General features: G+C 58.6%; 63 protein-coding genes and 6 pseudogenes (1 of these 69 running past the window's edge). 30 read left to right on the top strand and 39 right to left on the bottom strand.

Features of this window, described 5'->3' with window-relative positions; genetic code table 11:
• From GSQ83_RS21560 to GSQ83_RS21540, 5 genes and pseudogenes are all read right to left on the bottom strand, one after another.
• A protein-coding gene (locus tag GSQ83_RS21560) for a carbohydrate ABC transporter permease (protein WP_216850459.1) crosses the window boundary here: on the bottom strand, positions 1–449 show its 5' portion. Its footprint begins 379 nt before the window's first position; only the first 449 of its 828 coding nucleotides appear in the window; the start codon lies at positions 447–449; its stop codon lies beyond the left edge, outside the window.
• Complete coding sequence (locus GSQ83_RS21555) at positions 446–1,264, bottom strand: carbohydrate ABC transporter permease (protein WP_216850457.1); 819 nt, start codon at positions 1,262–1,264, stop codon at positions 446–448. Before GSQ83_RS21555 ends, GSQ83_RS21560 begins: the two co-directional genes overlap by 4 nt.
• Before the next feature lie 154 nt (positions 1,265–1,418).
• Positions 1,419–2,783 (bottom strand): sugar ABC transporter substrate-binding protein, encoded by a 1,365-nt coding sequence (locus tag GSQ83_RS21550; protein ID WP_158804947.1) that lies wholly within the window; start codon positions 2,781–2,783, stop codon positions 1,419–1,421.
• A 65-nt stretch (positions 2,784–2,848) separates the two neighbouring features.
• Entirely contained in the window at positions 2,849–3,625 is a 777-nt protein-coding gene (locus tag GSQ83_RS21545) for a GntR family transcriptional regulator (protein ID WP_158804946.1), read from the bottom strand.
• A gap of 502 nt (positions 3,626–4,127) precedes the next feature.
• A pseudogene (locus GSQ83_RS21540) lies at positions 4,128–4,406 on the bottom strand (SDR family oxidoreductase); the annotation flags it as partial.
• 18 nt (positions 4,407–4,424) lie between these two features.
• Between GSQ83_RS21540 and GSQ83_RS21535 the strand changes: the two are divergent.
• From GSQ83_RS21535 to GSQ83_RS21520, 4 genes are all read left to right on the top strand, one after another.
• Positions 4,425–4,637: a hypothetical protein gene (locus tag GSQ83_RS21535; protein WP_158804945.1), complete on the top strand. Its 213-nt coding sequence runs from the start codon at positions 4,425–4,427 to the stop codon at positions 4,635–4,637.
• Positions 4,638–4,685: 48 nt separating this feature from the next.
• Positions 4,686–5,393, top strand: a complete 708-nt coding sequence (locus GSQ83_RS21530) for a hypothetical protein (RefSeq protein WP_158804944.1) — start codon at positions 4,686–4,688, stop codon at positions 5,391–5,393.
• 21 nt (positions 5,394–5,414) lie between these two features.
• Positions 5,415–6,110, top strand: a complete 696-nt coding sequence (locus GSQ83_RS21525) for a hypothetical protein (protein WP_158804943.1) — start codon at positions 5,415–5,417, stop codon at positions 6,108–6,110.
• A 152-nt stretch (positions 6,111–6,262) separates the two neighbouring features.
• Positions 6,263–6,409, top strand: coding sequence for a DUF4113 domain-containing protein (locus tag GSQ83_RS21520; RefSeq protein WP_158804942.1), 147 nt, complete (start codon positions 6,263–6,265; stop codon positions 6,407–6,409).
• A 69-nt stretch (positions 6,410–6,478) separates the two neighbouring features.
• Here the strand turns inward: GSQ83_RS21520 and GSQ83_RS21515 are convergent, their stop codons facing one another.
• The 4 genes from GSQ83_RS21515 to GSQ83_RS21500 all read right to left on the bottom strand — a co-directional run bounded on the left by GSQ83_RS21515 (position 6,479) and on the right by GSQ83_RS21500 (position 10,032).
• Positions 6,479–6,880 (bottom strand): tautomerase family protein, encoded by a 402-nt coding sequence (locus GSQ83_RS21515; RefSeq protein ID WP_158804941.1) that lies wholly within the window; start codon positions 6,878–6,880, stop codon positions 6,479–6,481.
• A gap of 140 nt (positions 6,881–7,020) precedes the next feature.
• Positions 7,021–8,124 carry a transporter substrate-binding domain-containing protein gene (locus GSQ83_RS21510; RefSeq protein ID WP_158804940.1) on the bottom strand — a complete coding sequence of 368 codons (1,104 nt, stop codon included), beginning with the start codon at positions 8,122–8,124 and terminating at the stop codon, positions 7,021–7,023.
• Between the two features lie 133 nt (positions 8,125–8,257).
• Positions 8,258–9,154: a phospholipase D-like domain-containing protein gene (locus GSQ83_RS21505; protein WP_216850455.1), complete on the bottom strand. Its 897-nt coding sequence runs from the start codon at positions 9,152–9,154 to the stop codon at positions 8,258–8,260.
• Between the two features lie 101 nt (positions 9,155–9,255).
• Complete coding sequence (locus tag GSQ83_RS21500; RefSeq protein WP_158804939.1) at positions 9,256–10,032, bottom strand: alpha/beta hydrolase; 777 nt, start codon at positions 10,030–10,032, stop codon at positions 9,256–9,258.
• Between the two features lie 477 nt (positions 10,033–10,509).
• On the opposite strand from GSQ83_RS21500, the gene GSQ83_RS21495 reads away from it, so the two are divergent.
• The 3 genes from GSQ83_RS21495 (at position 10,510) to GSQ83_RS21485 (ending at position 12,034) form a co-directional block, all read left to right on the top strand.
• Positions 10,510–10,704 (top strand): hypothetical protein, encoded by a 195-nt coding sequence (locus tag GSQ83_RS21495; protein WP_158804938.1) that lies wholly within the window; start codon positions 10,510–10,512, stop codon positions 10,702–10,704.
• Positions 10,688–11,575, top strand: coding sequence for a helix-turn-helix domain-containing protein (locus GSQ83_RS21490; RefSeq protein ID WP_158804937.1), 888 nt, complete (start codon positions 10,688–10,690; stop codon positions 11,573–11,575). Before GSQ83_RS21495 ends, GSQ83_RS21490 begins: the two co-directional genes overlap by 17 nt.
• Positions 11,576–11,659: 84 nt before the next feature.
• A complete protein-coding gene (locus GSQ83_RS21485; RefSeq protein WP_216850454.1) occupies positions 11,660–12,034 on the top strand; it encodes a nuclear transport factor 2 family protein in 375 nt (124 codons plus the stop codon).
• Between the two features lie 80 nt (positions 12,035–12,114).
• On the opposite strand, the gene GSQ83_RS31470 is transcribed toward GSQ83_RS21485, so the two are convergent.
• Positions 12,115–12,417, bottom strand: a complete 303-nt coding sequence (locus tag GSQ83_RS31470) for a type II toxin-antitoxin system RelE/ParE family toxin (RefSeq protein ID WP_158804935.1) — start codon at positions 12,415–12,417, stop codon at positions 12,115–12,117.
• Between GSQ83_RS31470 and GSQ83_RS30695 the strand changes: the two genes are divergently transcribed.
• On the top strand, positions 12,374–12,544 hold the full coding sequence (locus GSQ83_RS30695; protein WP_174246710.1) for a hypothetical protein: 171 nt from the start codon (positions 12,374–12,376) through the stop codon (positions 12,542–12,544). The genes GSQ83_RS31470 and GSQ83_RS30695 overlap by 44 nt on opposite strands.
• Positions 12,545–12,662: 118 nt before the next feature.
• On the opposite strand, the gene GSQ83_RS21475 is transcribed toward GSQ83_RS30695, so the two are convergent.
• From GSQ83_RS21475 to GSQ83_RS21465, 3 genes are all read right to left on the bottom strand, one after another.
• Positions 12,663–13,535, bottom strand: a complete 873-nt coding sequence (locus tag GSQ83_RS21475) for a cytochrome P450 (RefSeq protein WP_216850451.1) — start codon at positions 13,533–13,535, stop codon at positions 12,663–12,665.
• 229 nt (positions 13,536–13,764) lie between these two features.
• Positions 13,765–14,319, bottom strand: coding sequence for an SDR family NAD(P)-dependent oxidoreductase (locus GSQ83_RS21470; RefSeq protein WP_158804933.1), 555 nt, complete (start codon positions 14,317–14,319; stop codon positions 13,765–13,767).
• A complete protein-coding gene (locus tag GSQ83_RS21465) occupies positions 14,298–14,504 on the bottom strand; it encodes an SDR family NAD(P)-dependent oxidoreductase (RefSeq protein WP_158804932.1) in 207 nt (68 codons plus the stop codon). Before GSQ83_RS21465 ends, GSQ83_RS21470 begins: the two co-directional genes overlap by 22 nt.
• Between GSQ83_RS21465 and GSQ83_RS21460 the strand changes: the two genes are divergently transcribed.
• On the top strand, positions 14,493–15,161 hold the full coding sequence (locus GSQ83_RS21460) for a TetR/AcrR family transcriptional regulator (RefSeq protein ID WP_158804931.1): 669 nt from the start codon (positions 14,493–14,495) through the stop codon (positions 15,159–15,161). The two genes, GSQ83_RS21465 and GSQ83_RS21460, sit on opposite strands and share 12 nt — an antisense overlap.
• A 300-nt stretch (positions 15,162–15,461) precedes the next feature.
• On the opposite strand, the gene GSQ83_RS21455 is transcribed toward GSQ83_RS21460, so the two are convergent.
• The 3 genes from GSQ83_RS21455 to GSQ83_RS21445 form a co-directional block, all read right to left on the bottom strand.
• On the bottom strand, positions 15,462–16,160 hold the full coding sequence (locus GSQ83_RS21455) for a DUF427 domain-containing protein (RefSeq protein WP_158804930.1): 699 nt from the start codon (positions 16,158–16,160) through the stop codon (positions 15,462–15,464).
• 1,256 nt (positions 16,161–17,416) lie between these two features.
• Positions 17,417–17,857, bottom strand: coding sequence for a pyridoxamine 5'-phosphate oxidase family protein (locus tag GSQ83_RS21450; RefSeq protein ID WP_216850449.1), 441 nt, complete (start codon positions 17,855–17,857; stop codon positions 17,417–17,419).
• Between the two features lie 32 nt (positions 17,858–17,889).
• Entirely contained in the window at positions 17,890–18,810 is a 921-nt protein-coding gene (locus GSQ83_RS21445) for an alpha/beta fold hydrolase (RefSeq protein WP_158804929.1), read from the bottom strand.
• A 55-nt stretch (positions 18,811–18,865) separates the two neighbouring features.
• On the opposite strand from GSQ83_RS21445, the gene GSQ83_RS21440 reads away from it, so the two are divergent.
• Positions 18,866–19,840, top strand: coding sequence for a LysR family transcriptional regulator (locus tag GSQ83_RS21440; protein WP_216850447.1), 975 nt, complete (start codon positions 18,866–18,868; stop codon positions 19,838–19,840).
• A gap of 43 nt (positions 19,841–19,883) precedes the next feature.
• Here GSQ83_RS21440 and GSQ83_RS21435 read toward each other — a convergent pair whose 3' ends face one another.
• From GSQ83_RS21435 to GSQ83_RS21420, 4 genes are all read right to left on the bottom strand, one after another.
• Positions 19,884–21,086: a CynX/NimT family MFS transporter gene (locus GSQ83_RS21435; protein WP_216850445.1), complete on the bottom strand. Its 1,203-nt coding sequence runs from the start codon at positions 21,084–21,086 to the stop codon at positions 19,884–19,886.
• 111 nt (positions 21,087–21,197) lie between these two features.
• Positions 21,198–21,878, bottom strand: coding sequence for a DJ-1/PfpI family protein (locus tag GSQ83_RS21430; RefSeq protein ID WP_158804928.1), 681 nt, complete (start codon positions 21,876–21,878; stop codon positions 21,198–21,200).
• 139 nt (positions 21,879–22,017) lie between these two features.
• Positions 22,018–22,572: a carboxymuconolactone decarboxylase family protein gene (locus tag GSQ83_RS21425; RefSeq protein WP_158804927.1), complete on the bottom strand. Its 555-nt coding sequence runs from the start codon at positions 22,570–22,572 to the stop codon at positions 22,018–22,020.
• 78 nt (positions 22,573–22,650) lie between these two features.
• A complete protein-coding gene (locus tag GSQ83_RS21420) occupies positions 22,651–23,604 on the bottom strand; it encodes a LysR family transcriptional regulator (protein WP_371418052.1) in 954 nt (317 codons plus the stop codon).
• A gap of 196 nt (positions 23,605–23,800) precedes the next feature.
• Between GSQ83_RS21420 and GSQ83_RS21415 the strand changes: the two genes are divergently transcribed.
• Positions 23,801–24,697, top strand: a complete 897-nt coding sequence (locus GSQ83_RS21415; protein WP_158804925.1) for an alpha/beta fold hydrolase — start codon at positions 23,801–23,803, stop codon at positions 24,695–24,697.
• 92 nt (positions 24,698–24,789) lie between these two features.
• Entirely contained in the window at positions 24,790–25,179 is a 390-nt protein-coding gene (locus tag GSQ83_RS21410) for a nuclear transport factor 2 family protein (protein WP_158804924.1), read from the top strand.
• An 837-nt stretch (positions 25,180–26,016) separates the two neighbouring features.
• Here GSQ83_RS21410 and GSQ83_RS21405 read toward each other — a convergent pair.
• From GSQ83_RS21405 to GSQ83_RS31465, 9 genes and pseudogenes are all read right to left on the bottom strand, one after another.
• Complete coding sequence (locus GSQ83_RS21405) at positions 26,017–26,403, bottom strand: hypothetical protein (RefSeq protein ID WP_216850441.1); 387 nt, start codon at positions 26,401–26,403, stop codon at positions 26,017–26,019.
• 17 nt (positions 26,404–26,420) lie between these two features.
• Positions 26,421–27,374, bottom strand: a complete 954-nt coding sequence (locus tag GSQ83_RS21400; protein WP_216850440.1) for an alpha/beta hydrolase — start codon at positions 27,372–27,374, stop codon at positions 26,421–26,423.
• Entirely contained in the window at positions 27,371–27,847 is a 477-nt protein-coding gene (locus GSQ83_RS21395; RefSeq protein ID WP_158804923.1) for an alpha/beta fold hydrolase, read from the bottom strand. Before GSQ83_RS21395 ends, GSQ83_RS21400 begins: the two co-directional genes overlap by 4 nt.
• 147 nt (positions 27,848–27,994) lie before the next feature.
• Entirely contained in the window at positions 27,995–28,318 is a 324-nt protein-coding gene (locus GSQ83_RS21390) for an alpha/beta fold hydrolase (RefSeq protein WP_158804922.1), read from the bottom strand.
• On the bottom strand, positions 28,315–29,406 hold the full coding sequence (locus GSQ83_RS21385) for an alkene reductase (protein ID WP_158804921.1): 1,092 nt from the start codon (positions 29,404–29,406) through the stop codon (positions 28,315–28,317). Before GSQ83_RS21385 ends, GSQ83_RS21390 begins: the two co-directional genes overlap by 4 nt.
• 61 nt (positions 29,407–29,467) lie before the next feature.
• A pseudogene (locus GSQ83_RS21380) lies at positions 29,468–29,810 on the bottom strand (SDR family oxidoreductase).
• A gap of 53 nt (positions 29,811–29,863) precedes the next feature.
• Positions 29,864–30,154: an SDR family NAD(P)-dependent oxidoreductase gene (locus GSQ83_RS21370; protein ID WP_158804919.1), complete on the bottom strand. Its 291-nt coding sequence runs from the start codon at positions 30,152–30,154 to the stop codon at positions 29,864–29,866.
• Positions 30,151–30,468 (bottom strand): hypothetical protein, encoded by a 318-nt coding sequence (locus tag GSQ83_RS30080; protein WP_216850439.1) that lies wholly within the window; start codon positions 30,466–30,468, stop codon positions 30,151–30,153. Before GSQ83_RS30080 ends, GSQ83_RS21370 begins: the two co-directional genes overlap by 4 nt.
• 275 nt (positions 30,469–30,743) lie before the next feature.
• Positions 30,744–31,004, bottom strand: a pseudogene (locus GSQ83_RS31465) (SDR family oxidoreductase); the annotation flags it as partial.
• 118 nt (positions 31,005–31,122) lie between these two features.
• Here GSQ83_RS31465 and GSQ83_RS21360 point away from each other — a divergent pair.
• The 4 genes from GSQ83_RS21360 (at position 31,123) to GSQ83_RS21345 (ending at position 34,536) form a co-directional block, all read left to right on the top strand.
• Entirely contained in the window at positions 31,123–32,043 is a 921-nt protein-coding gene (locus tag GSQ83_RS21360) for a LysR family transcriptional regulator (protein ID WP_158804918.1), read from the top strand.
• Positions 32,044–33,114: 1,071 nt separating this feature from the next.
• Positions 33,115–33,495: a Ku protein gene (locus tag GSQ83_RS21355; RefSeq protein ID WP_158804917.1), complete on the top strand. Its 381-nt coding sequence runs from the start codon at positions 33,115–33,117 to the stop codon at positions 33,493–33,495.
• 81 nt (positions 33,496–33,576) lie between these two features.
• Positions 33,577–34,056 (top strand): hypothetical protein, encoded by a 480-nt coding sequence (locus tag GSQ83_RS21350; RefSeq protein ID WP_158804916.1) that lies wholly within the window; start codon positions 33,577–33,579, stop codon positions 34,054–34,056.
• Positions 34,057–34,089: 33 nt separating this feature from the next.
• Positions 34,090–34,536, top strand: coding sequence for a hypothetical protein (locus GSQ83_RS21345; RefSeq protein ID WP_158804915.1), 447 nt, complete (start codon positions 34,090–34,092; stop codon positions 34,534–34,536).
• Here the strand turns inward: GSQ83_RS21345 and GSQ83_RS21340 are convergent.
• The 6 genes and pseudogenes from GSQ83_RS21340 to GSQ83_RS21315 all read right to left on the bottom strand — a co-directional run bounded on the left by GSQ83_RS21340 (position 34,533) and on the right by GSQ83_RS21315 (position 39,395).
• Positions 34,533–34,739: a hypothetical protein gene (locus tag GSQ83_RS21340; RefSeq protein ID WP_158804914.1), complete on the bottom strand. Its 207-nt coding sequence runs from the start codon at positions 34,737–34,739 to the stop codon at positions 34,533–34,535. The genes GSQ83_RS21345 and GSQ83_RS21340 overlap by 4 nt on opposite strands.
• Before the next feature lie 510 nt (positions 34,740–35,249).
• Positions 35,250–35,714, bottom strand: a pseudogene (locus GSQ83_RS21335) (IS5 family transposase); the annotation flags it as partial.
• 245 nt (positions 35,715–35,959) lie between these two features.
• Positions 35,960–37,348 (bottom strand): hypothetical protein, encoded by a 1,389-nt coding sequence (locus tag GSQ83_RS21330; protein ID WP_158804912.1) that lies wholly within the window; start codon positions 37,346–37,348, stop codon positions 35,960–35,962.
• Positions 37,349–37,659: 311 nt separating this feature from the next.
• A complete protein-coding gene (locus GSQ83_RS21325) occupies positions 37,660–38,055 on the bottom strand; it encodes a hypothetical protein (RefSeq protein ID WP_216850437.1) in 396 nt (131 codons plus the stop codon).
• On the bottom strand, positions 38,048–38,797 hold the full coding sequence (locus GSQ83_RS21320) for an FAD-binding oxidoreductase (protein ID WP_158804911.1): 750 nt from the start codon (positions 38,795–38,797) through the stop codon (positions 38,048–38,050). The genes GSQ83_RS21325 and GSQ83_RS21320 overlap by 8 nt, the downstream gene beginning before the upstream one ends.
• The gene (locus tag GSQ83_RS21315) at positions 38,790–39,395 is read right to left on the bottom strand and encodes a sulfite oxidase-like oxidoreductase (protein ID WP_158804910.1); all 606 of its coding nucleotides are present in this window, start codon (positions 39,393–39,395) and stop codon (positions 38,790–38,792) included. Before GSQ83_RS21315 ends, GSQ83_RS21320 begins: the two co-directional genes overlap by 8 nt.
• Before the next feature lie 1,176 nt (positions 39,396–40,571).
• On the opposite strand from GSQ83_RS21315, the gene GSQ83_RS31460 reads away from it, so the two are divergent.
• Complete coding sequence (locus GSQ83_RS31460) at positions 40,572–41,132, top strand: OsmC family protein (protein ID WP_371418049.1); 561 nt, start codon at positions 40,572–40,574, stop codon at positions 41,130–41,132.
• A gap of 262 nt (positions 41,133–41,394) precedes the next feature.
• Here GSQ83_RS31460 and GSQ83_RS21305 read toward each other — a convergent pair whose 3' ends face one another.
• Positions 41,395–41,553, bottom strand: a complete 159-nt coding sequence (locus GSQ83_RS21305) for a hypothetical protein (protein WP_158804908.1) — start codon at positions 41,551–41,553, stop codon at positions 41,395–41,397.
• A 284-nt stretch (positions 41,554–41,837) separates the two neighbouring features.
• Between GSQ83_RS21305 and msrB the strand changes: the two genes are divergently transcribed.
• The 5 genes from msrB (at position 41,838) to GSQ83_RS21280 (ending at position 46,099) form a co-directional block, all read left to right on the top strand.
• On the top strand, positions 41,838–42,308 hold the full coding sequence (msrB, locus tag GSQ83_RS21300; protein WP_158804907.1) for a peptide-methionine (R)-S-oxide reductase MsrB: 471 nt from the start codon (positions 41,838–41,840) through the stop codon (positions 42,306–42,308).
• On the top strand, positions 42,292–42,807 hold the full coding sequence (gene msrA / locus GSQ83_RS21295) for a peptide-methionine (S)-S-oxide reductase MsrA (RefSeq protein ID WP_158804906.1): 516 nt from the start codon (positions 42,292–42,294) through the stop codon (positions 42,805–42,807). The genes msrB and msrA overlap by 17 nt, the downstream gene beginning before the upstream one ends.
• A 34-nt stretch (positions 42,808–42,841) precedes the next feature.
• A complete protein-coding gene (locus GSQ83_RS21290; protein ID WP_158804998.1) occupies positions 42,842–43,345 on the top strand; it encodes a TlpA family protein disulfide reductase in 504 nt (167 codons plus the stop codon).
• Between the two features lie 204 nt (positions 43,346–43,549).
• Positions 43,550–43,804, top strand: coding sequence for a DUF2171 domain-containing protein (locus tag GSQ83_RS21285; RefSeq protein ID WP_216850435.1), 255 nt, complete (start codon positions 43,550–43,552; stop codon positions 43,802–43,804).
• Between the two features lie 654 nt (positions 43,805–44,458).
• Entirely contained in the window at positions 44,459–46,099 is a 1,641-nt protein-coding gene (locus GSQ83_RS21280) for an acetolactate synthase large subunit (protein ID WP_158804905.1), read from the top strand.
• A gap of 232 nt (positions 46,100–46,331) precedes the next feature.
• Here GSQ83_RS21280 and GSQ83_RS21275 read toward each other — a convergent pair whose 3' ends face one another.
• The 3 genes and pseudogenes from GSQ83_RS21275 to GSQ83_RS30685 form a co-directional block, all read right to left on the bottom strand.
• Entirely contained in the window at positions 46,332–46,628 is a 297-nt protein-coding gene (locus tag GSQ83_RS21275) for a hypothetical protein (RefSeq protein ID WP_158804904.1), read from the bottom strand.
• Positions 46,610–47,287 carry a DUF4331 family protein gene (locus tag GSQ83_RS21270; RefSeq protein WP_158804903.1) on the bottom strand — a complete coding sequence of 226 codons (678 nt, stop codon included), beginning with the start codon at positions 47,285–47,287 and terminating at the stop codon, positions 46,610–46,612. The genes GSQ83_RS21275 and GSQ83_RS21270 overlap by 19 nt, the downstream gene beginning before the upstream one ends.
• 316 nt (positions 47,288–47,603) lie before the next feature.
• Positions 47,604–48,174: pseudogene (locus GSQ83_RS30685) on the bottom strand (HoxN/HupN/NixA family nickel/cobalt transporter).
• 1 nt (position 48,175) lies between these two features.
• Between GSQ83_RS30685 and GSQ83_RS31455 the strand changes: the two are divergent.
• The 8 genes and pseudogenes from GSQ83_RS31455 to GSQ83_RS30070 form a co-directional block, all read left to right on the top strand.
• Entirely contained in the window at positions 48,176–48,688 is a 513-nt protein-coding gene (locus tag GSQ83_RS31455) for a LysR substrate-binding domain-containing protein (RefSeq protein WP_371418048.1), read from the top strand.
• A gap of 257 nt (positions 48,689–48,945) precedes the next feature.
• Positions 48,946–49,542 (top strand): cytochrome P460 family protein, encoded by a 597-nt coding sequence (locus GSQ83_RS21250; protein WP_216850433.1) that lies wholly within the window; start codon positions 48,946–48,948, stop codon positions 49,540–49,542.
• A gap of 181 nt (positions 49,543–49,723) precedes the next feature.
• A complete protein-coding gene (locus GSQ83_RS21245; RefSeq protein ID WP_158804899.1) occupies positions 49,724–50,374 on the top strand; it encodes a GMC oxidoreductase in 651 nt (216 codons plus the stop codon).
• Between the two features lie 260 nt (positions 50,375–50,634).
• A complete protein-coding gene (locus GSQ83_RS21240) occupies positions 50,635–52,029 on the top strand; it encodes an FAD-dependent oxidoreductase (protein WP_158804898.1) in 1,395 nt (464 codons plus the stop codon).
• A gap of 280 nt (positions 52,030–52,309) precedes the next feature.
• Entirely contained in the window at positions 52,310–52,723 is a 414-nt protein-coding gene (locus tag GSQ83_RS21235; RefSeq protein WP_158804995.1) for a tyrosine-type recombinase/integrase, read from the top strand.
• An 11-nt stretch (positions 52,724–52,734) separates the two neighbouring features.
• Positions 52,735–53,712 carry a tyrosine-type recombinase/integrase gene (locus GSQ83_RS21230; RefSeq protein WP_216850431.1) on the top strand — a complete coding sequence of 326 codons (978 nt, stop codon included), beginning with the start codon at positions 52,735–52,737 and terminating at the stop codon, positions 53,710–53,712.
• Positions 53,709–54,005 (top strand): annotated as a pseudogene (locus GSQ83_RS31450) (site-specific integrase); the annotation flags it as partial. The gene GSQ83_RS21230 and the pseudogene GSQ83_RS31450, both read left to right, overlap by 4 nt.
• Positions 54,006–54,069: 64 nt before the next feature.
• Positions 54,070–54,707: tyrosine-type recombinase/integrase (locus GSQ83_RS30070; RefSeq protein WP_216850429.1), on the top strand; the 638-nt coding region annotated here is incomplete at its 3' end.

Raw genomic sequence — 54,707 nt, 5'->3', positions numbered from 1 at the left:
ATGCTGACGTAGAGGATGACGAGCACCAACCGGGTATTTAGGAGGTCGAGGTCCTTCGCGATGAGATACAACGGCACGATACCAGCCGCGACAGGCATCATTTTTGTCGAGATAAAGAAGAACAGGACGTCTCGCCATTTCTGCACCGGCCGGATTGCCAGGGCATAGGCTGCGGGAACCGCGAGCAGTATGACAATGATGGTCGAAACACCGGCGGCGACAACGGAATTCCAAGCCGAAGCCAGGAAGCCGTTCGCGAATGCGTCCACGTAATGTGCGAAGGTTGGAATGAAGAACAATGTCGGCGGATCGGAGACCGCCTGCTGCTCCGTTTTCAGGCTGGTCAGGACCATCCAGGCGACCGGCGCGAACATCAGCAAGCCGCCTATCCACGTCGCGACAGTGGCAACTCCGCCACCGAACGACCGAGAACTGCGAAAGCTGCTCATGCGCGGCCTCCTTCACGAAGAATCCCGGCGACCAGGCGCAGCAGAGGCGTGACGAGCGCGATGGCCACGATGAGCGCAATAGTACCGTAGGCGGAGGCGCGACCCATGCTGAAGGCACTGAAAGCCTGCAGGTAGACGTAATAGGAGAGGTTTGTGGTGGCGTAGGCCGGACCGCCGCCGGTGAGCAGAGAAATGGTGGCGATATTCTCCAGAACGTACATCGCTACCAGCAGTGCCGACAGTTCCAGGAAGGGGCGCAAATGCGGAAGCACCAGTCGGCGGAAGACATAGAAACGAGATGCGCCATCGACGGATGCAGCCTCATCCACCTCTTCGGGGAAGGATTGCAGTCCCGCCAGCACAATCATCAGGACGAAGGACGACCACTGCCAAGACGAGACGAGCACTACTGAAAATACCGGATGCTCGCTCAGCCAGTCGACGCGTCCGAGACCAAGCGCGGCGGTAACTGCACCGAAGAGCCCGAAGGTCGGGTCGAAGAGAGAGGTCTTCCAGAACAGGGAGGCCGCGACCGGCATCAGGAAGAAGGGCGTGACCGCCAGGGTGCGGATTAGGTTCCGGCCCGGAAAGCTCCGGTTAAGGCCGACCGCCAGGGCCATGCCGATAGCGATTGAGAGAATTACGATCTCTCCTGTCATGAGAACTGTATGGAGGATCGTGCGCAGGAATGTGCTGTCGCCAAAAGCGAAGACGAAGTTTCGCAACCCGATGAAACGCCGCGGTGCCATGCTCAGCAAGTTCCAGCGCTGCAGGCTGAACCAGATGGTCATGACAAACGGAATCTGGGTCAGCAAGAGAACAGGCACCAGAGCTGGAAGCAGGGGCAGGCGCCGTGCCCACCCCTCCCGCCTGACGGAGGCACGAGACCGTTGTGGCCGGAGCGCGGCCACAACTACCCTGTCAGTGGCCGCCCCGCTCATCGCGCGGCCACGGAACCGGCTATGGACATCACTGGCCGTAGCCCGCGTCGTCCATGATCTCCTTGACGCGCTTCTGGCTGGTATCCAAAGCCTGGTCCACGGTCAGCGAGCCACTGATAGCGCCTGCCACCTGCTGGGATACGAAATCGCCGATCTGCACAAACTCCGGAATCGAGACGTACTGGACGCCGGTGTAAGGCACCTTGCCGACGGTCGGATGCAGCGGATCGGCGTGGTTGACGGACTCCTGCGTGATGCCGGAGTAGGCAGCGGTCGCCTTTTGATATTCGGGGATCTGGTAGGTGGAGTTCCGCGAGCCCGGTGGCACCTGTCCCCATCCGGCCTTCGCTCCGGCGAGCTGGATGTAGTCCTTGCTTGTCACCCAGGAGATGAACTTCCAGGCGGCATCCGCGTGGCGGCTTGTCTTTGGGATAGACAGTCCCCAGGCCCAGAGCCAGCCCGAATACTTAGTTTCTTTAACTGGCGCGAAGGCAAAGCCAATGTTGTTCTTCACGTCCGGCGCGGCCTGGTCAATCAAAGGTCCTGCGAAGACAGTGTCGTCATACCACATTGCTGCCTTGCCTTGAGAAAACAGCTGCAGGCACTCTTGCCACCCATCGCTCGCGGCATCGGGCTCGCCCGATTTGCGCAGAAGGTCCACGTAAAACTGAACCGCGGCCTTGGTCTTGGGTGAGGTGAGCTGCGGCGTCCAGCTCATATCGAACCAGCTGCCGCCAAACGTGTTGATAACGGTCGTCAGTGCGGCGAGGTTCTGACCCCAGCCCGGGACGCCGCGAAGGCAGATGCCCGACATGCCATGCTGAGGGTCATTCAGCTTATCCGCAAAACTCGCAATCTGATCCCAGGTCGGATGCTCGGGCATCGTGAGACCAGCTTTTGCGAAGAGATCCTTCCGGTAGAAAGTGAAGGATGACGAACCATAGAACGGCAGCCCGTAGAGATCTCCCTTGTACGAGACGATGTCGGCGATTGGCTTCGTCAAGTCGGCGACATCGTAGCCGGGATCGGCAGGAATGTAATCTTTCGATAGGTCATGCACCCAGCCCTTTTGTGCCCAAAGCGGCACTTCGTAGCTCCCAATCATAACTACGTCGAACTGCCCGGCATTAGTTGCCACATCCTTGAGAACCGTAGGCCGCAGCTCGTTCTCTGGAAGGGTCTGGAACTTGACCTTGATGTCGGGATACTTAGCGTTGAACGCGTCGATCAGCTTCTCCGCAGTTTCCATCTGTGGATTCGCGGCCATCGCAACAGTGAGGGTAGTTTGCGCGCGGGCCGAAGCGCCGTGGCCAAGCGCCCACAGCGCTGAAAGGGCGACGCCGCCCGACAGAGCCGCGCGAAAAAGGCGGCGTGAAGCTAATTTTTTTGTCATGGACATCCTCAGTTTTTGTTTACGCGGGCATTAACCTGCCCATCGGAGGCGTAGTCGGCAGGTGGTTAAGAGCGGCTCTCCGCGGGAGAGCGCTCGGCTTGAACCTCGATCTCGACCTGGACTTCGTCGCTGCGGACCCAGGATGAGTAATAATCGAACACCCGCTCGTTGGCGTCCCAGGACACCGAGCGGATCAGCAACAACGGCTCCCCCGGGCGGATGCCCAGGTGCGCCGCAATCTTCATCGACGCGGCGACAGCCGAGAGCGATCGGCGCGCGCCATGGACGTGCCACCCGGCCATGCGCAGCACTCGGTTGAGCGACGCCTTTCCAGCCAACATGCTGCCATCACCGATGACGGGCGCGAGGCTGGGAATGAGGTAATTGATGCCATAGAGGGCCAGCGCGCCATCGAGACTGCGCAGCCGCTCGACCATCACGCCGGCGCTTCCCTCGGGCAGGCGCAGCGCGTCAGAAGCTGTGTCTGGGAGCGTCGCATGTTCTACCCGGAGCACTTGTGTATCGACGGCACGCCGGTGGAAATCAGCTTCAGTCTCTGAAAAGCCTTCGGCAAACTGCAGCATCCAGCTGGGCTGCTGAGGACCGCATACAAAAGCCCCACGACGCTGAACAATCTTGATCTTGCCGCGTTCCTGAAGGCTGCGCAGCGACTCCCGCACCGTAGAGCGGGATAGCGAGAACTGCCGGCACATCTCACTTTCAGTGGGGAGCTGGTCCCCCGATGCATAACGCCCAGAAGCGATCTGCCCTTCCAGCCAGCGGCCGAGCTGCAGGTAAAAGGGTTCGGGAGAACTCCGGTCGATGTCGCCAGCAGGAAACATTGATTGGTCTTTACCTCTTGTACGGACAAGGCGTACCGGCATGACTAACGAGGCAAAAATCCCGTGTCAAGCCGAATTATCCCTTCGGCGCCGGACTAAAGGTGAGGCCAGCCGGCCGCAAACTCACGCGGCCTATGCTGTTGACGTCGAGATGGGCAGCGCAAATATGCTGACAGGTCGAGGCTGACGAGTGCGCGCTCATGGTTTACAGTGGCGTTATGGATTTCCGCTGAACATCCCGCCGGCGAATATCGTCCCGTCGATCGGTCAAAGGAAGTACAAGAACGGTCCCCGTATCGACAGCGACCGCGGCGCCTATTGCGTCCAACAGAATTCCCTACTCAACACGCTGCGGCCAGGTGCCGCAACAGTGAGCCGCTCCCCTACGCCGTGGCGCGTTCTGGGCTTCTTGTCCGACGCCGAAGGCTGCTGGCCTTCTCTCGCGGCCGTCTGGAGTGATCGCGCGTTTCAATTGATTTGCAAAGCGCAAGACAGTGACGTCCTACGGCTGACCGCCGCCTCCCGCCGCGCCATAGACTTGTCCGGTCGCAAAACTAGCATCCGCGGCCGCCAACTGGACATAGATCGAGCCAAGCTCCGCTGGCTGACCGGGACGACCAAGCGGCGTCATCCTGCCGAATTTCTCGAGCTTCTCCTGTGACGCCCCGCCTGTTACCTGAAGCGCCGTCCAAATCGGCCCAGGCGCCACGCCGTTTACACGGATACCCTTCGGGCCAAGCTGCTTGGCTAGAGATTTGACAAAGTTCATCGTAGCGGCCTCACCCATTGTGGTACTGCCGTGACCATCCGGGGGCAGAGCCTGCGCAAGGTCCTGCGGGCGATCATGAGCCATACCTTGCAGGAGATTTGGGAGCAGGACGGCCGCCCTCTACCCGAGGGCGACGACTATCCCACCATTGAGAAAATCGCGGTGACGCATTTGAACATGCCAACTGAGCTGAGAGCGTTCTTCGACTCGGCAGGAGTGGGTGCTAACGAAAAAGCCATCTAGTCCGATCCCAAGGGAGTGTTGGCATGCTTCGTCAGTTCGACTCACCTCGTGAACTGGAAGCTCCTCAAAGGCTCCCACGAATTTCCGGGGCCTGACGGCGGGACATGCATCAATGAGGCTGCAGTTGTCGCCGCAGGCCTGCCGTATCGGCTGATAGAGCGGCCAGACGATTGCCCGCCCTGCTTCTCTCGTGTTCTGGCGAGCTACGCGATCCAGTTGAACGACGGCATGGATAACGATATCCGGCAGGAGCTACTGATACCGTTCGTCGTTAGGATGGCTAACACGGCCGACGTGGAAGCGGTCGAACGGCGGCGGGCCGCTTATATGCTGGTCGAATATGTTCGCCGCATCCTGTCCATCCTTCAGGAAGCCGACGGCTATTTCGACATTGCCAAGCAATGTCGCGCCGTAGTGGAAGTTGCCGATTGTTTCGACCTCTTGGAGAGCATGAAGGCGGTCTCACCGAGCGCGGCAGATATCTGTAGCGTGTACGTGGACGTTAACATCCCCAAAATGGCTAGACGACCGGAGTTTATGGCCATGGCCGCCGGCAAGGCCGTCACCAGTGCGACCCTTCAGTGCAAGCAGTGGAAAAAAGAGTTCTTCAGCATTGCCTGTCGGATTCTCGACGAGGCGATCAGGCTTGGGAATCACGGACCGCTTGATGCGGAAGTGGCTGTCGAACGCCTCAAAGCAGCCATGCTGGACGCCTCCGACTTGGTTGGGGTTGGTGTGACCGAAAAAGCGGCTTAATCCGCGCCAAGGAGCATTGGCATGCTTCGATCCTTCGATGACCTTGTGAACTGGAAACTCCTCCCCGGCTCCCATGAATTCCCGGGGCCTGACGGGGGGACGTGCATCAATGAAGCTGCCGCTGTCGCAGCAGGTTTTTCGTATCGGAAAATAGACCAGCCGGACGATTGCCCGCCTTGCTTTTCACGCATTCTGGCGGGCTACGAGATCGAATTGAATGACGGCATAACGGATGACGACATGCGGCAGAAAATGCTGATGCCGTTCGTCGTGAGGATGGCTGGCACCGCCGCCGTGGAAGCGGTCGAACGGCGGCGGGCCGATCACATGATGGTCGAATACGTTCGCCGCATCTTGTCCTTTGTTCACGCAGCCGATGGCTACTACGACATTGCCGTGCAATGTCAGGCCGTGGCGGGAACTTCCGATTGCTTCGACCTTTTGAACAGCCTGAAATCGGAATCAGAGATGACGGCTGTCATCTGTAAGCTGTACGACGACTTTCCAACGTTATTTGCCGACACGTCTACGACTGAATTTTCGGCTATGGGCGTTGGCATGGCCATCAACACAACAGGTTGGTACACGCAATGGGATAAGGTGATCTTCGCAATTGCCTGCCAGACTTTTGGTGAGGCTATCGCCCTCGGCAATCACGCAACACTTGATGCTGAAGTGGCTGTAGAGCGCCTCGAAGCAGCCATGCAGGATGCCTAGCCGCTAGCCCTTTGTTCGACGCCCCGCAGGGGTGGCGATCGACCGGGCTTCCGGTATAAGAAGGCCGGGGTGGTCTTCCTGAACCTATGCCCGGCAGCCGTTGTGCAGGGAGGATTGTTCGACACGCCCGACAGCCCTGCCCGCCAGCGGCTTTGCGGGTCATCGACGAGCTGAACGTCCGCTACGGCCGGGACACCATCACCTATGCCGCCTCCGGCCGGAGGCGCGCCTGGAAGCTCCGCAACGATCAGCTATCGCGGCGCTACACGACGAGCTGGGAAGAACTTCTCGCTGTTTGAAGACTTCATGCGCCTTGTCGTGCACGCCAGGCACACGACACGCATTGTCTTTGACCACAGAAAGTTTGATCAAGCGGCGTGCACGGCAAGCCAAGCCGCCTCTTCCCTCGGTTCTGGGAGAATCGCGCCAAACTCCATGACCTGCCCGGCAGGTACGTCGGTTAATATGACTAGCATCTGATCCTTAGCGGCACCGGTGACCCTCGCATACATTTCCCAGAACTCCTTGAGCATCGTCTGCTTGACCGCAATGCCACGTCCAGCCCGGATCTCGCAACTGAGTACCGCCAGGGCACCGCTTCTCCCCCCACTGAAAGCGCAGCCCGATGGATAGGTCATGAACAACACTCGTACAACACTGCGAGGCGCTCCCGTTGCGGCACAGTGGATGCGAGTAATCTCTTCTGAAATGGTCTGTTTCTGCTCGGCAGACAGCATGCCTTCTTGAGTGGTCGAGACGTAAAACGGCATTCAAACACTCCGGGTTCTTGTTGAGAAAGCGCTATCGGCGGCCAACGACAATCTAGAGTCGGCCGGGCTATAGCGATGGGATTGCATGCTCCAGACATTTGAAAAACTGAATTAATGCAACAGGGGCTTAGGCGTGCCGGCTATGGATCAGGACCAAAGTACTTCGCGTGCAGTCGGTCAACGAATCCCTCCTGAATGTCGGCTACGATCGCAAGACTCATGGGTCGTACAAGGGCGCTACCGCGCGGTGCCGCAAAGCCGTATTTCAAAGGGCGGAAAATCGTGCCAACCTCGATTATCGGCCATTTAGGATGGGTGTAGCCGTAGTACTGAAGAACGGAGGCGTCCGCGACGATTGCGGCAATCTTTCCGTCTAGCAATGCCTGCGCAACGTCATTAGATCGATCAAACGCTTGACACTGAAGAGCTTCATCAAAGCAGTATGTTTGAGCTACGGCGCCTCGTAGAACGCCTATCTTTTTCCCGACGAGATCCGCTCGGCCGTTGATCTGATTGGCGAGGCTCGACGTGGTCATGACGCTGGTGATGGACGAAGTCAGATAGGCGACAATGGTGACGCCGCAAATCATCCATAGAGCCGCCAACAAGCGCCCGTAGACGCCAAATAATGACTTGTGCGTTGTTTTTCCTGAGGTGACGATTGACATGACATGGTAGAAACTCTCGACCACGCCTTTGTGGAATTGGTCAGGGAAATCATCATCGAACTTGCGATCGATGGCAGTAAGCATCAGAGTTGCGACCGCTACGCAAATCCCAATCCATAGAAGGACTTCAAGATGCCCGCTGGCCCAAAGGCTGCGAAGAAGGGAAACAAAGCCCGGGTGGCGGTTGCGGTCGATGGTAACGCGCAAGCCTGAGTCGAACCAAGGTTGCGTAAAGTCCATTCGGGCCAGTGTCTCTTCTGTGATCGGGATGTCTCCGACGGCTATGTCGATTTTGCCGGAAGAGACGGCAGAAAGCAGGTCGGGTAATGTGGGCATGAGTTGGTATTGGTACGTGACTCCCATCTTTGCGGCTGCATTCTGCCATAGATCCACGGCCATTCCGCTGTAACTATTTCCCTCTTGCATAACGAAGGGTGGGACGAGAAAGAGGCCGACCTTGACAGAAGAGGTAGCCTGCTTTGAAGCAAGGTCGGCGGCTCCGGCCGAAGCTTGCTGAGCAAGGCCTTGGACACAGACGGCAGCAAAGAAAATCAAACTCAAACTCTGCCGGCGCACCAGACACGTCCTTCTTGGCTAGTCGTGGATGAGTTCGGGATCGTGCGGATGGTCACTTTCCTCTATCAAATGTACGGTCAACGGGTCAGGCGGATCATACTCGCTCGCCTCATGCCAGTCCGCTGAGAAGTATTTATTGAATCGATCCATAGCCTTTGGATCCTCGACAAAACAGCCGAGTTCGCGTCTGAGATCGAAGGCGCCGGTCGATGTTCATTGAACCGACCAGCGCCCTTTTGCCATCTGCCAGAAGAAGCTTGGCATGAAGACGCAAATGCTTCTGTTTGCGGATTTTGGCACCGTTGCGTGACAGGAGTTTCAGCGACGCAAAGGTGTCAAGAATATCCCAGGTGCTGATTCCGTGCTTGCCACCGCAAAGTACACGCACCCGAACGCCTCGGCTGTGGGCCTCGATCAATCGATCGAGAGTGACCGCGTCGACAAACTTTGGATGTTGTACATCGAGAGTGTTTCGAGCCCCATCCACAAAGGCACACATCAGGGCACGCGAGCCGCGGTTGCTCCAGAGCAAAGCGCTCCCTTCCGGCCTGGTGTAGGCTTGCCGCGCCCAATCCGCCTCAAAGCAATTCGCTACTTGTTCGACCACGTGCGGATCGCTCGTAACGGCGCCGTAGTCACGTGTGAGCGTGAAATATTTCTCGCAGAAGTTAAACGTCGCGATCATCGCTTGACGGCCGTCGATCACCATCGATTTCTCGTGAGTGACCGCAAAGGCTTCATTGCTCCAAGCCACTTCCGCCCCACCCGCCTCGAGAAGGGCCTTCATGTCGTCGTTGGCCCGACTACCCGAGGAGCGCGCCGGATTAAGCATGACGCGAACCTTGGCGCCCCGGGTCTTGGCTAGGATTAGGGCCTCCGCGATCGGGGCAGATGTGAAGGTGAACATTTTAACCAGAACGAGCGTTCTGGCCGAAGCGATGAGGGCGACCACCGGAGCAACGCCATCTTCCGGCTGCACGATGGCGCCCGGTGAGGTAACCCAGCCGATTTCAGCAGTCTCAGAGTCCATCGAAACCTTCTGCCGAGACTGTAAGCCCGGTCCTCTGTCGTCCTGCCCATCGAAGCCCGATCCGTTCGCGGCGGCCCCTATCTCCAGCGTAGGGCGCGGGGTTATTTCTTCAGTCGATCTGCCATGGTCTCGGCGGCACGTTCGATAAGATGCGCCGCGACCTCAGGATGAGCAATGAACGCAACGTGGCTACCCGAGACCTCCTCAGTCACTGCTTTTGCCTGCAGGGCCATCTTGCGCTCACTGTCTGGCGGGATAATCTTGTCATTCTTCGACACGAGGTACCAGCTCGGCTTCGTTCGCCAGGCCGGATCCGTAATCGGAGCACCGATGGCGGATCCAGCGATTGGCGCCTGCGCGTCAGCCATAAATTCGCGGACGTCTGATCGCACGTCCGGTGCAAAGGCACCCACGAATGCGGCATGAGTAAGGAACGCGAATCCGCCAGGGGCAATGACTACCGGCAGAGGCCCTTTTGGCAGGTAGTCGGCGCAACTCTTGCCTTGGTCGGGAGCAAAGGCGGCGATATAGACGAGTCCGACAACCTTAGCGTCGTTGCCCGCCTCAGTGATAACGGCACCACCGTACGAGTGACCGACGAGAATTGTCGGCCCATCCTGTAACGCGAGGACTCGCTCGGTCGCCGCCACATCGTCCGCGAGCCCAGTGTTGGGATTTGCGACGACGGTGACATGGTAGTGGTCGCGCTTTAGGATATCGTAGACGCCCTTCCAGCCGGAGCCATCGGCCCAAGCGCCGTGGACCAATACGATATTCCATATCGTTGGCAGTGGACGGGCACTCGCCTTGTTCAAAGTCGCTGAAGCTGTAAGTGCGAGAGCCGCAACGCCCGCCAATCCAGCTAGTGATCTGCGCATCGTATCGTTCCCTTGTAGATGGAGTCGGCAGCATTGATGAGAGGTCGTCGTGACGTGAGCCGAGCGGGACACCACACGCTCGGCCGAGTCAGTGCTGGATTCAGACGCTTGTCGTGATTAGACCCAGGAATCTGTCGCTCAGGGACGAAAAGAAGGTGGTGGAGGTGTCCCTATGGATGCGGCGATTAGGTTCACTCCCTTCCTACATTCTATTCGTCCAGGCTTGTTGTCGATCGGCGGCCCAATCTGGCGCGCCTTTCTAGTCGACACCATCCCGCCTGCATGCTTTTTGGCGGTAAGCCGTAAGTCATGGCGGTATTGCGTAATCAGTCAAAACAACGTCCAGCCTGGCTGTTGCAGGGACGCCGAAGCTACGGATCTCTTGCCAAATGGCACGGCTCGGCCGGCCGTCAGCGCGGCACCGGTTGCGTCTCGCGAACAGGCTTACATGACCGCCTAGCCTGAGGTCTGTCGTTGGTGGACAGCAGGCCGCCGAGCCGCGCGGCCGAGGAACGCAACAGTGTGCGGGCCAGGATACTGATCGAAGGACTGGACAAGGGGCTCTGTCTGCCTGAGCGTAGTGTCATCTCGATAGGGGCGCGAGACTTCACGCTTGACCTGCTATACGAGGAAGCTGGGAATGGGAGCCTGGTCTATGAGCGCGGCGCCTGAGGACCTTGCTGCCCCTTCAGAGGTCGACATCCGCGAAGTCGGCGGGACCTTAGTTACCAGCCTGGCCGCTCAAGGCAGGGGCACTCGCTTCGAGCTGCTGCGCCGAAGGTCAGGAGGTGAAATATCGATCCGCTATCGAATGAGCCATGACCTACTCTTCTGGTATCGCAAAGGACTCAAAGTCGCAGATCTGAGGGTCGACGGACAGCAGTTCCGCAAGTCGCTCTCCGCCACCGGAGACTTCACGTTTATTCCGGCGGGCGCGCTCGTCGAGGGCCATTATAAGGTCGACGACGATTGTGAGTATGCGGTCATATCGTTCGACCCGAACTTCGTTATCGATAGCCTTGGCGCACGCTTGAATCAGGTACTCTCCGGGTCGAAGCAGCCGGCACTGCGTCACGGCGTCGATTGGCTATCTCGGGAAATCGAGACCGTTGACGGCTCTGTTCCAGTGTTTCTCGAAGGATGGGCCAAGCAGGCTCTGGCCGTTAGCCGCCGCATTTCGACTGAGGAGAATCCGAACCGGGCACCTTTCTTTGGGGGCCTGACGGCAAATCAGTTGAAAATGGTAAAAGGGTACGTAGAAGAGAATCTGGCCGAGCAAGTATCTCTCGCCAAAGTTGCGGAGGTCGCGGGGTGCAGCGAGCGTCACCTGCTTCGCGAATTCCAAAGAAGTGTGGGAGTCTCACCTATGAAATATATCAAAAGCCGACGCATAGAACGTGCCAAGCGGCTTCTGTCGCAGGAGGCCTCTTCCTTAGAGGAAATCGGCCATGCCTGCGGCTTTCGGTACGTTCAACATTTCATCACGGCGTTCGGAGAGGCAACGGGGCTTACTCCTTATCAATACCGGCGGCTTTTTAAATAAGGCGCGTGCGGATCGCAGGATGCGGCTTCCACAGCCGACACCGCTCGCCAGCACGGTCAGCTACCAGGAACCATGAGGGGCATTATGGAAGAAAACAAAAAGGTCGCGCTGGCTGTTCTTAAGGGCGCCTTTATCGATCGTGACCTATCGGTAGTGGGGCGCTTGTTCGCGCCGGACTATGTTCAGCACAATCCAACCCTGCCAAATGGTCCCCCGCCGCTTGCGGCGATGTTCGCGAGCTTCCCCGTCGATTTTAAATATGAACCAGGTATGACCGTCGCCGACGGTGACCTTGTTATGGTCCATGGGCGCTATACGGGCTGGGGTCCAAAACCACTTATCGCCGTAGACATTTTCCGCGTGACGGGCGGGAAGGTCGTCGAGCATTGGGACGTCATGCAAGAGGAAGTTCCCACATCAGAGACGGTGAGCGGGAACCCCATGTTTGTGGCGAGCTGAGCGAAAGGCAAGCGTTGCTCGCTACAGGTAGCCGACCTTCCGACACGCTTCTTTGTGCGTTTGCTACCAGTTCACCACCTTTATAGGTGCCGTTGAAAATCCATACGCTCATGGAGGATACGGACGATATCAACAACATCATCAATGACGCGGTAGAACAGTAGATGAGTGCCTGAAGGGAAGCGGTGATAGCCTGGCCGCACCTCAGGGCAAGCGCGACCGATTGCCGGGCGTGCCGCTATCAGCTCGATGTGCTGTGAAAGCTGGCGGATATAGGTTTCCGTTTGCTCAATGCCCCATCGGCTTTTCGTATCTTCAGCCCAAGGTCCACGCTTACCAGTGATCGAAGGCGAGCGCGGCCAGAAGGCTCGCTGGCACCGCATCGGCGCCGTATTCCCCCACGACGACGACCTTGTCGAAACGCTCATGCTCGACAGCCCTCCCCTCAACTTCGATGGTCGGATTGTCCTGCGCGCACCCAGGGTGATGGTGGAGCGAGCGGAGGCTTAGCCCCCTCGCCCGGTGCCTCCGGCCGGAGGCACCGGGTATCTTTTGGGATCGATGCCGTAGAGCCGATCCGCTTTTAAACATCCGAAGGCGGAGCGTTGCGCTGGGGGAGCTAAACGAATTAGGAGCTGGCCCATCCTGTGATTTGCAAGTTTTCAGGGTCAATCGAGGTCCGTCGAAGGGATGGAATGGCGCTGAACAGCGTCCGATAGGCGATCATCTGCACGGCTCTAGCCAGCTCTCGTCCCAAACACAAATGCGGACCAGTGCCAAACGCGAGATGCCGATTTTCTTTCAGGTCGATATCCATGCAATCGGGGCGTGCGTAGACGGCGTGATCATAATTTGCATGGCGCACAAGCGGCACAATCCCCTCACCAGGCCGGATCGTGATGCCTCCCACTTCCATGTCGGCCGTGGCGACGCGGAAGCCGTCATCATCCCCAATCGAATGCAGCCGCAGCAGCTCTTCAACCGCCGCTTGAGCGGCAGCTTCGTCCGTGACAATCCGAGCCACAACGTCAGGGTGATCAAGTAGGGTGCCAACGCCAAGAACAATCATCTTTGCGTTTGTGTCGTGGCCCGCCATCAACAACATGATCGCGAGTGCGACAAGTTCGTCTCGTGTGACCTTGCCATCATTAAGAGGCGCTGTAGCCAAGCGGCTGAACAAGTCCGAGCCAGGATCAGCAATTCGGTGATCGATAAACTTCTCCATATATTCTGTGACGGCTAAGAACGCTGCTCCTTGGGCCTGCGGCCCTTGGCTGTCGTCAGCAAGCGTGGTCGCAATGCCTGTCAGAAGCGGCCCATCGGTGATGGGCACCGCTAAGAGATGACAGATCGCCTGCGAGGCCATGGGCTTGGCGAAGGCCTCCGCGAAATCCGCATCCGGCCCGGCAGCGCACATCGCGGCAATCAACTGGTCTGCGGATCGTTGCAGCTTAGGGTGAAGCCGGCTGATTGCGTGGGCGGTAAACTCAGGCAGAACCAAGCGACGCAGCCGAGCATGGTCCGAGGCATCCAGCTCGATGAGGAACGGCGTGCGAGCGTCAAGGTCTTCCGGCTCGGGAAAGCCGGGGCGTGACGGGTCGGAGCTGGCGAAGGGGCAGGTGAGCACCTTACGCACATCCGCATCGCGGCTGACATACCAAAGGGGATTTCCAGCGGGACCGAAGCCGCGCACCGGAGCGGAGGCTACCGCTGGCTTTCCCGGCATCATCTTAGACATGGGCCACGCCTCCATCGACGGTGATTTCCGCACCCGTGGTGAAGCGCGACGCGTTAGACGCGAGGAACAGGATGGCCTCTGCGACCTCCTCCGCTTGGCCCCATCGCCCCATGGGGACGAGCCGTTCGACATACGCGCTGACTTCGGGATTACTGGTCGCCTCCTGCGTGAGAGGCGTGGCAATCGGACCGGGCGAGACGACGTTGACCCGGATGCCACGCGCCAACAAAGCGGGGTCGGTGCCGAGATTGCGAGCGAAGGCGCGGATAAAGCCCTTGCTGCCGGCATAGAGTGCGTCTCCGGGCTGGCCTTTGCGGCCGGCAACCGAACCCACAAAAACCACGGCAGCTCCCTCCGCCAGCGACGGCACCGCCTTGGCAAAGGTAAAGGCCGCCCCTCGGCAGTTCACATCCATCAGCGCGGCATAGCTGGCCAAATCCATATCTTGAATTGGGGGTGCGTGCGAGATCCCGGCATTGACCACCAGTATGTCCAAACGCCCGTGGCGCTCTTTTGCCTGCGCCATCAGGTGGTTGATGTCCTGCACGTGGCCAGATCGGCGGCGATGGCATCGCCACGCTGACCAAGGCTTTCCGCCACTTTGCGGAGCCGTTCACCGTCACGGCCTGTGGCGATCACCGTTGCGCCCTCCATCATGAGACGCCGCGCCGTGGCGAGGCCGATCCCGCTGGTGCCTCCGGTGACAAGAGCAATCTTCCCTTGAATTTGCATACTATCTCCTCTTATCAACAGTTGTTGACTTTGAACATAGTGAGCGGGGAAAGTTTGTCAACGATTGTTGATAAAGGTGCGCTTAAGAGGCCTAGACGTCCGCGTTCGTCATCGGATGAGACGCGTGCGCGGGTGCTGGCGGCGGCACGATTGGCCTTCTGCGAGGCTGGCTTCGATCATGTCGGGGTTCGTGAGATTGCAGCCCGCGCTGAAACCGATGCGGCGATTGTCATCCGCCTGTTCGGATCGAAGGAAGCGCTCTTTCAAGAAGTCGCTAATTCAGCCTTCGATCTGGAAGCCGCGTTCCACGTAGCGCCGGAATTATTGGGTCAGACAATCGCCAGTTTTCTCCTCGCACCGCAGAAAGAGATTGCAGCTCCTGACGAGTTCGACGCCTTTCGTTTTCTACTGCGATCTGCAACGAGCCCAATGGCAGCGCCAATTCTATCGGCCAGCCTTCACGCAAACTTTGTGACGCCACTGGCACGGCAGCTCGGCCATGGGGAGGCAGAGGGCAAAGCCGTATTGATTACCGCCTGCGTGCTTGGGTTGGCCACGATGCGCTTCGCCCTGCACTCACCATCTCTGCAGGACGACCGGGCACAAACGCTCAGGCGATCCTTTGCAGCGGCTATTCAAGCATGCGTCGACAGTTAGCGGCCGGCCCGCAATGGACGGCTATGCCGGGTTATTTCCCGGCGGTGCATCGCTCGGCGGCGGCGCATGAGGATCGTCCACCCGGTCGAGCAGTTCCGCGCCGTTGTTGCGGACGCTGTTGACGGCCACAGGTGCAACACGCCATCGGCGGCAGGGCGCATCAAGGGGCTGGCGTCGGCCTCTTCCTCACCTAGCCATCAGGGCCAGTCGGCCGGCTCCAGGATGACGCGCATGCAGTCGTTGACCGCCCACATGGTCGTGTTGGCGGCCGTGGTTTAGACGTTCAAACGTCACTCAGTTTCATCGCCCGGTTTGCGAATCCGCGGAAACAATCTCAGGTGCGCTTTCGAGATCAAGAACAGACTGACCCACACTTAGCGCCACTAATGCGCCTTTAGATGGAAAGGCGCTTCCCCACACTGCAATGTAACCAAGCGGAGGCCTTCCGCTAGCGACACAAACGTTCGAATAGCGCGCGACCGCACCAGCACGGCTACGTGCCATCTCTAGCAATGTAGCCCGATCGTAGGCACCATTTTCAACATAGATCTCAACAAGTGATGGTGGAGAAGCGATGCGGTAGCCCGTGAATTCATCCTCAAGTCCCGGAATTTCGAGGCCCGGCCGCCACTGGACTTCCTTCACACCAAGCGCTTTTGCAACGCTTGGAGTTGCATGTTCGAGGACTCGCGGCCGTCCCTCGCCTTCGCCGATCCATCGACTTTCTATCCCTTGCCAAAAAGCGATCCAATTCTCGATCGGCCGAGCGATCGGTGCAGTTTCCGTGTAGGTCCACGCTGCACCTGGATTGATTTTATCGGCAGCCAGAACGTCGAAGTACGAAGCCGCGCCGCCTTTCCAATAGCATTGGCTGCTACCGCCCGTTGCCCTCAGAGCGCCAAAGCGCACAGAGTTGGGCGGGAAGTACAGCCGATTTTCTACTATAATGCATTTGAGGCTGCGGGCGATCTCCTCGCCATTCCACATCGCAAAAAACATTGACTAAGTCCTACAAACTTTCTTTGGGTTAATCGGATTGTGCTTCTACAGCCTCACTCAGGCTGCCAAGTTGAACTGCCTCGACCTCGAAGCCTAGCTCCATTCGTTCATATAGTCGATCTGGTCCCGCTTCGGCTGCGCTTGTGCCGCGCAAGCATCCCGTCTTTATCCCCGTGTCGCCAATATCTGCCCGCCCCATAGCCCCTAGAAAGCCCGTTTTGACCCCCATCACTGGCAGATTCATGCGTTGTTCTCGTGCGAGCCGGGGATCTGGCGATGGCAATGGGGATGTTTCGCTGCGTGAACCTTTGTCGCACACGTTATCTTCAGCTCTTCCGAATGCTAAACGGTTCGTTAAGGTCCGGTTTTGAAGACACAAATACGGCGATCGTGGTGAGCGCGCCAAAGTTGCCGTCATCGTATCCCTGGTTATAGATGCCGACTTCAGGACCGACCTGACACTGTCGAAAGTTGTGCACCTCCCGTTGTCTCTCAAATCTTGATGCTGCAAATCAGAAGGTGGCTGTGGGGCGATGACATCAATGCCTTTCTCGATATTGACGAGGCTACTGCCCCTCACCCTGCCGTTAATGGAATCAAACGCTGCCTGGAGCTTCCCCTTGCGGCTTGATGACTATCTCGACCGCACGCTCGATTTTAACGCGAGGAGACGAACCGCATTCGCCCTTAGCTCCGAAACCTCCCATTCCGCGTAAGCGTCGTTCTCAATCATGAGAGGTATATCGGCAAGCGGCAGCGTGCCACTCTCTTCTCATCAGAGCCGGCTTGGCTTGGATGTAAAGGAGACGTTCAATGACCAGTGTTGTTATGACCCAAAATGACGCCGCACTCGACGAGTCTTTACCGATACCTGTTAAAGATGCCGGGTACATTAGTATCATCATGAAGTTCTTTGAGAGGTCCCACCGGACGTCATATTGGTCGAAAAGGGGAGCTTCTTCCCGCTCGACCCACTCCAAGCATCCACCTGTTTGTGAGGCATGCTAATCTGCGCCCCATTCATTGCCAGGCGGGCACAAAGGGCTCAAGCGAGCTGCTAGTGCCCGCCAGTTTTTGAGTCCAAACTAGACTCAGAACACCCGACCGATATCGGACCAGAGTTTGTCCGGTCAACTGCTCGAACGATCCGCCATCGCAGCAAGAAGTTCCGCCTCAGTGAAGCGTGGCGTGATGTGCTGAGGGCAGTTCCAGTCGAAGGCCTCAAGTCGTAGGGTGAACCCACGATCAGGCCGCCCTCAGTAGCCCGGGGTGGCCAGCTGGGCGGCGAGTTTGGGCTCCGCCGTCAGGTCGTGGGCGGCCATATGAGCAAGGGTTTTGAGACGGCGCCGATTAGGGTAGTCCATCAAGAACAGCGCGACCCTACTTTCTGCGCCGATGTCACCCAAGGTCAGGTACTGGCGATTTCCAGCGTAGTCGGCGAACCCTAAACATTGCTCATTCAGAGGCCGCAAAAATCCTGCCGGACCGCCGCGATGCTGGATATAAGGCCAGCCTGACTCAGAGATGCTTGCTGCGTAGAAGCTGTCGCGTGCTGCGATGAATCCCAACTCACGATCGGTGAAGCGGTTCTGCGGCAAGTCCAGCTCCATCTCTTCCCATAGTTGGCCAACACCATTGGCCACCTGGGCGGCGCGTACGCCAGGTGTCGTCAGGGCGTCTAGGAATCCGTAGGTCATTGGAGCCTCCATGCCGACGCGTGTCGGCCTCGCTAAGTGGGTTGTCTGTGGTGATAAATGCGTGCAGCTCGCTCGTGAGCGATCATTGCAGCCGATAGCAGCGGCACTGTGCAGGGAAGAAAGGCTACCTTTATTTGAGTGGCAACATTGACCCAGTTCTGCTCGAGGACGGCGTGTCCGGCGTCTAGCCAGACCAGCTTCGCCTGCGGTAGGTCATTGAGATAGGCGCGTGCGCCGGGTGGAATGAAGACCGGGTCGTGCTTGCCCCATATTATCAGGGTTGGCGGCGTATGCTTCCGGAAAGCGGCTTGCCAGTCCGGATAAAGGGCGACGTTAGTCCTGTAATCTTCCAGAAGATCAATCAGACCAGCCGGAGCCTCGCAGAGCTTGAGGGGGCAATAGCCGGCCGCAGAGTGGCCGGCCGGGGGCGTCTCAGCGGCAAGTGCGTCGGGATGAATAAAGCTGACAAACTGCTGGGCCGCCCATTCCGTTTTAATGGTACGGCTCTCCCAAAGGGGTGCGAGTGCCCGAAAGCATGCGGTGCTTACCCCCTCGACGTAAGCATTCGCGTTCTGGATCACGAAGCCCGTTATCCGAGAGGGGTCTCGGACGAAGAGGCGAAAGCCTACCGGTCCGCCGCAATCGTGCATGTAAAGCGTGTACGACTTGAGTCCGATCGCATCAACCAAGCCGGCCACATGCGTAGAAAGGTTCTCGAAGGTATAGTCGAATTGGTCGCGTGTAGGCGCTTCGGATTCGCCGAAGCCGATGTAGTCAGGCGCAATAAGGTGAAATTTATCGGCGAGGGCCACGATCAGGTTGCTATAGTCGGCGCTGCTCCCCGGCAGTCCGTGGAGTAGTAGGATCGTTGGCGCCGACGGATCTCCAGCCTCACGGTAGAATATCTTCCGATCTCGCACCAAAACTATGCGTTGAAAGACGGGCGTAGACATCGGAAGATCCCTAACTTGCCATGTGCGCCATAATGGCCGCGCGTAAGGTCACAAATTGGCCCTTCGCTTTTTTTCTGACCAGCGGCTAAGATCGGGAGGTAACTTTCCAAAAACTGGTAGGCCTGTGGATCGTCTTGAAGCGATGTCGGTGATGCTTACAGCCGTGGAATGTGGAAGCCTCTCTAAGGCGAGCCGAAAGCTCGGCCTGCCGCTGGCGACGGTAAGTCGAAAGGTTTCTGAACTGGAGAGCCATTTAAAGGCCGACCTGCTGATCCGCTCCTCCAAAGGCCTGGACCTGACACCGGCTGGTCGTTCCTTTGTCACCGCTGCTAAGACGATCCTGGATCAGCTTAACGAGGCTGAACGTGCCGCCGCTGGAGAATACACTGAGCCGAGGGGCGATTTGGTGGTCACCGCACCCATAATGTTTGGCCGCCTGCACCTCCTTCCGGTCGTCATGAGCTTCCTTGCCGCCTTCCCGGAGGTTGCGGTCGAGCTGATGCTGACTGACCGGGTTACTCACTTCTTGGACGATCAGGTCGACGTGGCGCTGCGTATCGGGGACCTGCCCGACAGCAATCTGATCGCGACACGACTAGGCACTATCCGCCGGGTAACCTGTGCGAGCCCATCCTACCTTGCCACCCGGACACCGCTTAAGGTCCCCCAGGACCTGGCCACACACGAAATGATCTCGTTTGAGAGCGTGTCCGCGCAGAGCACATGGCGATACTGGTCGGAAGGGAACGAGGTGGCGATCCCGTTTCGGTCGCGCCTGAGCGTCAGCACCATCGACGCGGCGATCGATGCCGCGCTTGCCGGCGCCGGCATCCTCAGAGCTATGTCCTACCAGATCGCCGACTTTGTACGAGAGGGGTTGCTGCAGCTCGTGCTTGAGCCTTTCGAGCCTGAGGGGAGGCCCGTGCACCTGATTTACGATAAGCAGAATAGGCTGCCGCTTAAACTTCGCGCGTTTGTCGACTTCGTCGTTCCACGTCTTCGTGAGCGAGTGACAAAGTCGGCCCTATAGCGGGACTGGCTCGGTCATCACGGCAGAAGTGTGTATGAGGCAGTTACGCCTTCTTCGATTTCGGCGTCAGGAACGGCGTCAATCCAAGCATTGCCAAACCTACTAAAGTGAGCAGCTGGAATGGCAAGTCGAAGCTATAGGTAATGTCGCGCAGCGCGCCTACAAAAAGGGGGCCTGTTGCCGCAATCAGGTAGGCGATCAGGATGGCAAAGGCGCTCCAGGTGTTCGCCTCGTCGGGATCGCGAGTATTGTCGAGAGGCAGCGTCATGCCAAGCGCGAAGCAGCCGCCGATGCCGAACGAAATCATCGGCATGAATACGAAAGGCGCCATCGTCGGCGAAAGAGCGATGGCTATAAGGCCGAGCAAGGTCAGCGTCGAGAAGCCCGCAAGAAAGATACGGCGGTCACTTTTGAAGCTGATTGCGCCCGCCAAGATCATCCCGACAGACAGACCAATCGTGAAGCTTGCGAGGACCAGGCCAGCCGTCACTTCCGAGACCTGGCGCTCGCGCAGCATGGGCACGATCCACGACACCAGAGCATAAAAGAGGAAATTGTCGGCCGCGAAGAAGAGCCCGATAAGCCAAGCTTTCCTATCCCGGAAAGGGAGGCTGTAGCGGCGACTGGCGACGGTTATGCGGGCATCGTGGCGGGACAGTACGAACAACCAGGCCGCAAGGGCCGTCAGACCGAGGACCGCCCAGAAGCCAGCTGCCAAGCGCCAGCCGAGGTGGGTTGCCATAGGCCCCGTGACCGCTGCTGAGAGTGTAGCGCCAAGACCAAGTGCGGCTCCATAGATTCCGACGAGGAGCGGAGCGCGGGTCGGGAAATTTGCTTTTATGAATCCACCCACCAACGCTCCGGCGATCGCAATACCACAACCCACAGCAGCCGTCGAAAGGTAGAGGAGAAGCGTCTCAGTCGAGAGCGCGCGGGCGATCGTAGCTACCGAAAGGAGGGCAAGAGCCGCGAGAATCACCCGGTCGCGACCGTAGCGGCGTGCTAGCCCAGGGGCTGGCACCGCAAGGAGGCCCATCATGACTTCAGGGATAGTGGTGAGGAGAGAAGCCTCGGCATGGCTAAGACTGAATCTCGACTGGATCGTGTCAATAAGCGGTCCAATTGAGACGAGCGCGGGTCGAAGATCGATTCCGATCAGCACGACGCAAATGAGCCCAGCCGACAAGGATAAGCCTATCGATGGACCATGGACGTTCTTATTATCGGGAAACTGTTCCGCGGACACTTCTGCCTCCTTCCGCACGCACAAGTTCAGCCAGCTGATGCCAAAATCTGGCAGACCAAGGGTAATTGCAGCAAAATGAGAGAGAGGCTTCCAACTGCGAAAGCCTCCCGCTTACGCCAAGGCGCTTCGGCTTGCGATCTCATCAAGCCGCTGACGTGCGTTACCCATGAGCTCATTCAATTGACCGGTCACCATTGAGCGGATGTGAGCCGGTGCTGTATCCGCGTTCCCCGCGTTGAACGGCGGGGCGGGCGCGTATTCGAGTGCCAGCTGGACACACTGAGCGGCGTCCTCACCGCGCAACTCGGAGATCAGGGTGAGTGCGAAGTCCGCACCGGCAGTCACGCCACCGCCAGTTATGATGTTCTTGTCGCGCACGACCCGCGAGGAGTCAGGGATGGCGCCGAAGGTTTGCAAGAGGTCTCGCCAAGCCCAGTGGCTGGCCGCTCGTCGACCGTTAAGAAGATCGGCCGCACCGAGGATCAGGGAGCCCGAGCAGACTGAGGTTTGGTAGGTGGCCGTATCGGCCAACCGACGCACTGCAGTCATGAAACGATCGTTCTCCATTGCATCAATGCAACCTAAACCGCCCGGAATGCAGAGAACGTCACAGCGCTGGATCGCCTCTAAATCAGCCAGTTTCTCGAACGTCAGGCCGGTGGAGGTAACCGCAATCCCCCCTACGGATGCAACGATCACTTCAATGTCGGGGATCATCGTCAGGAACTGGTGCGGCGCCGTGAAGTCGAGTTGGGTCACGTTCTCATAGATGGGAATCACGACAACGGTCATTGCGTCTCTCTCTGCTTAGCCGGATCGATTGACGGCGCATGGAATTACAGAAGGTTAGGCTTGTTTAGCCGTTCGAACGGTATTGAGGATGCGATGGCGGGCGAAGCCGGACGAGCGCTAGCGCCCGGCCCGCATCCGATCAAGCTGCAGCGCGCACCGTAAGGGCCGGCTGGAACAGAGAGTCCCGTTCGGTTTTGAAAGTGTTGTTGAAGAGGTTGGTGATAAAGCTGAAGGCAGTCTCGGCGACGATATCGACGATCTCTGCGTCGGAGAAGCCGGCGGCGCGAACGGCATCGAAGTCAGCATCCTCGATATGGCCGCGTGACTTGGCGACCTTGTAAGCGAATGTGAGCGCAGCGTCAGCCTTGGGGTCGGTGGAATGGCCCGAGCGATTCAACTCCAAATCTTCCGCAGTGAGGCCCATCAGCTTGGCGCCGAGGTAGCTGTGGGCAGTCAGGCAGTAGCTGCAACCGTTCACTTCCGCCGTCATCACGTGGATACGCTCGCGGGTCTTGTGGCCGAGGCTCTTGCCGAGCGTGGCATGCATGTCTGCAATTGCCTTCAAGGCGTCGGGCGATTGAGAAATCATCGCAAAGAAGTTCGGGATAGTTCCCAGGACTTTATCGTAGTTTTCCAGTATCGGCTGTGACTTCACAGGAGCCTGTTCTTTGGTCGGAATAGCGATGCGAGCCATTTTATTTCTCCTTACTTTCCCAGCCCATTGGCTTCGGTAAAGAGTAGATGCGCCATTCTGCTGCCGCTCATAATCCATTCATATTGAGAGTGTAGCTTCCATCACGTGGAAGGGCTCAACCATCTGGGCCAGAAAAGGAGCTTCGCTAGGTGAGCTGGAGAGGGTCGATCGCAATTGAGTAGCCGCAAAATCGAGGAACACCCGCATCTTAAGAGGAAGCTGCCCACGTGCTGCGTGCACGAGATGAACCGGGATCGATTTAACGTCGAAGGGCCGCAGAACCTGAACCAATGTTTCGGCCCGCAGGGCGTCATTGCAGTGGTATCGGTAGAGACGGCTGCATCCCGTGCTTCGCAACGAGGCCTGAACAGCGCTCTCCGCCGATGTCACTGATAGCCGAGGCACGATATTGATCTGAAAGTCGCGTTGGGTCTCCGGATCCTGGAATGTCCAGACGGCAGACGATGGCCCCGCAAAAATCACACAGGGTAGTCGCTCAAGGTCCCGAGGGTGCTCCGGCGCGCCGCGAAGCATTATCAGGTTCGGCGAGCCGCACACTACTGAGTCCATTAAGCCGATCCGGGTCGCTATCATACTACTGTCCGGCAACGCACCTATACGGACTGCCATGTCTACGTGGTCATCATGGAGGTGCAAATTCCGGTCCGAAAGCAAAAGCCGGAAATTGATCTCAGGAAACGCATTTAGAAAATCGGTGACCAGCGGCAGCATGTACATCTGCCCAAAGAGCAAAGGCGCAGTGAGCGCCAACTCGCCCCTGGGCCGCATGTATTCGCCGGCCGCTGCCCGCTCGACTCCGTCGCGCTCCTCGATGATGCGTTCGATGCCGGCGACATAGTCTTGACCGGCATTCGTCAGCGTAAGCGTGCGCGACGAGCGTTGCAGTATCTTGGCGCCGAGATGGCTCTCAAGTTCTTGGACTTTTCGGCTGATGGTCGGCAGCGGCATGTTCAAGGCCTTCGCCGCCGCTGTCAGGCTACCCTTTCCGACCGTGAGCAGCACGATAGTCATTGCTTCCAGTCGATCCATTGCTCTTCCGCCCCAAGGACGGCCGTTCCCCTCGAACCGCCTTTAGTCGGGCAGAATAACCTCTCACTGGACGGAAGGCCAATTTCCAAATTGAGAAGCTATGCGGCAATTCTGGAAAGTCAGACAACAATATCATTGAAAGGGCGGCACGGCCGCCATAACCTTGGGAGATTACAACATGACTGTTCGCTTCAACACCGTCGACGTCGACGGCCTCAAAGTGTTTTACCGCTCAGCCGGCGCCTCCGATGCCCCAGTCGTCCTGTTGTTGCATGGCTTTCCCAGTGCCAGCCATATGTTTCGAGACCTGATCCCGGAGCTTTCTGAACACTACCATGTTGTCGCTCCGGACCTGCCTGGCTTTGGGTTAACTGAGCAACCCAGCCGTGGACCTTTCGCCTACAGCATGACCCAGTCACGTAGCAGCGAGAGCTTCTCCTATACTTTCGAGAATCTTACCGAGGTGGTCGACCGCTTCACTGAAGTCTTGGGGTTGAAAAAATTTGCCCTCTACGTGTTCGACTATGGCGCTCCGATCGGCTTCCGCCTGGCGGTTAAGCATCCTGAGCGCATTACCGCCATCGTCTCGCAGAACGGCAACACCTACCTTGAAGGTGTGTCCGAGGCCTTCGCCCCGGTGCAGGCCTACTGGAACGACCCGAGCGACGCCAACCGTAACGCCCTACGCGGGTTTCTCGCGCCCGAGACGACCTTCTTCCAATATACCCACGGTGTGAGTGATCCGAATCTGGTATCGCCGGATGGCCGCAACCTCGACGACTTTTACCTGGCTCGCTCGGGAAACGACGAGATCCAGTTGGACCTGCTAGGCAACTACAAGACCAACGTCGCAATGTACGGTGAAATTCAGGCCTACTTGCGTGAACATCGTCCGCCTGTGCTGGCGGTGTGGGGCAAAAACGACCCATTCTTTGTCCCCGCAGGTGCCGAGGCCTTCAGGCGCGACGTTCCGGAGGCCGACATCCGTTTCGTTGATAGCGGCCACTTTGCCCTTGAGACCCACGCCTGCGAGATCGGCGCGGCTATGCGCGAGTTCCTAGCCAAGCACGTCTGATCCGAGCACCGGCCGAACGCTCAAAGGGGCGTTCGGCCCTTCTCACTGCAAAAGGCCAATACACGCGCCGCCCCACCTATTGGAGACAAACCATGACTGCCAATCCCACCGACATCGTGCGCAGCTTCTACGAGAAACTAAGTGTCAGCGATGCCCTAGGAGCCATCGGCCTGATGGCCCCAGACATCGAGTGGATCACCATGTGGCACTATCAAGTCGAAGGGCGCGGTCCCGAACGCGTCGCTGAGGGCCTGTTCAAGCCCCTGATGGCGGAGTGGTCGAGTTTCACGCTCGTGCCCACCGAATTCATCACCGAGGGCAACAGCGTGGTGTCCCTAGGCGAATTTTCCGGTGTTCACGGTTCAACCGGCAAATCTGCCACCGCCCGCTACGCCCACGTCTGGGTGGTCAAAGACGGCAAGATCGCCCGCTTCCGCCAATACATCGACACACTGGCGATAGCAGAAGCCCGGCGTCCATAACCGCCGCCGGTCTGGCGATGCCCCACGCCAAGCCGGCGCCACTCAACACGCAACAATACCGTTGGAGTGCCGCGCCATGAGTCGACCGCTGCTTTTTAAACACTATCTTCTTGGCGCAGCCTTCGCTGGGATCGCAGCCTTCGACGTCTCGGTGGTGGCCAAAGCCCAATCAGCTTCGTCTACATGCAGATCTTGATGTACGACCAATCCAAGTAATCCGAGTTGGAACTGCGCGATGCCGACTTAGCCCGTCAGTCGATTCAAACGATATCAAGTTCGGCCAGTTCACATTCCTCGAAGTCGACGTCGAAGCAAAATCGGATCACCACCAGCCTGTAGTCTCGAAGCTAGCAACGCGCCCCCCCAACCCATCGCGATAAACACAGGCGCCGCCGGCCCTACTAGGCATATCATTCGAGCGGGCCGCACAACGATTCCGGCACTTCGAACTCTTGTCCGAAAAGGATAAGGTTGTCTCGGCTGGAGAATCTATCAAATTACTCAGCTTTATCTAGTCCCGGTCGGCAGACTTCAGGTCGGATCAACGTGCTGGACGTCGGGCACCAACCTTATGTGGAGAGCTAATTTAGCTTGGCTGCCGTCAGCCAACAATGTCAGCGACTTCGCCCTGCTATCGTCATTAAGCGCCAGCTTATAAGGTGTAGTCAGGTCAAGTCCCCTCATCTTGCAGCGCCCCTGGGAGGGAAATGTTAATCCGCGCGATCATACAACACTGTATATATTGTAGCGATTGAGCGCCAATGGCAACGTGCGCTGACCATCAGAGGTTAACACATACGTCTCACGCCTCGAAACGCCTCTATCCGCGAGTTTTAGCTATCCGTTGCCGAGTTGCCGCGCCGCGGCGTCGGCGGTGTCTTCCGGCTTGGTGTTGAAGGCGATTGCCGAGGTGAGTGCTGACTTGTGGACAATATTTACGACCGCCTCGAACAGCGCCAGGCCCTTGGGCGGCAGCCTGAGCCCGCCGCCGATCACGACGCAGTCATAGGCGGCGGCCTTCAATTGCTGTTCGAGCATCGCTTGACCAGCATCGTCGGGCGTCATCATGCAGGTGTGTCCCTGCCATCCGCGTTCAGTGATCTTCTCCATCGCGACGGCGATGCCGGCGTTGATCTTGTCGGCATCAAAACCAGACGGAAGGACGGGTCGGAGAAATCGACAGTTTCCGGCTTTTGGCCAACGAAAAGAATGCGTGTCATGCATGGCTCCTTGTGTGGCGTTTAAACGGGGTCGGCGAGACGGCCGCGCAGAAAGGCCCCGACGTCGTCGGTTGCCTCACGTGCGGCCCGCAGCAAGGCTAGGTTCGCTGGAAAGACGTGCACCATCCCCCTCCAGATATGAAGTTCGCCCGCCGACCCCGCGGCACCGAGCCGCTCAACATATCGCCGCGCGTCATCGAGCAGGATTTCGTCCTCGCCGACATGCAGCATCGTGGGCGGCAGGCCGGCAAGGTCGCCGTAGAGCGGCGAAGCAAGCGGGTCGCGGGGGTCGTGCTGGCGGAGATAGCGCTGCCTGGCGGCCTGCAGCGCGGCGCTGGTGAGCAACGGATCGTTGCCAGCGCGGGTCGTGATGCTCTCGCCGGTCAGCGCGAGGTCGGTCCATGGCGACAGGGCGACCGTGGCGACCGGCCTTGGCACGACACCCTTGCGCGCGGCTCGGGTCATGCTGGAGGCAACGACCAGCGCCAAGCCACCTCCAGCGGAATCACCCACTATGGCGAGGCGCGACGCACCCGTGTCCGCGAGCGCGCGATAAGCAGCCTCGGCATCGTCCACCGCGGCGGGGAAGGGGCGCCCCGGGGCGAGTGCATAATCCGCCACGAACACGGGCGCTCTCGCGCGCGTCGCAATCTGTCCGCCGAAATGGCGATAGGCCCGTGCGGAGCCCACCGCATAGGCGCCGCCGTGAAGGTACAGGATCGCGCACCCGGCTTCGGTTCCGACAGGCCGGCACCACCAGCCATGGACGCCGCCTACCATCGCCGGTCCATATTCGACGCCTTCCGCAATCGGCGTCTTTTCCATCAGATCGTCGAATGCTGGGCGCCCATCTGGACCGAGATCGGCGGTGGGCTGCAAGGCGATCATCGCGCGCATCGCCAGCATCGCGACGCGATCGACCAGGTGCTCGTCGTGATGGGTAATGCTCATCATCATCTGCTCTTCGATCCTCATGCCATCCTGAGCTTGCTGGCGTTCCGGGCACCAACGCGCGCTCCGAGCGCGCGGATATGGTCGATAACGAAGGCGGGCCGCTCCTCGGTCATGAAGTGGCCGCAGCCCCCGAGTGTATGTGCCTCGACGTCTGCGGCGACCATCGCAACCATTTCGCCCACCTTCGCGCCCAGTCCTTTTTCGCCACCGAGCGCGACGACCGGAACGGTCACCTTGTCAGCCATCAACGGTTCGGTCTGCTCGATGCTGGCAAAGGCCGCGCGGTAGATGCCCATGCTTCCGAGCACACCCTCTGGCCCGGCAAATGTGCGCAGATATTCGTCGATCGCCGCCGGCGTGATTGCGGCGTGGTTGACGACGTGCTCGCCTGCGAAGAACCAATCGAGAAAGGCGCGTTCGTTACCGACGATCAGCGCCTCGGGGACGCCAGGGGCAAGGGGTACTATCCACCACCACATCGAGCCCCGTGCCATCGCCTCCTGCGTGTAGGAAAAAGACCGGTTGCAGAACAGCGCCCAGCATGACCGGCGCCTCGATATAGAGGAGGCCGGCGACGTCCTGCGAATGGTCCGCTGATCAGATCAGCGCGGGGAGTGCGCCCATGTCGTGCGCGGCTTGAATCAGGGGCGGCCGCCACCAAAGCCGATAGCGGCGACCAGCGCGCGGCATTCCTCGAAAAGCGAGCGGGCGTCATAGCCGTCATTGCCCGCAGGCTTGTCGCTCTTACCGAAGCCCCGCATGTCCGGGACGAGCACCGCCATCCCCGCTTCCGTCAGCGCCGGCGCAACCTCACGCCAAGCGTAGCCAGTCGATAGGAACCCGTGCCAAAGGATCACAGGTTGGCCTTTGGGTTCACCGCCGATCCAGTAATGCAGGCGCAACCCGCCGACCGTCGCGAACGTACTGCGCAGGCCCGGAATCGGCGCTGGCTCCGCGGCGGTCATTCCGGTTTGGCCTCGGGCAGCGAAGGATAGTCGGTATAACCCTTTGCGCCCTCGCCGTAGAAGGTGGAAGGATCGGGTTCGTCGAGCGGCGCGTCATGGCGCAGGCGTTCGACGAGATCGGGGTTGGCGATATACGGCACACCAAAGGCGACGGCGTCAGCTTTGCCGTCGGCGATGAACGCATTGCCCTTCGCCTTGTCGAAGCCGGTATTCACGATCAGCGGCACGGTGACGCGAGACCGGAATGTTTCGGCGACATCGTTGATCTGGACCCCCTTCTCGGCATCCTTCTCATTGGGCTCTAGCAAGGTGAGGTAGGCGATCCCTAGTGCGTTCAACTGGCCGATCACGGTGCCGAATGTCGCGCGTTTGTCGCTGTCGTCGACGCCGTAGAGATAGCTCGAGGGCGACAGCCGCACGCCGACCCGCGCCGCCTCCCAAGCCTCGATCATTGCCTGCGTCGTCTCCACCATCAGCCGCGCTCGGTTCTCCGCCGATCCGCCATAGGCGTCGGTGCGCTTGTTCGACCCGTCCTGCAGAAATTGATCGTGGAGATAGCCATTGGCACCATGCAACTCGACGCCGTCGAAACCGGCGGCACGGGCGTTGCGCGTTGCTTGGGCGAAATCCGCGATGATCCCCGGCAGCTCCCCGATACCGAGTTCGCGCGGCACAGGAAAATCGACCCGGCCCGGAGGCAGAAAGAAATCGCCCGTCGCGGGAATCGCCGAGGGCCCTACCGGCATTTCGCCATCGCGCATGTCGGGATGCGCGACGCGCCCACAATGCCAGATCTGGCAAAAGATGCGGCCGCCCGCTGTGTGCACCCGGTGGGTGACGATACGCCAGCCGGCCATCTGGTCGTCGCGCCAGATGCCCGGTCCGCGGATTATGCCACGCGCTTGCGCGGAGACCGCGGTGCAGTCCGTCATAATCAGACCCGCACCCGCGCGCTGCGCGAAATACTCAGCGATGAGTTCGGTCGGGATATTGTCTGGGGTGGCGCGGGTCCGCGTCATCGCGGACATCAGGATGCGGTTGGGCAGATCGAGATTGCCGAGGCGCAGCGGGGAGAAGAGGTCGGTCATCGAAACAATCCTTTCGCTCAGAGCATTTCGCTGCCACCATCGACGATGATGGTCTGGCCGGTTATGAAATCGGCGTGGGGGAAACGAGGAAAAACACCGTGCCGACAAGATCCTCGGCATGCTCCTCGCGATTTAGGCACCGCATCTTGATAGCAGTCTCCTGAATTTCCCGCAGAAGTGCCTTCTTCGCCGACGCGGTGATCGTCACGCCCGGCGCGGCGACGTTGACGGTTATGCCGTCGGAACCGAATTCGCGTGCCAGGCTTCGCGACAGACCGATCGTGCCCGCCTTCCGCGACATAATGCGCCTGGCTCTTCACCCCCGAGTAGATTGAGGCCGATCCTATATTGAAGATCCGTCCCCAGCCGCGTCCGACCATTCTGGGCAACGCGGCCTTGCACATCAGGGCGGTGCCTGTGAGATTCACGTCGATGATCTTGCGCCAGTCCCCGGCAGTCATTCAAAAGAATGGTTGGATTGGGAAGAAGCCCGCGACGTTGACCAAATGTCGATGCGCCCACTTTGTTCGGCCGCAAACGCGGCCAGCGCATCGGTAGCGCCTTCATCGGTGATATCGGCGCTTCTTACCCTGAGCAGCGGGCTATCAGCCTTCGAGGAGAGCGCCTCGAGCGCGTCGTCACTCGCGTCGGTCGCGACTACCATATCGCCGTTGTCGAGAAAGCGTCGGACGAACTCCGCGCCCATCCCGGCAGCACCGGTGACGATCACTGTTCTACCGGTCTTCATTGGCCGTGCCCCGGTCTGGCACCAGCGGCGAGTTCCTCGAAATAAGCGCGCAGCGTGCGCGGCTCGCGACCGAGAATGGCGGCAAGCGTCAGCGCGTTGCCGCGCAGGCCGATGCGATCATAATGGTCGAACATCGGCCGCAACGCCTGCGCATCGTCGGGAAGGGCGCCCGGATCGATCCGTTGAGAAGTAATCTCGCGGCCCAGCACCTCGCCGATCAGCGCCGCAACGTCATGCCGATTCAGCCAGCCCTCGACGCATAGCTCGAATGTTCCGTACAGCAAGCGGTCTTCGGTCAGCGCGATCGCGGCCACTTCGGCGACGTCGCGATAGTCGACGCGGCTGAAGCGCGTATCATTCGACTAAGGTTCAGCGACCACCCCGCTCTTGATGATTCCGTCCCAGGCCACGGCAAAGTTCTGAAACAGCACGGTCGGATGCAGGAAGCTATATTCGAGGTCGGAATTGAGCACCGCATCCTCGACTGGCGCCTTGAGCGCGTGGTTGGAAGGCCTCTCAGCACCGGGTGAATGACCGCGGAGAAGACGAAGCGCCGAACCCCCGCCCCGATCGCCGCTTCGACAAATGCTTTGCCCACGGTCGCTTCGTCGCGAAGCGTGACGGGCGCGATGTAGAAAACGCGTTCGACACCCCGAAGCGCGGCGGCGACGCTCGCCGGGTCCGTCAGGTCAGCGACCACGACATCCTGCGCACCGGCTGCGCGAACGGTCGGCTCGCCACGGGCATCATGGATAACTGCGCGGATATCGGCGCCTCGTCTCGCCAGCTCGGGGACCACCAGCCCGGCGAATTTCCCGCTCGCGCCCACTACCAAGATTGTTTCGTCCATCGGGGCAGTCCTTACGGTTGCACGCTGCAGACGACCTTAGGGCTGGCAAACAGGCAAAAAAAGGTTTGGTTCGTCTCTGATATTGGACAGACTGTGCCGAATAGTGCGACAATGCGCTGTGCTTGACCTCAACTCCCTTCGGATATTCGAGAAAGTCGCGTCGCTCAAAAGCTTCACGGCGGCGGCACGCGCCCTCGGTCTGCCCAAATCCAACGTCAGCCGCGCAATCGCCCGGCTCGAAGATGACCTTGGCACCCGCCTGTTCCAGCGCACGACACGCGACGTGGTGCTGACACTGACCGGCCAGGCGCTGCTCGAACGCAGCACTGGCATCATCGAAAACCTAAGCGAGGCTCTGGCCTATGTCCGCGGCCTCGCGGGTCAGCCGCGCGGTCTCTTGAAGGTCAGCGCGGGCATGGGGTTCGGCGTCAACGTGTTGGCCGAGCAGTTGCCGGAGTTCCTGCGGCTCTATCCCGACATCGAGATCGCGCTCGATCTCGAAAGCCGCTCGGCCGATCTTATCGCGGAGGCGGTCGATGTCGCGGTCCGCATGGGGCCGCTGCCCGATTCCGGGATGGTCGCGGTCAAGCTCGGCGAGATCCGTCGCTATCTGTGCGCCGCACCCGCCTATCTCGATCGAAGAGGGACACCCTCTTCGATCGATCATATTGGAGGACACGACACGATCGACATGCCCGGCCCGGACGGCAGGGCGAGGCCCTGGACCTTTTCCCGGGGGGGCGAGACAGTGCGAATCGAAACGCAGCCGCGCCTTTCGGTCAATGAGGCGCTCACGATCCACCGCTTGGTTTCCAATGGTGCCGGACTGGGGATCTTAAGCGGCTATATCTGCACGCCCCAGATCATGACGGGCCGGCTTGTCCATCTTTTCCCAGACTGGTCATCGCCCGCCGTCGAGGTTAGCCTAGTCTTCCCCAGCCGCCGCGAACTATCGCCTGTCGTGCGCGCCTTTGTCGACTATATGAAAGAAGTAAGCCGTCCCGGAATCCTGTGGATGAAAGATCCACTGGGCGGGTAGACAGCCGCTTGATCGAACATGAGTCACCACGAGCGTCAAAGGGCTGTCTACTCCAGAGGCCAAGCCGCCTGTCTAGCGGGCTTTTGCGGAGGCGCGAAGATCCGGTTCCCTAGCAGTCGCTTGGCCGCCCTTGATATCCAAGTGACACTCTCGAAAATATCTACTCCCGCAGCGCGGATTTTGAGCGCAATTTCTCTCCGAGATTTTGCGAAATATTACGAACAAATCGCGCAGAGGTGCTAGCGTAGGTTCGGATGTCGGGTCCGTAATTTGGCAGAGGGCTGGATGGACGTGCAGGGTCAGAAGCTTGCCATCAATGGTGTGATTGCCGATTTCGGCAGCGAGACCCGACCTGCTCGCCCAAACAAGCGCCGAAGCGTTTGCCGTAATGGCGGGATGTTGCGCGAAGCTGGGGCTTGCCGAACGCGCTCGGGATTTGGTGACGAAGTGTCTGGCGATTCAACCGGAGGCAACGATAGAGCAACTCGTCAGGAGGGCCCTCAATTATGTTGCACTGCACAAGGGAAGCGGGTTTGGAAAAGATCAACGATTCCGGTTTATTCGTTCGGGGCACCGGTTGATCGTCGGCGGTATACTGCTTGCACAAGAAGTCTTAGAGTCAACACGCGATAAGAGTGCGCCTCGCGTGTTGACCGTGATGTAGCATTACCGCGAAATCGTTGCCCGTGCCGGGTGTCGGTCGCTGGCATCAATCTCGTGACCAGAAGCGGTCCCTGTTATTGGGTGGGTCAAGAAGGCTCATCTCGAGCCCGTAATGCTAGGTTAGCCGACGAAGCATCTGACGCCGGCGAGAAGCCACCGCCCTTAATCTAGACCGTGGTGATTTTGGTGCCTTCGATGGTGGGTTGAGCAATAACGGAAAGTTGATAGTTATTCTGGCCGCCTCTAGCGGCTTGCTGAAATGCACATTCGCAAAGCCATGACGGACGCACCTCACCTTCTGAATGAGGTTGGCGAGGTAAGGAGAATAACTGACCCTCTCTTGCTCGCGTTGGTCGAAGTGACTTCTGTTATCGGCGACTGGAACCTCTGCTGTCTGGATAATCGAGCATGGCGTCACGACCCATCTGGCGCGGCCATCTTCGTCTGGCGCTCGTCTCCTGCCCGGTCGCCCTCTACAATGCGCGGCACGATCGGGCTGCGATCCGTTTCAATATGATCAACCCTGAAACCGGCAACCGGATCAAAATGGTTTCCCAGGATTCTGGGACGGGAGCTCCTATAGAGCGCGTGAAAGGATACGAGTTCGACAAGAACCGATACCTGATCCTGAATGATGAGGACTTTGAGAGCGTCAAGGTGGACAGCTCCTCAATCATGTCGGTCGAGAAGTTTGTAGACGCAGGGGCGATCGATCCGATTTATTACGACGCGAGCTACTTCCTGGCGCCAGACGGAAAGGCCGGCGAGGATGTTTATGCGGTTCTGTGAGAGGCAATCTCAAAGACCGGAAAGACCGCGTTGACGCGCGTCGTTATCTCGCAGCGGGAGCGGACTGTTGCCTTGCGCCCCATGGGCGTCGGGCTGATGGCCCACACCCTCTATGAGGATCGTGACCTCAACAGCGCCGACGAGTATTTCGAAGACGCGGCGCAGTTGAAGACCGATCCCGAGATGGTCGAACTCGCTACACAGCTCATCCAGCGGAAATCAGGGAAGTATGATCCGGCGGATTTAGAGGACCGCTACGAGACCCGGCTCCGGGCGCTGATAGACACGAAGCTGGCGGGTGGCGGGTTGGTCACGGAGGCTGAAAGGCCGATTGAACGCGGGAACGTCATCGACCTTGTGGCTGCGCTCAAGAGAAGCCTCGCGCAGGCGCAGAGCGCCGAGGAACAGCCGAAGCCTCCAAAGGCGCGCAAGGATCCGGATCGTCGTCAGACGGGTCTCAAGCTGCCGATTGCGGGTGGAAAGGGCAAAGTGGCAGAGCCCGCCGTTCAAGCCGAGCCCGCAATCCAGTCGGTGTCGAGCAGAACGAAGAGAAAAGCGTAGCTGGTTGTCGCTGCGACGACTGAAAACACCGGGGTGACGATGATCCGCCAGATAGTCCTCGCATCAGCGCTGCTGGCGTCTTCTCCATGCCTAGCTAAGGTCTGGAGCGAACACTGGACGGCCACGGCAACTGACTCCATCGCGATCACCGGTGACGTGACGCTCTACAACAACCGGATGGTGATGGCCGGCGGTAAGAGCTTCCCGATCCATAAGCTGCACAATCTGACGATCTCGGCGATCGGTGGCTTCAACGGACCGGCAACGCTTTTCAAGATTTCGCCGCCGAGTAACCCTACACTGCTCAACGGCAACAAGCTCTGCGGCAACGATCCAATCAGCTACGTGATTATCTGGCACCATCCGAAGTTAATGCCCGGCAGTCCGCCCGGCAGAGGTCTGGCCGCGTTCTCAGGTGCCGCTGAACCGACCGGTTCGGGTAATCCCTGCGCGGTGTATTTCTACGAGATCGGCCATTAGGTATTAAGTTTCGAGGCAGTCTCTGTGCGCGGCGGTGTTGCCGGGCCCACATAAACCCAGTCTCCCTTCGTCACGTCGTCCGCGTGGATGCCGACGCCCTGGTAGAATAGCCAGTGGTCCGTCTCCCAGCCCCAGACACGATATCCGTATGTGGGGTGGTGAACCCAGTGTACCGTTCCGTCGGGCGTGCCGCGAGGAGGCATGCATGCATCCATGTGTCGGTCTTCCTTTCGACAGATGACAACGACGCCGGCAGGTCCAACCCTCAGTGTAATGGTCTCGCCGCGGTAGTTGAAGTAGCGAAGACCCTGTTTGCCAGCTCGCAAGTCGCAACGTGGCGTCGTGAGATCGCTGAGCTAAAGCGGCTTCTATAGATGGCCACGCTACCTCGTTTCGATACGGCATCGACGGCGTGGCCGGATGATGCCAACACGTTGTTATCAATCAATTGCAAGCTGAAGCACACTGCGGAATCTTGTTAACGGTTGCACCGAAATCGCCTGATGCGAGCTAACCGACTGATCCCACTATAATTACACTGTGAGGTCAACACGCGATAATCTATATTATCGCGTATTGATGATCTTTCGCGCCTCCCAACTTAGTGTATGAATACGATTAAGGAAGGCCTGAATAAGCTCAATCTCGGGCAAGGCGAGCGCTGACGGTGTTCGCCAGGCGTTCGTGGACTTGCATCGGCAAGAACTGGTCGCATTCTTGGTCGAGCTCGGGGCAGCGATGACGGTGGCATCGACGATGGTGCCGCCCGCCACCTTCAGTCCACGCGAGGTAAGGTGCTCGTTCACGCGCTCGAACAGCGGCTTGCCCAGATTGTGCCGCTCGAGCAGATGCCGTAAGTTCAGGATGGTGGTTTCGTCGAGCACCGGCTCGCGGCCGACGTCGATGCCGACGAAGCGACGCATGGAAAGCGAATCATAAATCGCTTCCTCCGCCGCAGGATCTGACAGGGTGAACCAATGCTGGAGGAAGTGCAGCCGAAGCATGCGCTCCAGCCCGATCGGTGGGCGGCCGCTGCCGAACTTTGGGTAGAACGGCGCGACTAGGGCGCAGAGTTCACGCCATGGCACCACCTGGTCCATTTCGGCTAAGAACTTCGCCCGACGGGTTTGCTTGCTATGCTTGTCGAAGCTTGCGCTCGCTAGGGTCAGTTGCCGCATCTCACTCAACTCCGCCGCTACCGCAACATTCCTACAGATCGCTCCGTAACCGTGTCGAGGAAGACTTGTTCAGAGGTTCCTTAACTGTGAAATGCTCCGTGCGCTGCCAACCAAGGCTAGGAATGCCATCAGGAAAAGACCTTCGCCGATGTTAGAATCGGCTGCTGGGTACGGATCAAGGTCGCTGACACTTGATAATGCCGCCTGCGGCGATGCTACTGGAACGTGTGACCTAGGCGCAGCCACTACTTCAGGTCATACTGGGCGATTCCTGCGAGATCGTAGACACCGGGTTGACCGACCGCCTCCTTGGTCGCCGCTAGAGTGTATTGTCCTTTGAAAGTCGCCGAACCATCGGACGCGATATCGTATAAGTTGACGGAGTAGGAGGCGAATGATCCGAGCCAATACATATGCTTGCCATCAGATGAAATCGTCACATCTTTCGAATCACTTGACGGTGCATAGCCATTGCCGCGTGTGATCAGCGGAAGACGTTTCACAACCTTGCCACTCACCGGATCAAGCCTAAAAGGCGTAATCACGTTGGTGACGTAGCTGACAACGTACAGCATATCCTTCTTGGGGCTGAGGGTGCTCCAGCAGGCTTCGTCAATGTCCTTGGGATTGGTCTGGCCCGTGGAGTAGTTGGCTACCTTAGTTACCTGCTTGGAACCATCCTTGAGCACTGTCAGTCCATTATTGCTCTTGGCGTTGATAATCGAAAAGTTGGTTACGTACAGCAGGTCGGCACGCGGACCCCATTCAAATCCTACGGATCCAGAAATTCCAGCCTCCTCGAAGTAGCGCCGTCGGCTGGCCATACCGTTATCGAAATCGTAGATATAGACTCGGCTTGGGTGCATTTCTTCAAGCTTATGATCACGTGTCAAGAAGTGCGGAATCCCCCAGGTGGAAACGGCTAGCTTCCTGCCGTCTGGACTGAATGCTACTTGCGAGGCTCCGCCATTCTCCCGGGAGAAGTGATCAAGCGTGCGAACATGTGTTAGCGTACCGTCGCGATTGTCGAGCCGATAGAGTTCGATCGTGCGGTCCTTATCGGAAGGATGCGGCTTGCTGAGATCGCCGGTCAAGAACTGATCGCTGGGAAGGCGCCGGAGCTTGTCACCTTCATAAATGACCGTCGGCTGGTCCCACTGATTCCCAACCGCCACCCAAAACATGCCCGGCTGCCCAACTACGGGCATGGAACTGATTGATACCGGCTTCCGACCATATGAATTGACACTCGCAATCAGTGTCAGTTCGCCGCTTTGCCGATCGATCTTGAAGACAGAAATCGAATGGGCGCCGATATCGGCGGTCAGCAAGAAATCCCCAATGATCTGGGTTTGGCCTTGAGCGTCATAGTCACCGAGCGCGGGAGCCTCGTGATTCGCACCCCCCCGAACATAGGTAGGATACGTCTTTTCGTCGCCGACGGTTCCATCCTCGTAGCGGGCGAGTCGGACGATCTCATTGATCCCCTCGCCATTGGTGGTGGTGTACAGATAGCCTACAATTCGCTTCGTCACGACGGCCTGCGCATCGACCGGTATCGTAGTGGTCAAGGCTAAGGCTGAACTTATCGCCACCATAAACATTGTGGCGCCGTATAGGTCACGACCTTTCATGGCAACATTCTCCGGTTTGCAACGAGTTGAATAGATTAGCGAAGCGCCGCTTCCATCACCCTCGCCTAGATTGGCGATGACACAGCATAGTGGGGACCTGCCGGGCGTCACGCGTGGATCGTCAGTGCGCCGCGCCCCATCAGGATAGTCGTCGTGGCAGTACTGTGGGCCTTACGACAATCCTACTCATCGTAATCTCGGACGGCGCGCACCCGCAGAACGCGTGCGCGGTCCATCCAAGTCGGGGAATCCTCGAAAGTCCGCCGCATCAACGTTCTTCCACGACATGAGCAGGGTGAGTTCGCCGTGGGTCAGCACCGGGTCGAAGCTGTCGCATGGCGCGGGTTCGGCCGCCCACAGGCCAGGCCAATGCATTCGGAAAAGTAATAGCGGTTGTTCGTCTGTCTCCACTCGACCGGGCGCAGCGCATTGATGAGCGTGATCGCCATTCCCGTGCCAACCTCAGTCTCGTCGAGGCGCCGCTCGCGCGTGCGCCAGCGCACGAGGGAGTTCTCGCTCCGGAACTCGACAACGAGAGGATCCAGCCCTCCCTGGGCGCGCTCATGTAGCATATCGTCCACGAAGCCCTCCTCCTGCTCCAGCTCGGGGCGGAGCATCCTGGCGTTATGGAGATGGTCATCCACTTTTTTCGGAAGGGCCCCAAACATGACGGAAAGCATGGTCGTCTCTCCGAGGGCTTCAGGCACCGCCGTAACGCTCTGTCTTGATCGACGTCGCGTTTAGCCCGGCGGCGAGCGCGCCGTCAGCGGCAACTTCGACGAATGCGGTCGAGCCACAGACGAGGACGTTGCCGGGAGGTGTGGGCAACCGACCGACCACATCGGCGACCATCGCGACGTCGATGCGCCGGCTGTAGTCGGCCGCCCGCCTTGCAGGTTCGCGCGTGAGCGCAAAGGCCAAGGCGAAGTCCGGAAGCGAAACCTCGGTCGCTAGCAATTCGTCTCTGAAGAGCACGTCGTGCCACGTCCTTGACGAGAGCAGCAGCGCTATCGGAACCGATCTACCGACGTCTCGCCGTTGTCGCACCATGGCCATTAATGGGACGAGGCCAGACCCTGCGCCGACCAAAAGGACAGGGTGGGCGGTGTCTGTGGGCCACACGAAGTGGCCGCCCAGGGGCCCGCGAAGCTCGATCTCGTCGCCAGACCGAGCAATATCGTGGAAGAACGGCGACACCTCGCCGTCGGCCAAGCGCTCTATCGCGAGCTCGATGATGTCTGACGAACTCGGGGATGAGGCGATCGAATAGCTTCGCATCGCGGTATAGCCATTCGGCGCCACCAGCCGCACGTCCACGTGCTGCCCAGCTTGGTGAACAAACGGTACGCGAAGATGGAGAAAGAAGCTCTTGATGCTTGGTGTCCGCTCAGCTATTTCGACAATCCTACAGCTTTGCCAATCGGTCGGCACGGCCGGTTCGTCAGTCATTGGTGTATCGCTGCTCCCGCCACGGATCCCCATAAATGTGGTATCCGCGCAATTCCCAGAAGCCCCGCTCGTCGCGCGCGGTGAACTGCAGCCCGTTTACCCATTTGGCTGATTTCCAGAAATAAAGGTGTGGTACAAGAAGGCGTGCCGGACCGCCGTGCTCACGAGGCAACGACCGGCCGTCGTACTTCAGCGCCACCATCGCCCTTCCTCCGGCAAGATCGGCGAGCGGCATGTTAGTGGAATAGCCATCGTAACAGTGCGCGAGGACAAATTCAGTCGGGGCGCCCAGACCGGCGTCAGCGAGGATGTCATCGACGAGGACGCCTTCCCAGGCTGTGTTGAGCTTCGACCAAGACGTGACGCAGTGGATGTCGCGGGTCATCCTTGTCTGCGGAAGCGCGTTGAAGTCCGACCAGCCCCACTTTTTCACCGGGCGTGGTCCAATCTTCAGTATAAACTTCCACTCCTCCGGCTCTACCCGTGGAGCGGGGCCGGTCGCGAGGACAGGGAAATCGTCGACCAGATGCTGGCCTGGCGGTACGCGATCGGATCGATCCTGCCCCGGCTGCTTGCCAGTAAAGCCGCGTGTCACCATGGCGATCTCCTCCTAGTAATAGACTGTAAGTGCCATCTCGGTCGGTTACCTAGGCGGATGGGAATCGACCTCTAGCGACGATGTTGAAGGCGCTCTCAACCTTTTTCCTCCCACCGTGTTGTTCGACGTTCATCCGACTGGCTGTCAGCTCCAGTCTGCCTTACGTGTTGCGGGCGTAAGTTGCACTTGGTTCGCGAGCCAATGCTAATGCCGATTGGTTATCGTATCGATGCATGGCCAGCCAATTTCACCCGCGACGCTCTAGCATTCGTGGGCATCCGCCCGATAAGCTCACTTGCAAGCCTAGCTTCGCCAGAAAACCTAGTAGTTCTCGTGATCGAGACGGAGCGCGTGGAGGTGTGTCAAGGGAGAATGGCGCTGGGGCATTCACTTTACGAGGCCCAGCGCTTCGTGAAGCTGATCACAACCGGACCTCCCAGCAGTATGGGTTTCGCGAGCAATGTCCCGAGTAGAATTCTCTGCATATTGTGAGCAAACTCGCTGATGTACAGGCCTCATAGGACGGAATTGGCTCGCTATGCATTGATACGATAACCAATCGGCATTAGCATTGCTCACGCACCAAGCGCAATTAGCGGCCGGTGTTTCTGGTGATCTGAGCTCTCTCCTAGGTCAGAGAAATCCTGAGCGAGCCCGTCGGAGGGAGTCAAGACGATTCCTATAGTCCATTTAGTGAGAAGTTGGCCCCGAGGTAGACTTGGCAATCTGGCGATCGGCCCTGATCTATTGAGACTTCGTATCATCCGACACGCGTAAGGTGGTGCATTCAGTGACGTACCTGTGGACCGCGCTCGCAACTCGCCGCTAAAAAGGGTCACGTGCGCCGCCGCATCTCCGGGTGGTTGGCTCTCTCGGGCTTGCATTGTTGGCGTCTCCGGCGCCTGTTGAGATGACTTGGTTTGCTTTTGCTCGTCAAACAGGCGGCGGATTCGGAAAGCACCATTGCTGTCCGCGCAGCCAAACCGGTTTGCTGTATGGAGCCGAATTTCTGATATAGCTGCAGAGATGACTCGCTGTCCCGCAAAACGAGCAGTCTTCGTTGCCTATGGCTTTGACTGGACAGCGAGAGATTGTGACCGCAAAACGGTTCCTCCGCTAGCTCGCCGTTTCTCGGCTTCAGTATACGACAACGCTCGTTAGAAAAAGAAAAGGTTCATGACACAGTCAGTAGTTCGAGGCGGGGAACTTCTAGGGGCCGTGGTTGTTGGCGACTTTGAAGATGGTGCCTTGCTTACCGGAAGTGCAAGTGGGTCAGCTTTTTTGGTTGGAGGCCCTGACGGACGCGGCGGCACGACGTCGGGTCTCAATCCGTATGACCTCCTGAGCGCGTCGCTGGCTGCCTGCACCGCGATAACAATCCGGCTGTATGCACGCCACAAAAGGTATCCCCTTTCGCGCGTCGAGGTTGCGGTCTCCTTCCACCACGCGATTGATGGTGGCCGAGACTTCTTCGAGCGGGCGATCGCGCTGCAAGGTGGCTTAGACGAAGACCAACATGCCGATGTCCTTCGGATCGCGGTCATGTGCCCTGTCGGGAAGACGTTGGGAATGAACGCGGACATACATACGCGCTCGGAGGGACGATCATCCGTCGCCGCGCGCGTGCCTGCCAGCTACTCCGCAGATCTCGCGGACTTCGGATCGTCATTATCGGCCCCGGTCGAGAATTGCGATGACTTACTCCCGCAGAGCTACCGGCCCGACTGGTTTTCGTAATACCAAGTTCCGCAAACCATTCCTCGGTAAGTTTCGAAGATTACCTTCGAACAGCGCCTCCGAGCTGCGGTCTCCGCCTGATTTAATGAGGCTTTCGCATATCATGGGCTTAAGCGAGGCCGATCCCGCAACCGCAACTTTTATCAACGGCGATCGAGAGGACCACTTCATAGGTCCCATAATGGGTCCAATCTCATGATCGAGCAGATTGTAACCAACAAGTCACCATCGCCCGCCTTCGACTACATGTGTCGCAGGGTCATTAGTGACCGTCCTCCAGAGTTCCCTCAAGGGCTTCGGCGACAACAACTGTTTGTATCCCGCCTTGAGCATGGACTATGCTGGGATGCTCATACATACCTTTGTCAAGAGCCCCGCGAACATAAGCCTGCGCAATCTCGTCGCGATCACCGCCGTTCATACGACATCATCCTCCTTTTGCTTATGCTTAGCAGCTCGATCGGAGGACATCGGCAGCGCTTCGCGGAATGCCCTCACATGCGGAGGATCACAGACTTTTGGAACCAAGGTTGGAGCGATTTTAGAATCGGCGAAACCTGCCGCAGTCGACCCGGCGCGCCGCCGTTTAGCCAGACCTGCAGGTGGATAGTCTCGCTCGTCAAGATGCATGAAGTTCATAGCCGGCGGTTATTGGACAGAAGCGGAAGCCTTTTCTATCCTTCCAACCCTTATGAGGATTCGCAGATGAAAACCTACCAGAAGAATCCGGAAGCCCTGTCTCGCCTGACCCCTGAGCAGTTCCGCGTGACACAGAGGGATGGAACTGAACGGCCGTTTGCCAACGATTACTGGGACAACAAAGAGCCCGGTCTATACGTCGACGTCGTCTCCGGCGAGCCTCTTTTCGCTTCATTTGACAAATTTGAAAGCGGCACAGGCTGGCCGAGCTTCACCAAGCCCATTGATGCGGCAAACATCATCGAAAACGTTGACAGCACCCACGGCATGACCCGCACCGAGGTCCGTTCCAAGCACGGGAACAGCCACCTTGGCCACTTGTTCCCGGACGGCCCCAGGGACCAGGGAGGGCTACGGTACTGCATGAATTCCGCCTCTCTCCGCTTTGTGCACCGTGATAAGCTGGAGCATGAAGGGTATGGGGACTATAAGAGACTTTTCTCGAAACAGGACGCTCAGCATGACTGCAACGTTTGAACGCGCCATTCTCGCCGGTGGCTGCTTCTGGGGAATGCAGCAGCTCATACGGCGATTGCCCGGCGTCGTTTCGACCCGCGTCGGTTACACGGGAGGCGACACCAGGAATGCGACATATCGAAACCACGGCACGCACGCGGAGGCGATTGAGATAACCTTCCTTCCAGAAAAGGTGAGCTTTCGGGAACTCCTAGAGTTATTTTTCCAAATCCACGATCCGTCGACGCTGAACCGCCAAGGTAACGACCGCGGCGTGAGCTACCGCTCGGCGATCTTCTACACGAGCAGCGAACAGAAGCGGATAGCCGAGGAAACGATCGCTGATGTCGATGCGTCAGGTCTCTGGCCGGGAAAGGTCGTGACCGAGGTTACCGAAGCGGGCAACTTCTGGGAGGCCGAGCCGGAGCACCAGGATTATCTTGAGCGGATTCCGCACGGCTATTCCTGCCACTTCGTCCGGCCGGGGTGGAAGATTGCCCGCCGGCACGCGGCGGCGTGACGCCATCGATAACACCGCAATCCGGGGCGGGCTTATGACCAATGGCATCATCGGGCGAAGGGCGCCTGAACTCCTTGTTCCATACTGGATCGATGCGCAGGGAATTCAGCGCCCCCCTGTAACACTCGACGAGCTGGGCAGCCAGCATCGGATGCTGTTTTTCTACCAACACTGGTGCTCGGGGTGCCACTTACACGGTTTCCCGAGCCTGCTGGCGCTCGTTGACAAGTCGCATAGTAAGAATGTGGGATTCGCAATCGTCCAGACTGCCTTCGAAGGCCATGATGTGAACACGCAAGACAAGTTGGTCGTGGACCAGCGCCGCTACGGACTGCGGGTGCCGTTTGGCCATGAGGGCAAAACGCCCTCCGGCGCCTATCCGACGACGGTTGAGAACTTCCGCGCAGGCGGCACCCCTTGGTTCGTAACGATCGACCCCGCCGGCGTTGTGATGCAAAACGGATTCGCGATCGACGCCGACGAGTTCATCGCGTCAGTCGAGAGGAGGCGGCTGGCGGCAGAAGCTGCCTTTTCTTAGGCGACGGGGTTCAGAGTCACATTCTGCCGGCCGTTGGGCCGCGCACGACGTCTTTCTGCCATCACGCTTAGTGAACCGAGGTTTCTTTCCGAGCCACAGGTTGGACTTCTCACATCGGGACGCGGTCGTGTGGGTTGAAGTTGGCTAGCTCATGATCCGACCTCGGCAATCGCCCTGGGAGGAGCTCCAGATAGGGAAACAGAGATGATTACCGACAAGATTCTGCGGAGCATGGAGGTGATCGGCGCGGACGGGGTCCACGTCGGAATGGTCGACGGCGTCGTCGACGGACGTATAAGGCTCGCGAAGCAAGATGGCGGGCAAGGGCGCCATAAGAGCCACAGTCACTTCATCGATCTCGGCCTGGTAGCCGCGATAGAGGGGCAGAAGATTAGGCTTGCTGCCAATGCCGATGTCGCCGTTACGTTCGAGGAAGAGGAATCCGGTAAGCTTATTTAGCGAGGAACGGTGCGCATGGATGTAGAGGCAAAACCAGAATGAGAGTGTGTTTGCCGCTGCATCTCATCGCGGGGCACACACTAGCTGGATCGACGGTCGGAGAATTCGGAAATATAGAAGCCGGACCAATAGAAGCAGTGGCCAGCAGTTGCCCCTCCGGCTACTAAGGCGGTGGTTCGTCTTACGGCGCGAACCCCATGATCGTGCCGAAGACACGGGGACCAAGTGCGCCGGAACGTGATCGCAGACGCTTTCGGAAAAAGGAATCCGGAGGTGCGCGGTTGCCGTCTGGGAAACCGTCGTCGGGGCGCCCACACTGGCGTGATTGGGCCAACCGCTCCTTCGACGCAGACGAGTTCGCAAGCCGCGGAGCCAGCCGTCGATTGGCAATGTGATGGTAAGGCCTCCGAACGCCCGTGTTCAGCTGATAGCGGACTTCGCCAGCTGGCGCTGATCCAGAAGGCGGGGCTGACCCTCCGCCGCGGGGCCACGTCGGCTCTTCCAAGAATGGCGTCGGAAAAGTCGGGACCATGTTGCGATTGAGGAGTATCATGTCTCAACGGGCTGTTGTTTCTGACACTTGTGCCGCCTTTTTGTCGTCCGCGGAGAGACCCCTCGGGTCACCGATCGCATTCATATTAGGTGGACGCTTAAATGATCAAAGGTTCCGATCTACTTGTGAAGGCTTTGGAAAATGAGGGGGTGGATCGCATATTCGGCATTCCGGGCGAAGAGAACCTGGATGTCGTAGAATCGCTGCGTAGTTCGTCGATTCAGCTCATCCTCACGCGCCACGAGCAGGCAGCTGCCTTCATGGCAGCGACCTATGGTCGCCTAACGGGAAAACCCGGCGTCTGTATTAGTACATTAGGACCCGGTGCCCTCAACCTTACCACTGGCGCCGCGTATGCGCTTCTTGGCGCTATGCCAATGATCATGATCACCGGGCAAAAGGGCATACTCTCTTCCAGGCAGGCGCGATTTCAAATCGTCGACATCGTCTCTACAATGAAACCGCTCACGAAGTTATCGCGCCAGATTGTTTCAGCTTCCATGATTCCGACACTCGTGCGTGAAGCCTTCAGGATCGCGCAGGAGGAACGTCCTGGGCCTGTTCATCTTGAATTGCCCGAGGACATTGCAACCGAGAGGTGCAACGCGATTCACTTGATCCCGCCACACGCCATCGAACTACCGCTCGCTGGATCGGAAGCTCTGGACCGCGCGGCTCATATGATAATGGAGGCTAAGAAACCTCTGGTCATGCTGGGGGCCGCGGCGTCCCGCCCTCGCTCAACCGCCGAGCTTGCGCAGTTCGTCCTGCGCTGCGGGATCCCCTACTTCACGACGCAAATGGGTAAGGGTACTGTGCCGGGCGGCGCAGAACTTTATATAGGAACTGCGGCTCTTTCGGAGCGAGACTACGTTCATGAAGCGATCGAGCGCGCGGACCTCATCATCACGATTGGACATGACACGATCGAAAAGCCACCCTTCATCATGGATAGGGAAAAGCCACACGTTGTGCATGTTGGCTATCTACCAGCGAGCGTCGAACAAGTCTATTTCCCTCAGGCGGAGGTAATAGGCGATATCGGTCCTTCACTGAGACTTCTGGCGGATCGGGTTGAGGGGAAGATGCCGAATGCAAAGGCGCTACTTCCTCTGCGCGAAGATATTTTGGCGAGAGTAGCCGCCCGCTCGACGGAACACAGGTTCACGCCTCAACGGCTGATACACGACATTCGTCAAGTAATGCCTGACGATGGCATCGTCGCGCTCGACAACGGAATGTATAAAATTTGGTTTGCTCGCAACTACCGGACGCGCGTTGCCAATACCTTGCTTCTCGACAACGCCCTGGCGACCATGGGGGCAGGCCTCCCGTCGGCTATGATGGCAGCGATGCTCTACCCCAGCCGCCGCGTCATGGCCGTCTGCGGCGACGGCGGCTTCATGATGAATAGTCAAGAGATGGAGACTGCAGTCAGGCTGAATTTGAACCTCGTGGTCGTCGTCATCGAAGACGGTGCCTACGGTATGATCCGCTGGAAACAGTCAGTGGATAAATTTCCGGACTTTGGCATGACGTTCGGCAATCCTGACTTTGTGCGATATGCGGAAGCATATGGCGCTAAGGGAACGAGGGTTGAAGACGTTGATGACCTCCTTCCCTCTCTCGACGAAGCATTCAATCAGGGCGGAGTTCGTATCGTCGTCGTACCGGTCGATTATTCTGAGAACCGTCGAGTATTGGTAGATGAGCTCCGCGATCGGGTGCGACCTACCGCTTGATTTTACACAAGATCTCGGTGTGAGCAGCGCCGGATTACGGCGACGTGTACTCCCAGAGAGGGAACATAATCAACAAAATTGAAGGGCTAGCCTTAGGACGCCACCGCACGCCGACGGCGCGTTTAGGTAAGTTTCTGTTTGGGTCGCGCAGGGGCTAATTCAGCTTGCTCACATGAAGAATAGGGCTTCCCGAAATACAGGAAGTGCGCCCTTGTTCGCGTTGGGTCAGGCGCTACGCCATCGGAGAGATGACTATTCGTCGGGAAAGAATAACATCCATCGCGTCGTCAGTCAGCGCTCTTCCATTGAAGGTGGCGACGTCGCAACGTGCAAGCGTGCCTATCTCGTAGGGCAACATCGTCGGGAACAGACGCGCGATCAACTGCTTCACGTAGACGGACGATTGTTCGGGCGCGCCACTCAGCAAGAGGATTTCTTCCGTTACTTCAGTAATCCGAGCAATGAACGCTGTCTGATCGTCGGTTGGCGTAGCCCGGTTGAACCGTTCCTTCATCTCGGCGTCCGGCATGTAAAAATTCGAGAGCAGCGGCAGTCCCCACCGGGACACCTGGACCTCAGGCGCGTGGCCGTAAAGCGAAGCCTTGCCCAGGCAGCAACACGGCCCTCGCCAATCAGAGCATTTGGGACCTCGAGCACGATTGCCGTCACGTTTCGTCTGGCAAAGAAGTTTCTCGCGTTGAGGAACACAGAGCGATCGTACCTGTGATCGCCGTACAAGGCCTTACGAAAGCCCCCAAGCGCAACGGCGTCGCCGGCGAACAGGTCAGGGGCCAAGCCAGCGAGAAAACGGACGCCGCCAGCGCCCTCCGTTACAACACCGGTGCTGCCAGCGGCGATAAGGTCACCCTCTAATCCCATTAGAGGTCCCAATCCGGTCGCACGGCGAACTTCGAAGGACTGTTCGTGCCGATGGTCGTCACCATTCGGATGATGCGCAGCGCCGAACCGGACCTTGAAAACAACCTCCTCTCTCCCATCATCGTTGAGATCAATCCGGAAGGCATACAACCCCTCTTCGCGGAAGCTGCTCGGCGCCCAGAGCCCGGCGTCAGGGTTTACCGTCATAGCCATTACCGTGGCGCCGGACCGGCCCGAGAACAGATACATATCGCAGATGTTTATGCGGGGATCTTCAAGCGCGCTTGGCGCATCGAAATGGTGCGACATCACGAACCTCGAATAGGCCGTCTGGCCGGGAATATGCGATCGTACGCATGCCATCAATCATCTCTTACCCTACAAAAGATGACCTGTAGAGCGGACTTTCAATTCGGCGCGGGCGGTGGGGACCTTAAACTAGTCCGAACTCATAAGCTTATCCGCGCCCCAATCCGATCGTAGCCACGAATTCGATATACGACCGCAGCCACAATCCAACTCGTGACGAAGACTACGATCGTTAGATAGCCTATCATGCCAAAGTACTTATAGAGTGCGATTAAGCCATTCCAGATTACGCGTTTAAGATCCAGCCGATGCTGGATCAATCCCAGTGTCTCAATTCCCCTACCAGAAGCGCGACAAGTGCCGACACGACAGCTATCGTCATATTGTAGTAGAGCTTACGAACGGGCTTCACGAACGCCCGACCGTAGACACCAATCATCAGAATATTGTCAGCGGCGTCGATCAACGACGTCCCTGCCGTAAACAGAGCCAGGAACACAAGAATCGACCAGACAGACATTCCCCTCGTCCGCTCCGCCGCTGAAATGCCAAGCAGCCCGATTTCCGTCGCCGTATCAAATCCTACAGCGAGAAAAACCCAGCGGATACATCTGCCAGCTACGGCTGACCACAGCGAATATAGGACGCAGCACTTGGAAGAGCGGTCCTCTGTTGGCGAGCAGCTCTTCGAGGTCTTCGGCCACATAAACAACATCGGACGTCATCCGTCGAAAGGTCCGATACGCTCCTAGGAGAATCACAGTGTTCACGGGGCCAATTGCGAACAAGAAGAAGGAAGAAACCAACGTCCCAATCGCACCGCCGATAACGTGGACTTTCTCCATCTTTAAGGTTGTGACCGCGGCGACAATACCGATAGTTGCCAAAATGACGACGGTTGAGTGGCCTGTCTGGAAAAAAAAGCCCGCCGAAATGGGACGGCTAACTGATATGTTGCCCGAGCGCTTCAATCAATGGCAGCTTTTTTCAACCGGCGCCGCCGTGTTCTTGCCTCGGGATCATCTCCTCGCAGCCGAAGGGCTAGTCCATGGGACTCGGCTTGCAGAATCGGTCCTAGTCGGCGCATTCGAACCAGACGCGCTGCCGGAGAGGATTTTGTCCCAAATCGTGAGGCAGCTCGGGCGTAGACCTTCAACACCGCATCGCGCGAGCAGCTGGGAAACGTCACTCCAACTCGTACGCACGGGCCTTGGCCTCGGGCTAGGATTGTCATGCTGGCCAACACCCACAGAACTGGTGGCGCGAGGTCTTGCCGATCCGGTGGCTGACTATGAAGTGGTCGTGAAGACGATCGCTGGGCGTCCGCAATCTCGGGCGGTAGCGGCCTTCGTAAAGCTTGCTCGCGCCTCCGCTTGGACGAACTCGGCCGACGGGTCTTGAAGCTGGAACGGCGGGCTCAGCACCGCTCTTCCAGCATCTGTTTTCTAACGCCCGCCCTTCACGTAGTCGTCCGACCTAGGGCCGGGCACGTCAAGCAACACTATAACCCACGAGCATGGATATGATGCCTTTCTACCCGGCACAACTTCATGCTCCATTCACCGCCCACGCTCTATTCGCCATAAACCATAGCGAGGAGGTGCTCTGCCATTTTACTTCTGTCGCGACGCCATCTCTCTACTGGAAAAGGATCCGTGATGAAACGCCCCGGCAAAGCTAAACCTTTCAGTCGACTCACTTTTGTTATTGCGACCATGTCGCTGGTCTCGCTATCTTCTTCGTGGCAAGCGGCACGAACTGCGGAGCTCGGCGTCAACCAATCGGACGCGGTGGTTGATAGTAGCGGATATCTAAAAGTCCCAGCCGACTACCGCAAGATCTACCAATACCTTGGCAGCTGGGCGATCGCTGCGAGCCAAGGTCAAGGTTCGGATCAACTACATAATGTTTACGCTTCACCTGGGACGATCGACAACTATCGTGCCACCGGAAGGTTCCCAGACGGCGCCGTGTTGGTCAAGGAAGTGTTCGGGACCAGTACAGCGCCCATGACGACCGGGATCGTGAGCCACGCGCAGACGCTAAAAGGCTGGTTCGTCATGGTGAAGGACAGCAAGAACTCGAGGCTCGGCAACAAGCTCTGGGGCGATGGCTGGGGCTGGTCTTGGTTTGGCGCTTCGAACCCATCGAAGACGACGACAGCCGATTACAAAGTAGCCTGTCAAGGATGTCACATTCCGGCCCAGGCATCCGACTGGATCTACGTCGCCGGATACCCGGTCTTGAAGCGATAATAGAGCGAGCGTCATCGGTCTGTCATAGCGGCCGGAGCCGGAATGCGACTTCTGGACCCGGTCGTGCACTCCTTGTGTAAGTGTCGCTCGTCCGCTGGATCCAGCTTGCATATGCCGCAAGGAGCTGGCGCCCCGTGTCCAAGTGATACGACTCTTAAAATCAGCATCACGCACGCGTTCTGTGAAGCCAATCACCTCGAAGAGGATGGGGCGCCGGCTTCCAACGAGCGCTTTTAACCACCCAGCCGTGCGATGCCTGCTTCCAGATTTCTCTCATACCGCAATCCGGGAGTTCCAGGGCCGCGGCGGCATCCTACGTTTTTTGAACCTACCTTTTGCCTCTTCAACAGCCGATGGGGCCCATTGCGACTACGCTCAGATCCTAGGAAAGTACGAGAATTTCGCGGGTTTGTGGCTGGTCGGTGAGGACCTGCCGCAGGCGAGCAACGGGGTGGCGTTGCACTCGACCGAAGAAGATCAGTACGGTTTATCCGCACCCGTGATACACTTCCTCGACCATTCAAAGGACGTGGCAATGCGCATTCACGCATTTAGATCGGGTCGCGCCATCTACGAGTCCCTCAATGCGGAGAGCGTATTTGAGTTGCCCCCGGGACCCAGCACTCGCAACATGGGCACATGCCGGCAAAGCGAGAAGCCGGGGGATGGTGTCTGTAACGGATACGGCCAGTGTCATGACGTCCCAAATCTTTTCATCTCAGACGGCAGCGAGTTCACATCGTCCAGTGCGGAAAACCCTACGCTTGCGATCGTTCTGGCAATCCGGCAAGCAAGACATCTTGCCGACAAACTAAACCGCGACGAGATGTAAGTCGGTTTCGGACTGTGGATCTGGGAGACACGGCGTCAAACTGCGGGCCTCTTTCAAGAATGGTCTGACCGAGGAGCTGATGGCTAGGCAACGAGGTTGCGCTCCAGGCATTGTTGCGGTTCACATTTCCACGTCGCGTCGCGGGAAGCGGAACCTACAGATCTATTCCCCTAACCGCTTGCGCGGGCCCGTAGCCGCCGGACCGTCATCCCCGCTGCCCTTGCTACGTGCAACTGAGCTCAATTTGAAGAGAGGCCATCATGTCTCAGCTTGAGACCTACGACGTCATCATCCTCGGTAGCGGCCAAGGCGGGAAGAGGCTTGCTTGGCATCTTGGACGATCGGGCAAGAAGGTTGCGGTCGTCGAGCGGCAGTGGGTTGGTGGCTCGTGCTCGGCTGTCGCCTGCTTGCCGACGAAGAACGTAATCCGGAGCGCGCAGGTTGCTCATATCGTCCGGAACGCGGCCCATTTCGGCACGTTTGTCGAAGGGCTGAGAATCGACATGGCGCGGGTCCTCGGTCGCAAACGCGACATGGTCGAGAAGGATGTTGCCTTCCACTTCGATGCCTACAGAGAGGCCGGCATAGAGCTTATCCTTGGAACCGGCCGCTTCACGGGGCTTAAGACGATCGGCGTCGCGCTGAACAACGGTGGGACCCGCGTTCTTTCCGGAAATGAGGTCGTGCTGAACGTCGGTTCGCACGCCGCCGTACTTGATATTCCCGGCCTGAGTGAGGCGCGCCCTCTGACCCATATCGAGACCCTCGATCTCGACGAGGTGCCGACACACCTGATCATCCTCGGCGGGGGCTTCACCGGCATCGAATTTGCGCAAGCATTCCGGCGGTTCGGCAGCCAAGTGACGGTGCTCGAGCCCGGGGCCCGAATAATGGCGCGTGAGGACGTAGACATCACTAACGAAGTCAGCAGGATTCTGCGCCACGAGGGCGTCGAGATCATCTCCGCCGCTCGTGCAACGAAGGTCGAGGGTATGAGCGGAGAGTCTGTTACAGTCACGGTCGACACCACAACTGGCGAGCGGAAGATCTCGGGGAGCCATATCCTATCGGCCGCCGGACGAGTGCCCAACACGGCTAATCTCGGCCTCGAGGAGGCCGGTATTGCTTTGACACCTCGAGGCACCATTCAAGTGGACGACAGGTTGCGAACCACTGCTCCGGGCGTTTGGGCCATGGGCGAAGGGGCCGGCAGTCCCCAGTTCACCCACGCATCGGTCGACGATTTTCGAGTCGTGCGAGACAACATGGCAGGCATGGATCACAGCATTAAGAACAGGCTCATCCCATATGCACTGGTCACCGATCCGTTGCTTGCGCGCATCGGGCTCTCCGAAAACGAGGCGCTGCGTCTGGGAATCGCTTACCGGCTCGCCAAGCTACCGATGACGTCGGTGTTGCGGGCTATCACCACCGACGAAATTCAGGGCTTCATGAAGGTGCTCATTGGGTCCGACGACCGAATCATTGGTTTCACCATGCTCGGAGCAGAGGCGGACAACGTTATGGCAACCGTACAGACCGCGATGCTCGCCGATCTGCCCTTTCAGAAGCTGCGGGACGCTGCCTTCGCGCATCCTACCATGGTGGAGGGAATTGCTTCACTCCTCGATCTCGTGCCGCCATCATCGTCCTGATCCAATATCAATCAAGCCATCCTGTGCGAGCCTTGATGTAGACTCATCCACTATCGGGAGGGGAGACGTCTCGCTTCCCCGTTCGAAGTTGTGGGCTAAGAAGTCGATCTGGAAATGCTGCGTAGCGATCCATATCTTGAGTGTTGGCTCGAAACTTTGGATTGGCCCCTTTGCTTAGGTCAAGAAGGTCACGAATGCCATCCCCGAAGATGTTGAACGCAACGACAGTCACGAAGACTGATAGACCTGGAATTCTGATCAGCCAGGGTGCTCGCGTGATATAGTCCCGCCCCTCAGAAAGCATGAGCCCCCATTCCGGTGTGGGAGGCTCCGCATCGCTGACCCGACGCTTGGTATCCTTAACCATTATCTCGCCAATCGGCGTCCTGGCGACCAAGTGACGACCGTCCTGTTCCCTAGAGAGCGCAGCCCTATCGGGCCCATGACGAATTGGGCGGTATGCGACATCTTCACCAAGCGGGCGCGGGAAAGTGGGCTGCCGCTCGACGGTGTCTCATCCTATGCGCTGCGGCATTCGTTCGCCATGCGGTTGTTGGGCCGGGGTGTCGGCGTGAAAACGATCGGTGACCTCCTTGGCCATCGCAGCCTCGAGAGCACCTGTGTCTATCTTCGCATCGAAACCGGCATGCTGCGTGCGGTGGCCTTGCCCGTGCCCAGCGGCATCGCACGTTGAGGACAATGGTCATGACAACGATGATCTCTCCAACGCTGCTGGATCGGCCGATTGCAACGTGGCTTGCGCATCAACGTGCTCTTGGCTGCCGCTATGATCTTGAGGAATGGGTTCTGAACTCCTTGCGGAGATTTATCGGCCGGACCCCGGGACAGGATCTCGATCGGGAGACCTTCGACCGATGGTGCGCTACGTTCCCGCATCTGGCGAGCAACACCCTGCTTTATCGCCAGCGCATTGTCCGCAGGTTCTGTCTGCATCGGCGGCGTAAGGAGCCGGACTGCTTCGTACCCGCCTCCCTGTACTTCGCTCGACCCGAGGCGTTCCAGCGTCCTGTCATCATAGAGCCCGAGCAAATAGCCAGGATGCTGACGGCGGTGAGCAAAATGCCTGCCACGTCGGGATCGCCGCTACGGTCCGAAGTCTATCGGATGGCCGTCATACTCCTGTATACGACCCGGCTGCGCCGCGGCGAACTGCTGCGTCTCACCCTTGCCGACTGTGACCCGGAAAGTGGCGTGTTGCGGGTTCGGGGATCCAAATTCCACAAATCAAGAATATTACCCCTCTCGACCGACGCACACGCCGAACTGCGGGACTATCTTCACATGCGTCTCGCTCCACCGTTTAGCAAGGATCCCGACACACCCCTTCTCATCAATGCTAAAGGCGGTCCCCGTCCCTACACCGGGACTGGGATTAGCGGCGGAATCGGCACCCTGTTCAAGGCGGCGCATGTGCAGGACAGCGAAGGCCGTTGTCCCCGCGTTCATGATCTTAGATACAGCTTCGCGGTCGGCGCGCTTATCCGCTGGTATCTCGAGGGCGCCGACGTGCAATCCAATCTTCCGAAGCTGGCCATGTACATGGGACATGTCTCCATCGTGTCGACGGCGCATTACCTGCACTTCATTCCAAAGCTACGGGCAATCGCCAGCGACCGCTTCGAAAGCGCGTTCGGGGATCTCGTCAGGGAGGCGGTGACATGACACAGCATCAATCTACGGTGCTGGGTCGAAGCGTCGCGCGCTTCTTCCAGAACTATCTTCCCACGCTTCGCGGCATGAGTCCCCACACGATCAGAAGCTATCGCGACACGATGGTCCTGTTCCTGCGGTTTGCGGCGGTCGAAACCGGCGGGTCGGTCGAGAAACTCGGTGTCTACGACATCAACGCGGATCGGCTTTGTAGCTTTCTTACCTCGCTAGAGATGGAACGTGGCAACAGCATCGCGACCCGTAATGCAAGGCTGGCGGCAATACACAGCTTCGCCCGGTTCCTGATCGCCGAGCATCCCGAGCATATGAACAGCCTGCAACAGGTCGTCGGGCTGCCCTTCAGGCGAGGTGGGGCGGGCTGCACCGGTCGAATATCTCGAAGAGGCCGAGATCAAAGGCGTCCTGGAGAGCGTCAACCGCAACACGCCGTCAGGGCGTCGGGACTACGCGCTGTTCTCACTGATGTTCAATACAGGCGCGCGGGTTCAGGAAATACTGGACCTTCGCGTGCGCGATCTCCGCCTGCTATCGCCCTGCCAGGTTCGCTTGCACGGCAAAGGCAACAAGATCCGGCTTTGCCCCATCTGGCAACCCGCGGCACAGCTCCTGCAGGCGCTCATCGGTACACATCCCTACTCCGACAATCCGACTGACCAAAAGGTCTTTCTGAACAACCGCGGTACGCCGTTAACCCGGTTCGGGGTTCGATTCCTGCTGCAAAAATACGTCGAGGTGGCTGCGAAGGAAGCGCCTGCCCTGGCGGAAAAGAGCATCCACCCCCACTCGCTTCGACACACGACTGCCATCCACCTCCTCAAGGCTGGCGTTGACATAGCCACTGTCAGTCAATGGCTCGGTCACTCGGGGTTGAATGTCTGTAGCGCGACACAACTGATGGCCGGTCCTGTTGCCTCATCCAAAAATGTTACCAGAGACTTCGCCCTTGTCGCGGGGGATCGTTCCGCCTCCATCTACTGCACTTCCAT

Origin of the sequence: Acidisoma sp. L85, from assembly GCF_009765865.1 — a bacterium.
Classification (GTDB): Bacteria; Pseudomonadota; Alphaproteobacteria; order Acetobacterales; family Acetobacteraceae; genus Acidisoma.
Note: the sequence above shows the minus strand (reverse complement) of the source record. Positions and strands in the feature narration are given on the sequence as shown.

What these genes read in the sequence shown, in the direction of transcription:
- GSQ83_RS21550 (WP_158804947.1), bottom strand. Translation starts at nt 2,783, where the DNA reads ATGACAAAAAAATTAGCTTCACGCCGCCTTTTTCGCGCGGCTCTGTCG.
- GSQ83_RS21545 (WP_158804946.1), bottom strand. Translation starts at nt 3,625, where the DNA reads ATGTTTCCTGCTGGCGACATCGACCGGAGTTCTCCCGAACCCTTTTAC.
- GSQ83_RS21525 (WP_158804943.1), top strand. Translation starts at nt 5,415, where the DNA reads ATGCTTCGATCCTTCGATGACCTTGTGAACTGGAAACTCCTCCCCGGC.
- GSQ83_RS21515 (WP_158804941.1), bottom strand. Translation starts at nt 6,880, where the DNA reads ATGCCGTTTTACGTCTCGACCACTCAAGAAGGCATGCTGTCTGCCGAG.
- GSQ83_RS21505 (WP_216850455.1), bottom strand. Translation starts at nt 9,154, where the DNA reads ATGGACTCTGAGACTGCTGAAATCGGCTGGGTTACCTCACCGGGCGCC.
- GSQ83_RS21500 (WP_158804939.1), bottom strand. Translation starts at nt 10,032, where the DNA reads ATGCGCAGATCACTAGCTGGATTGGCGGGCGTTGCGGCTCTCGCACTT.
- GSQ83_RS21490 (WP_158804937.1), top strand. Translation starts at nt 10,688, where the DNA reads ATGAGCGCGGCGCCTGAGGACCTTGCTGCCCCTTCAGAGGTCGACATC.
- GSQ83_RS21485 (WP_216850454.1), top strand. Translation starts at nt 11,660, where the DNA reads ATGGAAGAAAACAAAAAGGTCGCGCTGGCTGTTCTTAAGGGCGCCTTT.
- GSQ83_RS31470 (WP_158804935.1), bottom strand. Translation starts at nt 12,417, where the DNA reads ATGCGGTGCCAGCGAGCCTTCTGGCCGCGCTCGCCTTCGATCACTGGT.
- GSQ83_RS21465 (WP_158804932.1), bottom strand. Translation starts at nt 14,504, where the DNA reads ATGCAAATTCAAGGGAAGATTGCTCTTGTCACCGGAGGCACCAGCGGG.
- GSQ83_RS21455 (WP_158804930.1), bottom strand. Translation starts at nt 16,160, where the DNA reads ATGTTTTTTGCGATGTGGAATGGCGAGGAGATCGCCCGCAGCCTCAAA.
- GSQ83_RS21450 (WP_216850449.1), bottom strand. Translation starts at nt 17,857, where the DNA reads ATGACCTACGGATTCCTAGACGCCCTGACGACACCTGGCGTACGCGCC.
- GSQ83_RS21445 (WP_158804929.1), bottom strand. Translation starts at nt 18,810, where the DNA reads ATGTCTACGCCCGTCTTTCAACGCATAGTTTTGGTGCGAGATCGGAAG.
- GSQ83_RS21430 (WP_158804928.1), bottom strand. Translation starts at nt 21,878, where the DNA reads ATGACCGTTGTCGTGATTCCCATCTATGAGAACGTGACCCAACTCGAC.
- GSQ83_RS21425 (WP_158804927.1), bottom strand. Translation starts at nt 22,572, where the DNA reads ATGGCTCGCATCGCTATTCCGACCAAAGAACAGGCTCCTGTGAAGTCA.
- GSQ83_RS21420 (WP_371418052.1), bottom strand. Translation starts at nt 23,604, where the DNA reads ATGACTATCGTGCTGCTCACGGTCGGAAAGGGTAGCCTGACAGCGGCG.
- GSQ83_RS21415 (WP_158804925.1), top strand. Translation starts at nt 23,801, where the DNA reads ATGACTGTTCGCTTCAACACCGTCGACGTCGACGGCCTCAAAGTGTTT.
- GSQ83_RS21410 (WP_158804924.1), top strand. Translation starts at nt 24,790, where the DNA reads ATGACTGCCAATCCCACCGACATCGTGCGCAGCTTCTACGAGAAACTA.
- GSQ83_RS21405 (WP_216850441.1), bottom strand. Translation starts at nt 26,403, where the DNA reads ATGCATGACACGCATTCTTTTCGTTGGCCAAAAGCCGGAAACTGTCGA.
- GSQ83_RS21400 (WP_216850440.1), bottom strand. Translation starts at nt 27,374, where the DNA reads ATGAGGATCGAAGAGCAGATGATGATGAGCATTACCCATCACGACGAG.
- GSQ83_RS21395 (WP_158804923.1), bottom strand. Translation starts at nt 27,847, where the DNA reads ATGGCACGGGGCTCGATGTGGTGGTGGATAGTACCCCTTGCCCCTGGC.
- GSQ83_RS21390 (WP_158804922.1), bottom strand. Translation starts at nt 28,318, where the DNA reads ATGACCGCCGCGGAGCCAGCGCCGATTCCGGGCCTGCGCAGTACGTTC.
- GSQ83_RS21385 (WP_158804921.1), bottom strand. Translation starts at nt 29,406, where the DNA reads ATGACCGACCTCTTCTCCCCGCTGCGCCTCGGCAATCTCGATCTGCCC.
- GSQ83_RS21370 (WP_158804919.1), bottom strand. Translation starts at nt 30,154, where the DNA reads ATGAAGACCGGTAGAACAGTGATCGTCACCGGTGCTGCCGGGATGGGC.
- GSQ83_RS21355 (WP_158804917.1), top strand. Translation starts at nt 33,115, where the DNA reads ATGGCGTCACGACCCATCTGGCGCGGCCATCTTCGTCTGGCGCTCGTC.
- GSQ83_RS21350 (WP_158804916.1), top strand. Translation starts at nt 33,577, where the DNA reads ATGGGCGTCGGGCTGATGGCCCACACCCTCTATGAGGATCGTGACCTC.
- GSQ83_RS21340 (WP_158804914.1), bottom strand. Translation starts at nt 34,739, where the DNA reads ATGCCTCCTCGCGGCACGCCCGACGGAACGGTACACTGGGTTCACCAC.
- GSQ83_RS21330 (WP_158804912.1), bottom strand. Translation starts at nt 37,348, where the DNA reads ATGAAAGGTCGTGACCTATACGGCGCCACAATGTTTATGGTGGCGATA.
- GSQ83_RS21320 (WP_158804911.1), bottom strand. Translation starts at nt 38,797, where the DNA reads ATGACTGACGAACCGGCCGTGCCGACCGATTGGCAAAGCTGTAGGATT.
- GSQ83_RS21315 (WP_158804910.1), bottom strand. Translation starts at nt 39,395, where the DNA reads ATGGTGACACGCGGCTTTACTGGCAAGCAGCCGGGGCAGGATCGATCC.
- GSQ83_RS31460 (WP_371418049.1), top strand. Translation starts at nt 40,572, where the DNA reads ATGACACAGTCAGTAGTTCGAGGCGGGGAACTTCTAGGGGCCGTGGTT.
- GSQ83_RS21305 (WP_158804908.1), bottom strand. Translation starts at nt 41,553, where the DNA reads ATGAACGGCGGTGATCGCGACGAGATTGCGCAGGCTTATGTTCGCGGG.
- msrB (WP_158804907.1), top strand. Translation starts at nt 41,838, where the DNA reads ATGAAAACCTACCAGAAGAATCCGGAAGCCCTGTCTCGCCTGACCCCT.
- msrA (WP_158804906.1), top strand. Translation starts at nt 42,292, where the DNA reads ATGACTGCAACGTTTGAACGCGCCATTCTCGCCGGTGGCTGCTTCTGG.
- GSQ83_RS21290 (WP_158804998.1), top strand. Translation starts at nt 42,842, where the DNA reads ATGACCAATGGCATCATCGGGCGAAGGGCGCCTGAACTCCTTGTTCCA.
- GSQ83_RS21285 (WP_216850435.1), top strand. Translation starts at nt 43,550, where the DNA reads ATGATTACCGACAAGATTCTGCGGAGCATGGAGGTGATCGGCGCGGAC.
- GSQ83_RS21280 (WP_158804905.1), top strand. Translation starts at nt 44,459, where the DNA reads ATGATCAAAGGTTCCGATCTACTTGTGAAGGCTTTGGAAAATGAGGGG.
- GSQ83_RS21275 (WP_158804904.1), bottom strand. Translation starts at nt 46,628, where the DNA reads ATGCCGGACGCCGAGATGAAGGAACGGTTCAACCGGGCTACGCCAACC.
- GSQ83_RS21270 (WP_158804903.1), bottom strand. Translation starts at nt 47,287, where the DNA reads ATGTCGCACCATTTCGATGCGCCAAGCGCGCTTGAAGATCCCCGCATA.
- GSQ83_RS31455 (WP_371418048.1), top strand. Translation starts at nt 48,176, where the DNA reads ATGACGACGGTTGAGTGGCCTGTCTGGAAAAAAAAGCCCGCCGAAATG.
- GSQ83_RS21250 (WP_216850433.1), top strand. Translation starts at nt 48,946, where the DNA reads ATGAAACGCCCCGGCAAAGCTAAACCTTTCAGTCGACTCACTTTTGTT.
- GSQ83_RS21240 (WP_158804898.1), top strand. Translation starts at nt 50,635, where the DNA reads ATGTCTCAGCTTGAGACCTACGACGTCATCATCCTCGGTAGCGGCCAA.
- GSQ83_RS21230 (WP_216850431.1), top strand. Translation starts at nt 52,735, where the DNA reads ATGACAACGATGATCTCTCCAACGCTGCTGGATCGGCCGATTGCAACG.